The organism is Streptosporangium sp. H16, from assembly GCF_051918855.1.
GTDB lineage: Bacteria > Actinomycetota > Actinomycetes > Streptosporangiales > Streptosporangiaceae > Streptosporangium.
In genome coordinates this window covers 110,014-167,684 of the sequence record NZ_JBPXMD010000011.1, presented here as the reverse complement: position 1 = coordinate 167,684, position 57,671 = coordinate 110,014, and the positions used below count along the sequence as shown (strand labels likewise).

At 69.2% G+C, this 57,671-nt stretch carries 53 protein-coding genes and 1 tRNA gene (2 of these 54 only partly in view); 30 read left to right on the top strand and 24 right to left on the bottom strand.

Annotated features, from left to right (window positions below):
- Positions 1 to 397, top strand: partial view of a PadR family transcriptional regulator gene (locus ACTOQ2_RS20385; RefSeq protein ID WP_344744221.1) — the 3' portion only. It extends 278 nt beyond the left edge of the window; 397 of the gene's 675 nt are visible here — the last part of the coding sequence; its start codon lies beyond the left edge, outside the window; it ends in the stop codon at positions 395 to 397.
- Between the two features lie 30 nt (positions 398 to 427).
- Complete coding sequence (locus ACTOQ2_RS20380) at positions 428 to 1,507, top strand: inositol-3-phosphate synthase (RefSeq protein WP_362688163.1); 1,080 nt, start codon at positions 428 to 430, stop codon at positions 1,505 to 1,507.
- Positions 1,508 to 1,682: 175 nt separating this feature from the next.
- Here the strand turns inward: ACTOQ2_RS20380 and ACTOQ2_RS20375 are convergent, their stop codons facing one another.
- Positions 1,683 to 2,162, bottom strand: a complete 480-nt coding sequence (locus ACTOQ2_RS20375; RefSeq protein WP_440101339.1) for a hypothetical protein — start codon at positions 2,160 to 2,162, stop codon at positions 1,683 to 1,685.
- Between the two features lie 31 nt (positions 2,163 to 2,193).
- Complete coding sequence (locus ACTOQ2_RS20370; RefSeq protein ID WP_440101338.1) at positions 2,194 to 3,540, bottom strand: hypothetical protein; 1,347 nt, start codon at positions 3,538 to 3,540, stop codon at positions 2,194 to 2,196.
- Between the two features lie 261 nt (positions 3,541 to 3,801).
- On the opposite strand from ACTOQ2_RS20370, the gene ACTOQ2_RS20365 reads away from it, so the two are divergent.
- The 3 genes from ACTOQ2_RS20365 to ACTOQ2_RS20355 all read left to right on the top strand — a co-directional run bounded on the left by ACTOQ2_RS20365 (position 3,802) and on the right by ACTOQ2_RS20355 (position 5,317).
- Entirely contained in the window at positions 3,802 to 4,446 is a 645-nt protein-coding gene (locus tag ACTOQ2_RS20365; RefSeq protein ID WP_440101336.1) for a hypothetical protein, read from the top strand.
- Positions 4,443 to 4,877: a hypothetical protein gene (locus tag ACTOQ2_RS20360; protein WP_440101334.1), complete on the top strand. Its 435-nt coding sequence runs from the start codon at positions 4,443 to 4,445 to the stop codon at positions 4,875 to 4,877. The genes ACTOQ2_RS20365 and ACTOQ2_RS20360 overlap by 4 nt, the downstream gene beginning before the upstream one ends.
- A gap of 116 nt (positions 4,878 to 4,993) precedes the next feature.
- A complete protein-coding gene (locus tag ACTOQ2_RS20355) occupies positions 4,994 to 5,317 on the top strand; it encodes a hypothetical protein (protein ID WP_440101333.1) in 324 nt (107 codons plus the stop codon).
- A gap of 124 nt (positions 5,318 to 5,441) precedes the next feature.
- On the opposite strand, the gene idi is transcribed toward ACTOQ2_RS20355, so the two are convergent.
- Positions 5,442 to 6,023: an isopentenyl-diphosphate Delta-isomerase gene (gene idi, locus ACTOQ2_RS20350; protein ID WP_440070667.1), complete on the bottom strand. Its 582-nt coding sequence runs from the start codon at positions 6,021 to 6,023 to the stop codon at positions 5,442 to 5,444.
- A 135-nt stretch (positions 6,024 to 6,158) separates the two neighbouring features.
- On the opposite strand from idi, the gene ACTOQ2_RS20345 reads away from it, so the two are divergent.
- The gene (locus tag ACTOQ2_RS20345; protein WP_440101331.1) at positions 6,159 to 7,469 is read left to right on the top strand and encodes an MFS transporter; all 1,311 of its coding nucleotides are present in this window, start codon (positions 6,159 to 6,161) and stop codon (positions 7,467 to 7,469) included.
- Between the two features lie 33 nt (positions 7,470 to 7,502).
- Here ACTOQ2_RS20345 and ACTOQ2_RS20340 read toward each other — a convergent pair whose 3' ends face one another.
- Complete coding sequence (locus tag ACTOQ2_RS20340) at positions 7,503 to 8,717, bottom strand: adenosylmethionine--8-amino-7-oxononanoate transaminase (protein WP_440101514.1); 1,215 nt, start codon at positions 8,715 to 8,717, stop codon at positions 7,503 to 7,505.
- A gap of 124 nt (positions 8,718 to 8,841) precedes the next feature.
- Positions 8,842 to 10,284, bottom strand: a complete 1,443-nt coding sequence (locus tag ACTOQ2_RS20335; RefSeq protein ID WP_440101512.1) for a CCA tRNA nucleotidyltransferase — start codon at positions 10,282 to 10,284, stop codon at positions 8,842 to 8,844.
- Positions 10,285 to 10,443: 159 nt separating this feature from the next.
- Between ACTOQ2_RS20335 and ACTOQ2_RS20330 the strand changes: the two genes are divergently transcribed.
- The 8 genes from ACTOQ2_RS20330 to trxA all read left to right on the top strand — a co-directional run bounded on the left by ACTOQ2_RS20330 (position 10,444) and on the right by trxA (position 19,881).
- The gene (locus ACTOQ2_RS20330) at positions 10,444 to 10,965 is read left to right on the top strand and encodes a YbaK/EbsC family protein (RefSeq protein ID WP_440101329.1); all 522 of its coding nucleotides are present in this window, start codon (positions 10,444 to 10,446) and stop codon (positions 10,963 to 10,965) included.
- Between the two features lie 46 nt (positions 10,966 to 11,011).
- On the top strand, positions 11,012 to 13,138 hold the full coding sequence (locus ACTOQ2_RS20325) for a DUF6049 family protein (RefSeq protein ID WP_440101327.1): 2,127 nt from the start codon (positions 11,012 to 11,014) through the stop codon (positions 13,136 to 13,138).
- Between the two features lie 37 nt (positions 13,139 to 13,175).
- Entirely contained in the window at positions 13,176 to 14,780 is a 1,605-nt protein-coding gene (gene murJ / locus ACTOQ2_RS20320) for a murein biosynthesis integral membrane protein MurJ (RefSeq protein ID WP_440101325.1), read from the top strand.
- 195 nt (positions 14,781 to 14,975) lie between these two features.
- Entirely contained in the window at positions 14,976 to 16,490 is a 1,515-nt protein-coding gene (locus ACTOQ2_RS20315; protein ID WP_440101323.1) for a protein kinase family protein, read from the top strand.
- Positions 16,491 to 16,604: 114 nt separating this feature from the next.
- Positions 16,605 to 17,252 carry an RNA polymerase sigma factor SigM gene (sigM, locus tag ACTOQ2_RS20310; RefSeq protein WP_329088091.1) on the top strand — a complete coding sequence of 216 codons (648 nt, stop codon included), beginning with the start codon at positions 16,605 to 16,607 and terminating at the stop codon, positions 17,250 to 17,252.
- Positions 17,242 to 18,153 carry a zf-HC2 domain-containing protein gene (locus ACTOQ2_RS20305; RefSeq protein ID WP_440101321.1) on the top strand — a complete coding sequence of 304 codons (912 nt, stop codon included), beginning with the start codon at positions 17,242 to 17,244 and terminating at the stop codon, positions 18,151 to 18,153. Before sigM ends, ACTOQ2_RS20305 begins: the two co-directional genes overlap by 11 nt.
- A 293-nt stretch (positions 18,154 to 18,446) precedes the next feature.
- The gene (gene trxB, locus ACTOQ2_RS20300) at positions 18,447 to 19,382 is read left to right on the top strand and encodes a thioredoxin-disulfide reductase (protein WP_440101510.1); all 936 of its coding nucleotides are present in this window, start codon (positions 18,447 to 18,449) and stop codon (positions 19,380 to 19,382) included.
- A gap of 175 nt (positions 19,383 to 19,557) precedes the next feature.
- Entirely contained in the window at positions 19,558 to 19,881 is a 324-nt protein-coding gene (gene trxA / locus ACTOQ2_RS20295) for a thioredoxin (protein ID WP_362688192.1), read from the top strand.
- Between the two features lie 336 nt (positions 19,882 to 20,217).
- On the opposite strand, the gene ACTOQ2_RS20290 is transcribed toward trxA, so the two are convergent.
- On the bottom strand, positions 20,218 to 20,838 hold the full coding sequence (locus ACTOQ2_RS20290; protein ID WP_326646217.1) for a GNAT family N-acetyltransferase: 621 nt from the start codon (positions 20,836 to 20,838) through the stop codon (positions 20,218 to 20,220).
- Between the two features lie 297 nt (positions 20,839 to 21,135).
- Between ACTOQ2_RS20290 and ACTOQ2_RS20285 the strand changes: the two genes are divergently transcribed.
- From ACTOQ2_RS20285 to ACTOQ2_RS20275, 3 genes are all read left to right on the top strand, one after another.
- Entirely contained in the window at positions 21,136 to 22,368 is a 1,233-nt protein-coding gene (locus tag ACTOQ2_RS20285; protein ID WP_440101508.1) for a PLP-dependent aminotransferase family protein, read from the top strand.
- A 196-nt stretch (positions 22,369 to 22,564) separates the two neighbouring features.
- Complete coding sequence (locus ACTOQ2_RS20280) at positions 22,565 to 23,518, top strand: D-alanine--D-alanine ligase family protein (RefSeq protein ID WP_440101319.1); 954 nt, start codon at positions 22,565 to 22,567, stop codon at positions 23,516 to 23,518.
- 194 nt (positions 23,519 to 23,712) lie between these two features.
- Positions 23,713 to 24,771, top strand: coding sequence for a threonine aldolase family protein (locus ACTOQ2_RS20275; protein WP_440101316.1), 1,059 nt, complete (start codon positions 23,713 to 23,715; stop codon positions 24,769 to 24,771).
- An 887-nt stretch (positions 24,772 to 25,658) separates the two neighbouring features.
- Here ACTOQ2_RS20275 and ACTOQ2_RS20270 read toward each other — a convergent pair.
- From ACTOQ2_RS20270 to rpmH, 8 genes are all read right to left on the bottom strand, one after another.
- A complete protein-coding gene (locus ACTOQ2_RS20270) occupies positions 25,659 to 26,633 on the bottom strand; it encodes a ParB/RepB/Spo0J family partition protein (protein WP_440101314.1) in 975 nt (324 codons plus the stop codon).
- A 71-nt stretch (positions 26,634 to 26,704) separates the two neighbouring features.
- Positions 26,705 to 27,472, bottom strand: a complete 768-nt coding sequence (locus tag ACTOQ2_RS20265) for a ParA family protein (RefSeq protein ID WP_440101312.1) — start codon at positions 27,470 to 27,472, stop codon at positions 26,705 to 26,707.
- A 327-nt stretch (positions 27,473 to 27,799) separates the two neighbouring features.
- Positions 27,800 to 28,495 carry a 16S rRNA (guanine(527)-N(7))-methyltransferase RsmG gene (gene rsmG / locus ACTOQ2_RS20260; RefSeq protein ID WP_440085415.1) on the bottom strand — a complete coding sequence of 232 codons (696 nt, stop codon included), beginning with the start codon at positions 28,493 to 28,495 and terminating at the stop codon, positions 27,800 to 27,802.
- A gap of 251 nt (positions 28,496 to 28,746) precedes the next feature.
- Positions 28,747 to 29,250 (bottom strand): Jag family protein, encoded by a 504-nt coding sequence (locus ACTOQ2_RS20255; RefSeq protein WP_344744242.1) that lies wholly within the window; start codon positions 29,248 to 29,250, stop codon positions 28,747 to 28,749.
- 35 nt (positions 29,251 to 29,285) lie between these two features.
- Positions 29,286 to 30,233, bottom strand: a complete 948-nt coding sequence (yidC, locus tag ACTOQ2_RS20250; RefSeq protein WP_440101310.1) for a membrane protein insertase YidC — start codon at positions 30,231 to 30,233, stop codon at positions 29,286 to 29,288.
- Positions 30,234 to 30,237: 4 nt separating this feature from the next.
- A complete protein-coding gene (yidD, locus tag ACTOQ2_RS20245; RefSeq protein WP_425583256.1) occupies positions 30,238 to 30,519 on the bottom strand; it encodes a membrane protein insertion efficiency factor YidD in 282 nt (93 codons plus the stop codon).
- Positions 30,516 to 30,890 (bottom strand): ribonuclease P protein component, encoded by a 375-nt coding sequence (gene rnpA, locus ACTOQ2_RS20240; RefSeq protein ID WP_440070681.1) that lies wholly within the window; start codon positions 30,888 to 30,890, stop codon positions 30,516 to 30,518. Before rnpA ends, yidD begins: the two co-directional genes overlap by 4 nt.
- 109 nt (positions 30,891 to 30,999) lie before the next feature.
- On the bottom strand, positions 31,000 to 31,137 hold the full coding sequence (rpmH, locus tag ACTOQ2_RS20235; RefSeq protein WP_329088117.1) for a 50S ribosomal protein L34: 138 nt from the start codon (positions 31,135 to 31,137) through the stop codon (positions 31,000 to 31,002).
- Positions 31,138 to 31,667: 530 nt separating this feature from the next.
- Between rpmH and dnaA the strand changes: the two genes are divergently transcribed.
- The 10 genes from dnaA (at position 31,668) to ACTOQ2_RS20185 (ending at position 44,875) form a co-directional block, all read left to right on the top strand.
- On the top strand, positions 31,668 to 33,410 hold the full coding sequence (dnaA, locus tag ACTOQ2_RS20230; RefSeq protein ID WP_440101308.1) for a chromosomal replication initiator protein DnaA: 1,743 nt from the start codon (positions 31,668 to 31,670) through the stop codon (positions 33,408 to 33,410).
- Positions 33,411 to 33,985: 575 nt separating this feature from the next.
- A complete protein-coding gene (gene dnaN, locus ACTOQ2_RS20225; RefSeq protein WP_440070683.1) occupies positions 33,986 to 35,125 on the top strand; it encodes a DNA polymerase III subunit beta in 1,140 nt (379 codons plus the stop codon).
- A gap of 38 nt (positions 35,126 to 35,163) precedes the next feature.
- Positions 35,164 to 36,018, top strand: coding sequence for a 3-keto-5-aminohexanoate cleavage protein (locus ACTOQ2_RS20220; protein WP_440101307.1), 855 nt, complete (start codon positions 35,164 to 35,166; stop codon positions 36,016 to 36,018).
- A 31-nt stretch (positions 36,019 to 36,049) separates the two neighbouring features.
- Positions 36,050 to 36,994, top strand: coding sequence for a phosphogluconate dehydrogenase (NAD(+)-dependent, decarboxylating) (gene gnd / locus ACTOQ2_RS20215; protein WP_440101305.1), 945 nt, complete (start codon positions 36,050 to 36,052; stop codon positions 36,992 to 36,994).
- Between the two features lie 103 nt (positions 36,995 to 37,097).
- Positions 37,098 to 38,279: a DNA replication/repair protein RecF gene (recF, locus tag ACTOQ2_RS20210; protein ID WP_440101303.1), complete on the top strand. Its 1,182-nt coding sequence runs from the start codon at positions 37,098 to 37,100 to the stop codon at positions 38,277 to 38,279.
- Entirely contained in the window at positions 38,269 to 38,964 is a 696-nt protein-coding gene (locus ACTOQ2_RS20205; protein WP_440101301.1) for a DUF721 domain-containing protein, read from the top strand. Before recF ends, ACTOQ2_RS20205 begins: the two co-directional genes overlap by 11 nt.
- A 298-nt stretch (positions 38,965 to 39,262) precedes the next feature.
- Positions 39,263 to 41,215 carry a DNA topoisomerase (ATP-hydrolyzing) subunit B gene (gene gyrB / locus ACTOQ2_RS20200; protein ID WP_440070687.1) on the top strand — a complete coding sequence of 651 codons (1,953 nt, stop codon included), beginning with the start codon at positions 39,263 to 39,265 and terminating at the stop codon, positions 41,213 to 41,215.
- 31 nt (positions 41,216 to 41,246) lie between these two features.
- A complete protein-coding gene (gene gyrA, locus ACTOQ2_RS20195; protein WP_440101299.1) occupies positions 41,247 to 43,796 on the top strand; it encodes a DNA gyrase subunit A in 2,550 nt (849 codons plus the stop codon).
- A gap of 182 nt (positions 43,797 to 43,978) precedes the next feature.
- Complete coding sequence (locus ACTOQ2_RS20190) at positions 43,979 to 44,659, top strand: DUF3566 domain-containing protein (protein WP_440101297.1); 681 nt, start codon at positions 43,979 to 43,981, stop codon at positions 44,657 to 44,659.
- A 142-nt stretch (positions 44,660 to 44,801) separates the two neighbouring features.
- Positions 44,802 to 44,875 (top strand) — tRNA-Ile (locus ACTOQ2_RS20185).
- 217 nt (positions 44,876 to 45,092) lie between these two features.
- On the opposite strand, the gene ACTOQ2_RS20180 is transcribed toward ACTOQ2_RS20185, so the two are convergent.
- From ACTOQ2_RS20180 to ACTOQ2_RS20170, 3 genes are all read right to left on the bottom strand, one after another.
- Complete coding sequence (locus tag ACTOQ2_RS20180) at positions 45,093 to 45,869, bottom strand: helix-turn-helix domain-containing protein (protein WP_440070690.1); 777 nt, start codon at positions 45,867 to 45,869, stop codon at positions 45,093 to 45,095.
- A 1,255-nt stretch (positions 45,870 to 47,124) separates the two neighbouring features.
- Positions 47,125 to 47,412: a hypothetical protein gene (locus tag ACTOQ2_RS20175; protein WP_440101295.1), complete on the bottom strand. Its 288-nt coding sequence runs from the start codon at positions 47,410 to 47,412 to the stop codon at positions 47,125 to 47,127.
- On the bottom strand, positions 47,409 to 47,738 hold the full coding sequence (locus ACTOQ2_RS20170; protein ID WP_440101293.1) for a hypothetical protein: 330 nt from the start codon (positions 47,736 to 47,738) through the stop codon (positions 47,409 to 47,411). Before ACTOQ2_RS20170 ends, ACTOQ2_RS20175 begins: the two co-directional genes overlap by 4 nt.
- Positions 47,739 to 47,941: 203 nt before the next feature.
- Between ACTOQ2_RS20170 and ACTOQ2_RS20165 the strand changes: the two genes are divergently transcribed.
- On the top strand, positions 47,942 to 48,691 hold the full coding sequence (locus ACTOQ2_RS20165) for a helix-turn-helix domain-containing protein (protein WP_440101291.1): 750 nt from the start codon (positions 47,942 to 47,944) through the stop codon (positions 48,689 to 48,691).
- Entirely contained in the window at positions 48,692 to 49,162 is a 471-nt protein-coding gene (locus tag ACTOQ2_RS20160; protein ID WP_440101290.1) for an NUDIX domain-containing protein, read from the top strand. It begins immediately after the preceding gene.
- Between the two features lie 82 nt (positions 49,163 to 49,244).
- On the opposite strand, the gene ACTOQ2_RS20155 is transcribed toward ACTOQ2_RS20160, so the two are convergent.
- The 5 genes from ACTOQ2_RS20155 to ACTOQ2_RS20135 all read right to left on the bottom strand — a co-directional run bounded on the left by ACTOQ2_RS20155 (position 49,245) and on the right by ACTOQ2_RS20135 (position 54,824).
- Positions 49,245 to 49,928 carry a hypothetical protein gene (locus ACTOQ2_RS20155; protein ID WP_440101288.1) on the bottom strand — a complete coding sequence of 228 codons (684 nt, stop codon included), beginning with the start codon at positions 49,926 to 49,928 and terminating at the stop codon, positions 49,245 to 49,247.
- 608 nt (positions 49,929 to 50,536) lie between these two features.
- Positions 50,537 to 51,370: a hypothetical protein gene (locus ACTOQ2_RS20150; protein WP_440101286.1), complete on the bottom strand. Its 834-nt coding sequence runs from the start codon at positions 51,368 to 51,370 to the stop codon at positions 50,537 to 50,539.
- 219 nt (positions 51,371 to 51,589) lie between these two features.
- On the bottom strand, positions 51,590 to 53,056 hold the full coding sequence (locus tag ACTOQ2_RS20145; RefSeq protein ID WP_440101284.1) for a GMC oxidoreductase: 1,467 nt from the start codon (positions 53,054 to 53,056) through the stop codon (positions 51,590 to 51,592).
- 451 nt (positions 53,057 to 53,507) lie between these two features.
- Positions 53,508 to 54,095, bottom strand: a complete 588-nt coding sequence (locus ACTOQ2_RS20140) for a calcium-binding protein (protein WP_440101282.1) — start codon at positions 54,093 to 54,095, stop codon at positions 53,508 to 53,510.
- 399 nt (positions 54,096 to 54,494) lie between these two features.
- On the bottom strand, positions 54,495 to 54,824 hold the full coding sequence (locus tag ACTOQ2_RS20135) for a putative quinol monooxygenase (RefSeq protein WP_440070699.1): 330 nt from the start codon (positions 54,822 to 54,824) through the stop codon (positions 54,495 to 54,497).
- 231 nt (positions 54,825 to 55,055) lie between these two features.
- Here ACTOQ2_RS20135 and ACTOQ2_RS20130 point away from each other — a divergent pair, with 231 nt between their 5' ends.
- Positions 55,056 to 55,772 (top strand): YqjF family protein, encoded by a 717-nt coding sequence (locus ACTOQ2_RS20130; protein ID WP_440101280.1) that lies wholly within the window; start codon positions 55,056 to 55,058, stop codon positions 55,770 to 55,772.
- Positions 55,773 to 55,808: 36 nt separating this feature from the next.
- Here the strand turns inward: ACTOQ2_RS20130 and ACTOQ2_RS20125 are convergent, their stop codons facing one another.
- Positions 55,809 to 57,065: a cytochrome P450 gene (locus tag ACTOQ2_RS20125; RefSeq protein ID WP_440101279.1), complete on the bottom strand. Its 1,257-nt coding sequence runs from the start codon at positions 57,063 to 57,065 to the stop codon at positions 55,809 to 55,811.
- Between the two features lie 146 nt (positions 57,066 to 57,211).
- A protein-coding gene (locus tag ACTOQ2_RS20120; protein ID WP_440101277.1) for an NAD(P)/FAD-dependent oxidoreductase crosses the window boundary here: on the bottom strand, positions 57,212 to 57,671 show its end. The gene runs 932 nt beyond the window's last position; 460 of the gene's 1,392 nt are visible here — the last part of the coding sequence; its start codon lies off the right edge, out of view; the stop codon is at positions 57,212 to 57,214.

Sequence of the window (57,671 nt, the reverse complement as noted above, 5' to 3'; positions counted from 1 at the left end):
CAAGGAACGCCTGCAGGAGCTCCTCACCCAGGCCGGCCCGTCCGCCTGGGAGGACGAGAGCTTCGGCGTGCACTTCGCCTTCTTCAGGCACACCGAGGCCGAGGTGCGCCTGCGCATCCTCGAAGGTCGCCGCAGCCGGCTGGAGGAACGTCTGGACGCCGTGCGCACGGCACTCGCCCGTACGCGCGAACGGCTGGACAGCTACACCCTCGAGCTTCAGCGTCACGGTCTGGAGTCGGTCGAACGCGAAGTGCGCTGGTTGAATGAGCTGATCGCCACCGAACGGCGAGCATCGCCGCCGGAGGGGGAACGGCGGCCCGCGCGAGATGAGACGTCCAGGGCGCCCGCGCCAGGGACGGGCACGACGGGGCGGCACGCCACCCCGGAAGAGAACTGACCACTGAGAGAACAAAGGGGAGCGAGTGCCATGGGTTCGGTGCGCGTAGCCATTGTCGGTGTAGGCAACTGTGCCACGTCGCTCATTCAGGGCGTGCACTACTACCGGGACGCCGACCCCGGTGCCCGGGTGCCGGGCCTGATGCACGTGAAGTTCGGCGACTACCACGTCGGCGACGTGGAGTTCGTCGCGGCTTTCGACGTGGACGCCAAGAAGGTCGGGCGTGACCTGTCCGAGGCGATCGTGGCCTCGGAGAACAACACGATCAAGATCTGCGACGTGCCGCCGCTCGGCGTGACGGTGCAGCGCGGTCCCACCTACGACGGTCTCGGCGAGTACTACCGGGAGATGGTGGAGGAGTCCGACGAGGCCCCGGTCGACGTCGTCCAGGTCCTCAAGGACAGCAAGGTCGACGTTCTCGTGTCCTACCTGCCGGTGGGCTCGGAGGAGGCCGACCGCTTCTACGCCCAGTGCGCCCTCGACGCCAAGGTCGCGTTCGTCAACGCGCTGCCGGTGTTCATCGCCTCCGACCCCACGTGGGCCCAGAAGTTCGTCGACGCCGGGGTCCCGATCGTCGGCGACGACATCAAGTCGCAGGTCGGGGCGACCATCACACACCGCGTGATGGCCAAGCTGTTCGAGGACCGCGGTGTCGAGCTGCTGCGCACGTACCAGCTGAACTTCGGCGGCAACATGGACTTCATGAACATGCTGGAGCGCAAGCGCCTGCAGTCCAAGAAGATCTCCAAGACCCAGTCGGTCACCTCGCAGATCCCGCACGAGATGCAGAAGGCCGACGTGCACATCGGCCCGTCGGACCACGTGCCGTGGCTCGACGACCGCAAGTGGGCGTACGTGCGCCTGGAGGGCAGGTCCTTCGGCGACACTCCCCTCAACCTGGAGTACAAGCTGGAGGTCTGGGACTCCCCCAACTCCGCCGGCATCATCATCGACGCGGTGCGCGCCGCCAAGATCGCCCTTGACCGGGGCATCTCCGGCCCGATCCTGTCCGCCTCCTCGTACTTCATGAAGTCACCGCCGGAGCAGTACTCCGACGACGAGGCGCGCGACTACGTGGAGAAGTTCATCCGCGGCGAGGTCGAGCGCTGACCCGGCGCCGTCGTACGACGACCGAGCGGTAGACGGCGAGAGCCCCCCGGCCCACGTAGGGCCGGGGGGCTCTCCTTTCCGGCGGTCGTCGCACCATCCTGGCTCGGGCGGTGCGACCACGCTGCGCCGGAGCGCGGCGGCGCCTCCCTCCCAGAGGCGTGCGTCACCGCGCCGATCACTCCCTGGCGGCACCCTCGGGCCAGACCCGGATCACCCGCACGCCACGGCGCCGGGCATCCGCCACAGCGCCCGCCGTCCCGCCCGCATCCACAGACGACTCTCCGTCCCACACCGCCACGAGCTCGTCGACCGAGCCCAGCATCGCCTCGTTGGCCGCGACGTACGCGTCCCGGCTGGCGTGGTCGAAATCCATCACGCGCACCCGGGCGGCCTTGCTCAGCAGCCGGTCGAACTGCTCGGCGTGATCTGGCTTGACCTTGGCCTCCCGGTAGTCCCGGGACGGCAGGACAACTTCGAGCGCGCCGCCAGCCTCCAATACGGCCTCGGCGAACAGCGAGTCGGCGCCGCGAGCGATGCAGGACACTCCGGTCACATCATCGGCCACCGCCGTCAGGTACGAGCGAAGCGCATCGGACACGAGGCGAGCCGTATCCGGGGTCAAGTTCATGTGGCCGCTCACACCGATACGCACCATCAGCGTCTCCTGATCGACAACAGTGATCTTTTCAGCGTGCCAGTGTCTCCTGAAGTCGCTCTCTCAGGCCAGTCATCGCAGGGTCTCGCAGCGTTGCGATCTCCGCGTGCAGCTCACGTAGTTGGACGCGGACTCGATCGGACTGCACTTGGCCAGCCGTGTACGCGGCGGCGCTTCCCACCACGACCGCCTCGTCCAGGTCGCCGTTACGCAGGTGCGCCTGAGCAAGCCCGACCTGGTCCAGGGCAAGGCTGCGCATGCTCGTCCGTCTGCGGAGTTCCAGCGCTCGTCCGATGTGATGTACAGCGACGGCCGCGTGTTGGCCGCTGCGGCGCGACATCTCCAGGTAACGGCCCCCAGTGACACCAGCGAGTTCGGCCTCGTCGAAGTAGGCAATCCAGTCAGGGTCGGGATCCCCAGTGCGGATAGCGCCGAACGCATCCTCGGCCGCGTTCGTCGCTCTCCGGAACGCCTCGGGTCGGGCGAGCGCGGCGTAAGCCCATGCTTCGCGGGTGTGCAGCATGGCACGGAGTCTGGGAGTGCCGTCCACCTGAACCCCATCCAGCGCGAGGCGGACCAACTCCAGCGCGTCATGTGGCCGGTCGAGATAGAGCAGTTGGCGGGCCATGGACGCCAGGACGCTGGCCCCGAAGGGCTTGTCCTTGGCAGGCTTGGACGCTTGCAGCGCCAGGGCGTAGTACTTCTGGGCCGTGGTCTGCATGCCGCAGTCCCAGCTCATCGTGGCGGCGATCTTTGCGAGCTCGGCCATCACGTGGAACAGCCGCACCGCGATGTCCTGCGGATGTGAATCTCGCAGCAGGTCGGCGACCTCGTTGAGCTGACCGATCACCGCCTTACGTGCGAGGCCTCCGCCCTGGGAGTCGTCCCAAGTTCTGAAAACATCTGCGGTTCTCTCAAGCCGAGCTACCTCTTCGACGCCGATGCGGCCCGTCACAGGGACGGCGGGAAGGGCGTCTGGAGCCTTGGAGAGCCAGCGCTGAACAGGATCAATGAGCGGAAGTCCGACTGTAATAGACAGTGCTTTGATGGCTTGGCGGCGATCGAGCATTAGATCACTTCTGCTGAAGTCGTAAGCGGCGCTTGCTGTAGATCGCGGTTCCCATACCCACGGAAGGTCCGGTTCCACCACGACGCCCACCAATTCATCGCTCTCGACGGGAGCCGGAAGCGCAGGCGATGAGGCCTCGAAGATAGCAACTTCATCAAGATTGAAGACTCGGGCATACAGCTTCGGATACGGATCCTTCGGCCGATTCCTACCCGCTTCCCAGTTCTTGATATTGCGCACGATGCTCTCACGTGCAGGAAGACGGCTACGCGTTTCCTCGCTGGCCACCCCAGCCAACTCCTTGGCCATGTCCCGGTGAGACCATCCGCGGTTGCGCCGTTCCTCCCGCAATCGAACAGCCCAAGGGGGAGTCTTGGGGGAAGTCCCGCTGGCCATTGGCGCACCTCTTCAGAGCAGGGGAAAGGGCTCTTTCCCTCAGTTTCCCTCACTCTCACCTGGCCGTACGTGCTTTTACAGCGATCTCATGAGGTGACTATTTAAAAAGCGGAGCCCGCCACCGGTATCTGACACCAGGGCGAGCTCCTTGATCAGGAAGCGAGTCCTGACCCGATGGACAACCCTAATGCTCCAGTTCTCGACCGGACCACAGCGAGCGGCTGCGGCTGCTTCGCCGAGGCCCCGCCGCTGCCGATGGGCTGTGCCGACTGCGGGCACGCCCCCTACGCGCACGGCTGTCCCGGCCAGGTCGCCGACCACGAGTACGCGCAGCCGACCGGCGCGCTGATGGCCGAGCGCCTCGACGCGCGCCGCCGCCTCGGGCTCGGCCGAGCTCTGCCGACCTTCGAGCCCGCCCGCGAGGTCCCGGCGCAGCCGATTCCGCTGGTGCCCGCGCCCCGCCAGGCCGCACCCGAGGCGACGCCGTCGCGCACCAGGCCCGCCGGACACACCGGCACCCGCCGCCCGGCACCGCCCGCCGCCCGCCCGCACCGGCCGGTCGAGACGCGGGAGAACCGCGCGGTCCGCCTGGCGCTCGCCCGCGACCCCCTCGCCCACCGCCGGGCCCGCACCGTCGCCCGCGTACACGAACACGGCGCCCCGCCTCCGGGCACCACCCTCTCGAACGCCCGGCCGCCGCTCTCCCTCCTCGACCACCAGACCCCCCGGCCGGGGCCCGCCGTCGCCCCCGGCCGGGGCCGCTCCCCGGACGCCCCTCCGGCACGACGGCACGAGCCCTGGCGGGAGGCCGCGGCATGAACGCGGTCCCACCGCAGGGCGATCCCATGAGCAGGCGCGGCGGCGTGTCTCCTTCCCACGCATGCGCCGCCGCGCCGTCGGCCGACACCGAGGGCCAGGCCGTCGCGCGGGCCAAGGACCTGACCCTCGTGCTCAGCGAGGTGTACGGCATCTCGGCCGACGTCCACACGCTGCGCTCCGGCAACGCCATCGTGTCCCTCTATCGCGGGCTCCTGGCCTACACCGACGGCGAGAGGTTCTGGTGGACCGGCCCCGGGCTCAGCGACTCCGGCGCCCCCGTGCTCAGCTCCGAGCTGACGCTGCCCGCCGCCGCCGAACAACTCGCCGGGCACTACGCGATCCTGCGCGGCAGAAGCCTCACCGCCGTGCCGCCCGGCGAACCGCCGCCGCTCGCCGACGAACTCATGACCGATCACGCCGGACCGGTCTGACGAAGGAGGCGGTCGTGATCCCATCACCCGGCATACCGGCAGGCGACCGGCGGGGCGAGACGCGGGGAGCCGGGAGTCGTCGCCAGGCTCCCCGCATCCCCGGAGAGGAGCTCCGGATGCCGACCACCCCCGGCGCCCCGGGCAGTGATCTGGACGCCCGAGGTGAATGGACCTGCCCCGGCATCAGCCCGCACCCCGTACGCGTCGCCCCGGGCCGCCGGGCATTCGATTGGGAGGCGTTGGCGCCAGGACCGTACCGCGTGCTGGAGCACACGTGCGCCTGCCGGGCGGTCTACTTCGAGCTGATCGCTCGCGGCGGCACCTACATGATCCACAGGGTGATCCAGGGCAGGCCGGCAGAGCACGCCTTCGCTGGGCGGTGGACGCACCGCGAGGCCCGCGAGATGTGGCTCCAGCTGCTGACCGGGCAGGCACGGTAGCCAAAAACATCCGGACACGCGGAAAGGCGCCGGACCGGTGGGCTCGCCGTGGAACGGCCGACGGTGTGAGAGACCCTCACACCGTCGGGACGGGAGATCACCGCTTCGGCGGGCGGCGGGTGGGTCAGCGGGCGGCGGGCGGGAGATCGGCGGGGTCGGCGGCCCGCCAGGCGAGCGGGTCGGCACCGAGCTCGGCCAGCTGCGGAACCTGCTCGCGGCACCAGGGGGAGATCGCCAGACGGTCGCCGAGCACCCCGTCGGTGAACTCCTTCCACGGCATCCAGCGGACGTCGTCGACCTCGTCGGGGTTGGGCGCCGCCTGCGCGGTCACGAGCACCCGGTAGACCGGGCACAGCTCCCGCTCGACGGTGCCGTTGTCCATGACCGCGCGGTAGGAGAAGCGGGGCAGGAGGAGATCGACCTGGCCGGCCGCGAGGCCCAGCTCGTGCGAGAGCCTGCGGGTCACCGCCTCGGGAAGCGGCTCGCCGGGCAGGGGGTGGCCACAACAGCTGTTGGTCCACACCCCCGGCCAGGTGATCTTGTGCAGTGCGCGGCGGGACAGGAGGACCCGCCCCTGCTCGTCGAACACGTAACTGGAGAAGGCCAGGTGGAGGGGAGTGTCGAGACCGTGCACCGTGGCCTTGGCCGCCGTGCCGATCGCGTTTCCCTCGGTGTCGACGAGCACAACGTGTTCATCAGGTGTCACTCGACCGAGGGTACGTGATCATGTCGGTTTACCGCGCCCCCTAAGCGATACGTAGTCAAAGGTACGAAATGTCCAACTACCCCATCAGGGATGTTCCCGATGCCCGCCCATCGCCGTCGCACATAAGCTGAGCGCGTGTCATTCGTATCCGATCTACGCGTGGTCCTGGAAGGTCGGGACTTCCGGAGGCTGTACGCGACCCGCCTGGTCTCGCAGTTCTCCGACGGGATCTTCCAGTTCGCCGTGGCCGGGTTCGCCTTCTTCAGCCCGGAGAAGAGCACGAGCGCGGTGGAGATCGCCGCCGGGCTGGCCGTGCTGCTGCTTCCGTACTCGATCCTGGGCCCCTTCGTCGGGGTGTTCATCGACCGCTGGTCGCGGCGGCAGATCCTGGTCATCGCGCCGCTGGTCCGCGGGGCGCTGCTGCTCGCCACGGCGGCGCTCGTCGCCGCGGACGCCCCCGACGGGATCTTCTACGCCGCCGCGCTCGGCGTGCTCGGGGTGAACCGCTTCTTCCTGTCCGCGCTGGGGGCCTCGCTCCCGCACGTCGTGCCGGCCGACCGGCTGATGGTGGCCAACGCGGTCACCCCGACCTCGGGCACCGTGCTCACCTTCGTGGGCATCGGCGCCGGCTACCTGCTCCGGGCGGCCTTCGGCTCCGACCACCGGGGCACCGCGGTGCTGCTGGTCGTCTCAGGGCTCGTCTTCGGGCTCAGCGCGCTCATCTCCATGACCATGGGCAGGCGGCTGCTCGGCCCCGCCTACGACCCCGACCGGCCGCAGGCCCGCGAGGCCGTACGCCACGTGCTGACCGGCCTGACCGACGGCGCGCGGCACCTCGCCCGGCACCGGGCCGCCGCCGCGGCGATGGGCGCGATGGCGACCCACCGGTTCATGTACGGCATGTGCACGGCCATGCTCGTGCTGCTGTCGCGCTACTACTTCGCCGAGAACGCCGAGGACGCCCTGAACGCGGTCTCCGTCGTGGTCGCCACCTCGGGGGTCGGCTACTTCCTGGCCATCCTGGTCACGCCGTGGGCCACCGAGCGCTTCGGCATCGAGCGGTGGGTCCCGGCCATGCTGGTCACCGCCGGGGTGCTGACGGCGGCGCTCTGCGCGCCGTTCCAGCAGTGGGGGTTCGCGGCCGCGGGCTTCGTCCTCGGCATCGCCGGGCAGAGCATCAAGATCTGCGCCGACACCGCCGTCCAGCGCGACCTGCAGGACGCCTACCTCGGCCGGGCCTTCTCCATCTACGACATGCTCTTCAACGGCAGCTACGTGCTGGCCGCGGCCCTGGCGGCGGCACTGCTCCCGCCGGACGGCAAGTCGCTGCTCGTGCTGGTGGTCATCGCCGCCGGATACGTCGCGGGCGCGGTGATCTACCGGATCGTCACGCCGGCCCGGACCGTCGAGCCGCTGCCGTCATCGCCGTCGTCACCCTCACAGTGATCTCAACGGTGACCGTGCCCGCCGTCGTCACCCTCACAGTGACCGGGCCGCCGCCGTCATCGCCGTCGTGACCCTCTCCAGGTCGCCGTCGCCGATCGAGTAGGGCGGCATCGCGTAGATCAGCCGTCCGAACGGGCGGAGCCAGACGCCGTGCCGCATGACGAGGTCCTGGACGGCGGGGACGTCGACGGGCTCGCGGGCCTCGATCACCCCGATCGCGCCGAGGACCCGCACGTCGCTCACCCCGGGTGCCCCCGAGGCCCCGGCCAGGCCCGCGAGGAGACCGGCCTCGATCCGGCCGACCTCCTCGCGCCACGGGCGCTCCCGCAGGAGCTCCAGGGAGGCGCTCGCGACGGCCGCGGCCAGCGGGTTGCCCATGAACGTCGGCCCGTGCGCCAGCACGCCGACGCCCCTGGCCACCCGCTCGGTGCACAGCGTCGCGGCCAGCGACATGTAGCCGCCGGTCAGGGCCTTGCCCAGGCACATGATGTCGGGCCTGATCCCGGCGTGGTCGCAGCCGAACAGCTCCCCGGTCCTGCCGAACCCGGTGGCGATCTCGTCGGCGATCAGCGGGACGCCGTGCTCGTCGGCCAGCTCGCGGAGCAGCCGCAGGTAGGCCGGGTGGTAGAAGTGCATGCCGCCCGCCCCCTGGACGACCGGCTCCACGATGATCGCGGCCAGCTCGCCGGCGTGCCGGGCGACCAGGTCCGCCAGCCGGGCCGCGTAGCCCTCGTCGTACTCGCGCGGCGGCCGGTCGGCGAACACGTGCTCGGGCAGCACGCCGGAGAACAGGTGGTGCATGCCGTTGACCGGGTCGCAGACCGACATCGCCCCGAAGGTGTCGCCGTGGTAGCCGCCCCTCACCGTGAGCAGCCGTCCCCTGCCGGTGAACTGGAACGCCATCTTGATCGCGACCTCGACGGCGACCGACCCCGAGTCGGCGAGGAACACCTTCGGCAGCCCGGTCATCGCGGCGAGCGTGGCGGCCAGCCGCACGGCGGGCTCGTGGGTGAGCCCGCCGAACATGACGTGCGCCATGTCCTCCAGCTGGTCCTTCAGCGCCCGGTTGAGCCGGGGGTGGTTGTAGCCGTGGATCGCCGCCCACCAGGACGACATGCCGTCGACCAGCTCGCGGCCGTCGGCGAGCGTCAGCCGCACCCCGTCCGCGCGGGAGACCACGTGCGGCGCCACCGGCTGGGGTGTGGCCGCGTAGGGGTGCCACACGTGCTCACGGTCGAGCCGGGCGATCTCCGCCGGGGCGATCTCCGCGCCCCCGGCCGTCTCCGCGACCCCGGCCGTTCCCGCGATCTCGTCAAGGCCGCCGGGACCGCCGAGGCCACCGAGTCCACCGAGGCCACCGGGACCGCCGAGGTCAGGAGCGCCGTTCAGGGTCCACCTCACCGCCGGCATCACCGCTCCGGCCGTCCACCCCGTTCGCCCGTGCCCACTCGCGGAGGGCGTCCGCGGCGGCCTCCTTGCCGAGGACACCCCGGTCGAGACGCATCTCCAGCAGGAACCTGTAGGCGCGGCCCACGACCGGGCCCGGCGGGACGCCGAGGAGCTCCTGGATCTCGTTGCCGTCGAGCTCGGGGCGGATCTTGCCGAGCTCCTCCTCCTCGGCCAGCCGGGCGATGCGCTCCTCCAGCTGGTCGTAGGTCTGCGACAGCGCCTGGGCCTTGCGCCGGTTGCGGGTGGTGCAGTCGGCGCGGGTCAGCTTGTGCAGGCGCTCCAGCAGGTGCCCGGCGTCGCGGACGTAGCGGCGCACGGCCGAGTCGGTCCACTCGCCCGTGCCGTACCCGTGGAAGCGCAGGTGCAGCTCCACCAGGCGGGAGACGTCGGCCACCACGTCCTTGGGGAACTTCAGCTCCGCCATGCGCTTCCTGGCGAGCTGGGCGCCGACCACCTCGTGGTGGTGGAAGGAGACCCGGCCGCCGGGCTCGTGGCGGCGGGTCTTCGGCTTGCCCACGTCGTGCAGGAGCGCGGCCCAGCGCAGGATCCGGTCGGGACCGCTCTCCTCCAGGTCGATCGCCTGCTCCAGCACGATCAGCGAGTGCTCGTAGACGTCCTTGTGCCGGTGGTGCTCGTCGATCTCCAGACGGAGTTTGGGCACCTCGGGCAGCACGTGGTCGGCGAGCCCGGACTCGACGAGGAGCCGCAGGCCCTCGCGGGGGTGGCCGCCGCCGATGAGCTTGTCCAGCTCGTCGCGGATGCGCTCGGCGGAGACGATGTCGATCCTGTCGGCCATCGCGCCCATCGCGGCGAGCGCCGCCGGGTCGACGGCGAAGCCGAGCTGGCTGGCGAACCTGGCCGCGCGGAGCATCCGCAGCGGGTCGTCGCCGAAGGAGCGCTCGGGGGGGCCCGGGGTGCGCAGCACCTTGGCGTGCAGGTCGTCGAGGCCGCCGTGCGGGTCGACGAAATCGCGGGACGGCAGGCGCAGCGCCATCGCGTTGACCGCGAAGTCGCGCCGGGCCAGGTCACCCTCCAGCGTGTCGCCGTAGGCCACGTCGGGCTTGCGCGACTTGGGATCGTACGACTCGCTGCGGTAGGTGGTGATCTCCAGCAGCCACCCGCCCTTGCGGACGCCGACGGTGCCGAAGTCGATGCCGATCGTCCAGATGGAGTCGGCCCAGTCGCGGACGAGCTCCAGGACCGTCTCGGGTCTCGCGTCCGTGGTCAGGTCGAGATCGTTGCCGATCCTGCCCAGGAAGACGTCGCGTACGGAGCCGCCGACGAGGGCGATCTGGTATCCCCTGGCGGCGAAGAGCTCGCCGAGCTCGTCCGCCACGGGTGCGATCTTCCGGAACAGCTCGCTCATGCCGTGGCGCTGGCTCTGGGTCAGATTTGAAAGGGACAAGCCGGGTAGGTCCTTCGGTTACGGAACATGTTCCCCTGCGGGGATACACCTGAAGCGATCACCAGGTTACGGTCGGTCAGGGAACCTCGGGGACTGTGCGTCGAGGCAAGGAGCACACACATGAAGGATGCGCTCGCGATCCACCGCTGGCTCCTCGCACACCAGGTCCATCATGAGATCGTACGCCTTCCGCGCGCGATGACATGCTCGGACGAACTCCCCGAGGTGCTGTCGGCGAGTCCCGAGATCTGCGTGGGAGTCACGGTCCTCGAGGTCACGACGCGGATCGGCCGCGACCCCGTGGCGGTCGTCACCTCCGTCGGCTCCCCGCCGCGCCCCGGCGTGGTCGCCGGCATCCTGGAGGCCCGGCGGGTCCGGCAGGCCTCGGCCTTCACCGTCAACTCCGCCACCGACTACGCCTCGGGCCTGGTCTGCCCGCTGCTGCTGCCCCCCACGCTCACCGTGCTGGTGGACGAGCGGCTCACCCGCACCGTCACACCCGTTTACGTGCCCACCGGAGAGCGTCGTACGGCACTCCTGATCCGTGCCGACCATCTGCTCACACTGGTGTCGGGAAAGATCGTCGACCTGACCCGGCACGGCTCCCGCAGAGAGCCGGCGACCTTTCCCCTCGCCGGTTAGGCCATAGCATTACCGGCGTGCGCCGTACTCGACCCCTGGCCGGCACGTGATCCACAAGGCCGCGCTCCTCGCCCTGCTCGCCACCACGCTGCTCGTTCCCGCGGCCGTGGTCGTTCCGGGTACGGCGAACGCCCGGACGACCTCGGTGAGCCGGGCGGGCCTCCAGGTCGTGCTGGAGGCGATCGGCCCCGACGCCCCCCGCGACCCGACCACCGAGATCAAACTGTCCGGCTCCCTGGTCAACTCCGGCACCGAGACCCTGAACGGGTTGCGCATCCGGATGCACTACTCCCCCCAGCCGTTCGCCCGGCGCGCCGACCTGGAGGCCTACCAGGCGGGACAGACACTCCCGAACTCGTGGTGCTGCGAGAGTTTCGTCCAGGCGCCGATCGCGCCCTCGGGCAAGCTGCCGTGGGAGTTCTCCTTCACGCCGCAGGAGCTGAAGTTCTCCGGTTTCGGCGTCTACCCGGTCATGGTCGAGGTGCTCAACGCCTTCGGGCAGCAGGGCACCCTGCGCACCACGGTGACCTACATGCCCAGGGAGACCAAGGTGGCCCGCACCCGGCTCGCCACGGTGCTGCCCATCGTCGACCAGCCGCGCCGGGCCGGCGACTCCACCTTCGTCGACGAGGGCCTGCCCGCGGCCATGGCCCCCGGCAAGCGGCTGGGCGACCTGCTCAAGATCGCCCAGGACACGTCGTCCGCCAAGGGGCTCACCTGGATCGTCGACCCCGCCCTGCTCGACGACGCGCGGGCCATGGGCGAGCCGCACGCGGTCAGGGTCAAGGACCGCACCCAGCAGCGCCCCGCGACCCCCGAGACCGCCCAGTGGCTGAACGACTTCCGCGAGGCCGTCGCCGACCACCCGGTGGTGGCGACCCCGTACGGCGACCCCGACGTGGCGGCCCTCGCCCACAACGGCGTCGACGACGCCGTCGGGACCGGGATCGCCGCGGCCGGGATCGTCGCCAGGGAGACCCTCGGCCGCGACGTGATCACCAACGTGAACTGGCCGGTGGGCGGCCTGATCGACTACGACGGGCTGGACCTGCTGGCCACCGGCGGCGTCGGCACCGTGCTGCTGAACGTGTCGAACCTGCCGCCGGTGACGCCCCCGGTCACCACCCCCGACGCCTCGGCGACGCTGGAGAGCGTGAACGGCCCGGTCACCGCCCTGGTCGCCGACGCGGCGCTGAGCGAGGCGGTCGGCGCCGACACCTCCGCCCCCGGCGCGGCGCTGGCGAACCGCCAGCGGTTCATCGCGGAGACGGCGATGATCAGTTCGGAGCCCGGTGCCCCGGCCAGGACGGTGATCGCCGTCCCGCACCGCCGCTGGGACCCCGACCCGGAGTACGTGACCGATCTGATCGAGACGGCCGCCACCCTGCCCTGGCTGATGCCCGTCACGCTCGACGCGGTAAAGCGCGCCAAGGGCGTCCCCCCGGTCCCGCGGGCCGGCCTGACCTACAGCGACCAGGACCGGAAGCTGGAGCTCTCCAAGCAGTACCTGACCGGCGTCAAGCGCGTCGGCGCCCGCGCCGACCTGACCGCCGCGATCACCACCGCCCAGGACCTCGACGTCTTCGACCTGGCGCTGCTGCGCCTGACCTCCTCGGCGTGGCGCGGCCGGACCGGCGCCGCGACGCCGTACGTCCAGCAGGTCGCCGAGGCGATCGACGGCCGGATCGCCATGGTCAACATCACCGGCAGCGAGCAGTCGCGGCTGCGCACCCTGGCCGGCAGCAACGGCGACGTGCCGATCAGCGTGCGCAATGAGCTGAGCGGCGAGGCCGGCGAGGTCGCGGTCGCGGTCCGGCTCAAGGTGACCTCCGACCAGCCCGACCTGCTCAAGATCGAGCCGTACGAGGACAAGCTGGAGATCCGCGGCGGCCAGAACCAGACCATCCGGATCCCGATGACCTCCAGGTCCAGCGGCCAGACGACCGTGACGGTCCAGCTCACCACCGAGGACGGCCGCAAGTACGGCAAGCCGATCGAGCTGACCGTGCGGACCACCGGCTACACCGGGGTCGCCCTGGTGATCGTGGGGGCGGCTCTCGTGGTGATGCTGGCGGCCGTCGTCCTGCGCGTCCTGCGCCGCCGGGGAGGCCGCCGCCCCGCGGCCGCCCCGCCGCCGGAGCGCGAGCGCGAGCCCGCCGGCACCGAGTCCTGAGCGCCTGGCGCTCCGAGCACCTAGCGAAGGAAAGCGCATGAGCAGGGTCCTGCGCGCGAGCGCGATCATGGCGGCGGGGACGATGGTCTCCCGCGTCACCGGCTTCGTCCGGACGGCGGTGCTCGCGGCGGCCATCGGCACCTTCGCGCTGGGCGACGCCTACAACGTGGCCTACACGATCCCGCTCATCCTGTTCGACCTGCTCATCGGCGGGATCCTGAGCAGCGTCGTGGTGCCGATGATCGTCAGGCGGCAGAGGTCGGACCCCGACGGCGGCCGGGCCTACGAGCAGCGCCTGATGACCCTCGGGGTCGTCGCGCTGACGCTGATGGCGCTGGTCGCGGTGGCGCTGGCCAGGCCGCTGATCGGCCTCTACAGCACCGGCTGGGATCCCAGGCAGACCGAGGTGGCGGTCAAGCTGGCCCGGTTCATCCTGCCCATGATCGCCTTCTTCGGGGTCGGCGCGATCGCGGGCGCGATCCTCAACACCCGCGACAGGTTCGCCGCGCCCATGTGGGCGCCCGTGTTGAACAACGTCGTGATGATCGGCGTCGCGATCGTCTACTACGTGAAACTGGGCAGGGCGGGGGTGGACGTCACCACGGTCACGGACGCCGACCTGGCGCTGCTCGGGCTCGGCACCACCGCCGGCATCGTGGCGCAGTGCGTGGTGCTGGTCGTCGCGCTGCACCGGGTCGGCTTCCGCTTCCGGCCCCGGTTCGACATGCGCAACGCCGGTCTCGGCGAGATGGGCCGGATGGCGTCCTGGACCCTCGCCTACGTCGGCATCAGCCAGCTCGGCTTCCTGGTCACGACCAACCTGGCGACCGGCGCCGGAGAGCGGGCGCCGGGGGCGGGAATCGCCGCCTACTCCTACGCCTACCAGTTCTTCCAGCTCCCGTACGGGATCATCGCGGTCTCGGTGATCACCGCGATGCTGCCCAGGATGAGCCGGGGGGTGGCCGACGGGCAGCTCGACACGGTCCGCGAGGAGTTCGCCTCGGGGGTGCGGCTGGTGTCGGTGCTGCTGGTGCCCGCCGGGCTGCTGCTGATGGTGCTGGGCCCCGCGGTGACCGTGCTGATCTTCTCGTGGGGCAACATGACCATCGACTCGGCGGTTTACATCGGCAACGTGCTGCAGGTCTTCGGGCTGGCGCTGGTACCGTTCTCGATCTTCCAGCTACTGCTGCGGGTCTTCTACTCCTTCGGCGACACGCGCACCCCGGTCTTCCTCGCCCTCGGCAACGTGGCGGTGAACGCCACGCTCGGCCTCGTGGCCTACCACACCCTGCCGCCCCGGTACATCGTGATGGGCCTGGCCTTCGCGTTCACCGTCGCCTACGTGGTCGGCGCGGCGGTCGCCTGGATCCTGGCGGCGCGCCGCGTGGGGGGCCTGGCGGGGCGCAGGGTGGCCGCGGGGCTGTCCCGGATGTACGTGGCCGCGCTCCCCTCGGCGGCGCTCGCGCTCGGCGTCCTGTGGCTCACGCAGGAGCTCACGGGGCTGGACGCGCTGAGCGCGGCCATCATGCTGGCGGTGGGCGGCGGACTCGGTATGGTTCTTTACTTGGCGATCGCCCACCGGATGCGCATCCCCGAGGTGAGTTCGATCGTTGGAATGGTGGCAGGACGGGTAGGCCGGTAACCCAAAGACTTGTCTCAAACGTCTGACAAGACGAACACGGGCGGAACCGGCGCGGGACTACCATGGTGCGACGCGTGTGGTGACATGCGGCTAATGGAAGCAGGAGGGCGTGGGCGGATCCACCCAGCATCGTGTGATGTGTCGTGATGTGCTGACCGGGCATGGTGCTGTCGTGTTCTCAGGTACGGGGTCCTCGTGAGTTCCCCCGCCGTCGAGCCCGGCACCAAGCTGGCCGAGCGTTTCCGGCTCGAGGACCGCGTCCACGAGTCGGGCGGTGCCACGCTGTGGAAGGCCATCGACGAGGTGCTCGCCAGGCCCGTCGCCGTCCACACCTTCGATCCCGACTTCCCCCGCCTGAACGAGGTCGTCACGGCGGCCAGGGTGGCCAGCCGGCTGACCGACCCCCGCCTCACCCAGGTCTTCGACGCGACCGAGGACGACGGCCACTCCTACGTCGTCAGCGAGTGGGTGAGCGGCGAGTCCTTCGGCGACATGATCGCGAACGGGCCGCTCGACCCCGAGCGGGCCGCCGCGATGGTCGCCGAGGCCGCGGAGGCGCTGGCCCACGCGCACGAGGCGAACCTCGCCCACCTCTGCCTCACCCCCGAGCACCTGGTGTGGACGGCGGGCAGCACCGTCAAGCTGCTCGGCCTGGGAGTCGACGCCGTCCTGGACGACGTGACGAGCGACGACCCCGCCCGCGAGGACGCCGAGGGCCTCGGCCGCCTGCTGTACGCCGGGCTGACCGGCCACTGGCCGGGCGACGAGCAGGACGGCGGCGGCCTGCCCGTCGCGCCCATGGGCGACGGGCACTTCTGCACGCCGCGCCAGGTCACCGCAGGTGTTCCCGGCTACCTGGACGCCATCGTCTGCCGGGCGCTGCTGCCGGAGACCAGGCGCGGGCTCGAACCGCTGACCACGCCCGCCGAGGTCGCCGAGGCCCTGGCCTCGGTGTCGCGGCCCAGTCCCCTGCCGATGCCGACGCCGATGCCCATGACGGCGCTGCCGGTGGCGGCCTCCCGCTCCGAGGGCATCGACACCGCGGCGCCCCAGCGCCACACGCCCCCTCCCCAGCACCACCACCACCCGATGCCCCGCCAGACGGGCGGCGGCATGGTCAACAAGGTCGCCATGACCGTCGTCGTGCTGCTGGTGATGGTGGCCGTCGGCCTGGGCGCCTGGACGCTCGGCCGCAGCATCGGCAACGCCGGCACCCCGGCGCCCGGCGAGGAGAGCACCACGCCCACGCCGACCGCGGCCGTCGGCACCCGGGAGGTGAAGCCCTCCTCGGTCACCGGCTTCGACCCGCTGGGCGACAACGAGGAGCGCGGCGAGCTGGCCGTCAACGCGACCGACGGCAAGGAGTCCACCGACTGGCACTCCGAGTCGTACGACTCCGCCGACTTCGGCCGGCTCAAGACCGGGGTGGGCCTCCTGCTGGACATGGGCGAGAGCGTCCCGGTGAAGCAGGTGACGGTCAACTTCGGCAGCACCTCGGGAGGCACCGTGGAGCTCAGGGTCGGCGACTCCCCGCAGCTCGACGACCTGTCCGTCCTGCAGAAGATCAACGGAGTCTCCGGCAAGAAGACGTTCACCGCGGAGAGCCCGAAGAAGGGCCGCTACGTGCTCGTCTGGTTCACCAAGATGCCCACTTACCAGGGGAAGTACCGCGGCCAGGTGCTGGACATGAAGGTCCTCGCGACCAAGTGACACCGCTCCGATTTGATCTGTTTTACCCGGCTTCTTGCAGATCATCAGAGAATCCGTGGCACCATCTATCCCGTAGAGGTGTTCTCCCCGGATCGGTATAGCAGGACTCTCCTTGTGAATTCCCCACCCGAGACCCCGCCAGCGGCGGACGAGCAGACGGCGAAGGCCCCCGTGTCCGACGCCGACCTGCTCACCCGGCACATCGCCGGGGATCCGCACGCCTTCAGTGAAATAGTCAAGCGACATCGAGACCGCATGTGGGCGGTCGCCCTGCGCACGCTGGGCGATCCCGACGAGGCGGCCGACGCCGTTCAGGACGCCTTCGTCTCGGCCTACCGCAAGGCCGGGAGCTTCCGCGGCGAGGCGGCGGTGACCACGTGGCTGCATCGCATCGTGGTCAACGCCTGCCTCGACCGCATGCGCAGGAAATCGGTGCGCCCGGTGGCCGACGACGAGCTCGTCGAGGCCGCGGAGCGCGAGACCCCGGTGCTCGACCAGACGGCCGAGCGCGAGGTGTCCATGGAGGTCTCGGCGGCCCTGAAGCTGCTGCCCTCCGACCAGCGCGCCGCGCTGGTCCTCGTGGACATGATGGGCTACTCGGTCGAGGACGCGGCCCAGGTGCTGGAGGTACCGAGCGGCACGGTGAAGAGCCGGTGCGCTCGCGGAAGGGCGAAACTCGCCCCGATTCTTTCCCATTTGCGGAACCGATCAGACCTGTCTCGCGTCTCATCCGCGAAGGGAGCAGAACTTCGTGACGGGTGATACGCACTACGACCTGGAGATCTTGGCCGAACTGGCCGAGGGGCTCCTCGACGCCGCCACGGCCATGCGGGTACGCGAGCATCTCGCGATCTGCGATCCCTGTGGTGAGAGCCTCGCCGACCTCGCGGCAGTTCGTGAGGTGCTGGCGGCGACTCCTACACCGGCGATGCCGATGGGAGTCGCGCTGAGGATCGACCGCGCACTGGCCGCTGAGGCAGACAGCTTCCGTGGAGGTGGAGTGGGCCTGGTGGAAGCACCGGCCTGGGACGACATAATGCGTGACGCGCCGTGGGAGACGTCCTCTCCCGCAGAACCGGCGCCATGGGAGACGACCCCTCTGCGGGCCCCGCTCCCGCAGCAGGAGCCTGAGCTCGAGCCGGTGCGGCTGGGGGTCGTCGGTGACGACGGCACCGTGGTCCCGGCGGCCGCGGCCAGGCGTCGCGGCGCGAACCTGCGGCGCCGGTGGGCGATGCCCGCCGCGGCGGCGGGCGTGGCGGCGGCGGTGATCGGCGCGACCGCGCTGGCAGCCGGGACGCTGACGGCGTCCGGCCCGTCCCCCGCGCCTCTCGCTCAGCCCGTGCCGGCGGACACGATCCAGTACGCGCTGACCGACAGCAACTACAACTACACCGACGCCGAGCTTCGCGGCTCGCTGCTCGACTACATCGGTCCCGGGACCATCCTCGGGACGACCGAGAACTCGGGGATCGACAAGTGTGTCCGGCAGGTCTCGGCGCAGGTCGGCATCTCGCCCTTCGCCGTGGACCAGGGGTTCTACAACGGGCAGGAGGCCAACATCCTGCTCTTCTGGCAGGACCAGGCCAAGAACACGGTGCGCGTCCACGTCGTGGGCCCGCAGTGTGACGACGTGCGGAAGCCAGGCCTCGCACGCTGGAAGTGACCGGTGGTGCGGCCCCGGGTGACCTCGACAGGCCACCCGGGGCGGCCTGCGGCGAAACACCCGGGGCCGGTGAAAAGGGTCCCGAAAGATGACCGGTGACAAGAATCCCGAGGTGATCCGCGGCGGGTAATCCGCTGCCAAAACCCTCGCTTCCACCGTGGGTGCCCGGCATGGATTCGTCCGTGCCGGGCTTTCCGGTTCCACCGGGGGATGCGTCACCACGCCGGGCGGGAATCAGCGGCGCCTAGGATCTGTTGACGCCGGTGGCATCGACAGAGGGAGAGGCGCGAGCGCTGATGGACGTCCGGAATGTGATCATCATCGGGTCGGGACCCGCGGGTTACACGGCCGCGGTGTACTCCGCGCGTGCCGAGCTGAATCCGCTGGTCTTCGAGGGGTCGGTCACCGCGGGTGGCGCCTTGATGAACACCACCGAGGTGGAGAACTTCCCAGGCTTCCCCGGCGGCATCATGGGCCCTGACCTGATGGACGGGATGCGCAAGCAGGCCGAGCGGTTCGGCGCCGAGCTGGTCGCCGACGACGTGGTCGAGGTCGACCTGGCCGCCAACCCGAAGGTCGTCAAGACCGCCACCGACACCTACTACGCCACGTCCGTCATCCTGTCGATGGGCTCGGGCTACCGCGAGCTGGGCGTGCCCAACGAGAAGCGCCTGTCGGGCCACGGGGTGTCGTGGTGCGCCACCTGTGACGGGTTCTTCTTCCGCGGCCAGGACATCGTGGTCGTCGGCGGCGGGGACACCGCGATGGAGGAGGCGACCTTCCTGACCCGGTTCGCGGCCTCGGTGACGGTGGTGCATCGTCGTGGCGAGCTGCGCGCCAGCAAGATCATGCAGGATCGGGCGTTCGCGAACGAGAAGATCCACTTCCTGTGGGACAGCGAGGTCGTCGACGTGCTCGGCGAGAACAAGGTGAGCGGGGTGCGGGTACGCAACCTCAAGACCGGCGCGGAGGCGGAGCTGGCGGCCACCGGGCTGTTCATCGCGATCGGCCACGATCCCCGCACCGAGCTGGTCAAGGGCCAGGTGGAGCTGGACGACGAGGGCTACATCAAGGTCGAGGCGCCCTCGACGCGCACGAACCTGGAGGGCGTCTTCGCCGCGGGTGACGTCGTCGACCACACCTACCGCCAGGCGATCACCGCCGCCGGCACCGGGTGCGCCGCCTCGCTCGACTCCGAGCGCTGGCTGGCCGAGCACCACGGCGCGTGACGACGGCGCATGACGACGGCGTGTGACGACAGGGTGCACGGCCGGGTGTGACGCCCCCGCGAGGCAGGCCTCGGGCGCGCGTCGCACCCCCGCCGGACGGCACCGCGCGCACACCGGTCACCCATCGGCAAGGTCATCAGGAACACGTCCTCAGACAAGAGGGAGAGCAGGAACCTTGGGCACCATCAAGCACGTGACCGACGCCAGCTTCGACGCCGACGTCCTCAAGAGCGACAAGCCCGTGATCGTCGACTTCTGGGCCGAATGGTGCGGCCCGTGCCGCCAGGTCGCGCCGATCCTGGAGGAGATCGCCGGCGAGCAGGCCGACAAGCTCACCGTCGTCAAGCTGAACGTCGACGAGAATCCGACAACGGCGACAAACTACGGCGTACTCCAGATTCCCACTCTGAACGTCTATAAGAACGGAGAGGTTGTGAAGCAGATCATCGGCGCCAAGCCGAAGGCCATGCTGCTTCGCGAGCTCGAGGGCATCATCTAGGCCCCCTGCGGGTCGGCCGTCCCCCACGGCGTCCGCCCGTATCACCCGCTTCCGAGCGGCACACCCACCCACTGAAAGCCCCCCGTCTCACCGCGGGGGGCTTTCACATGCACCCGGCACCCGTACAGGGCACGCCCAGGGCTTCCGGCACGCGCCGCGCCGGGCGGGCTCGCGAGACTCCCGGGGACAGGCTCACGACTCCCGGAGCCGGGCCTACGGACCCCGGAGACAGGCTCACGGGCCTCGAAGGCAGACATACGGGCCTCGGAGACAGGCTCACGGGCCCGGGAGGGCGCGGTTCGGTCCCCACGCGTGCCGTACGGGCTCCAGAGGGTCTCAGACGGGCCGCAGCGCCCTCTCCGGACTCATCGACCCGAGCAGCCTCTCCAGTGCCACCTCGACGTCCTCACGCCACGAGACGGCGTTCTTGAGCTCCAGGCGGAGGCGGGGGAAACGCAGGTGCGGGCGGACCGTCTTGAAACCCACGGAGAGCAGGTAGTCGGCGGGCATCAGGCACGCGCCCGGCTGCTCCCACTTCAGGTCGCCGAACGCCTCGATCGCCCGCACCCCGCGCCGGGTCAGGTCCTTGGCCACGCCCTGGACCAGCATCCGGCCCAGTCCGCCCCCGGAGAACTCCGGGATGATGTGCGCGGTCATCAGCAGCACCGCGTCCGCGCTCACCGGCGAGGTCGGGAAGGCCACCGAGCGCGGCACGTAGTGGGGCGGCGCGTAGAGCACGAAGCCGGCCGCCACCCCGTCCACATAGACGATCTTTCCGCAGCTTCCCCACTCCAGCAGAGTGGAGGAGATCCAGGCCTCCTTCTCCAGTCCCGGATCACCGGCCTTCACGGCCCGGTCCGCGTTGACGGGATCGAGCTCCCAGAAGACGCACCGGCGGCAGCGGCGCGGCAGGTCGTCGAGATTGTCGAGGGTGACGTTTGCCAGCCGACGCGACACCTGTTGGCCCCAATCCTGGCGAGACGAGTGCAAGCCATGGCGAAAAACGCGCGAAAACGGCGTCTCCAGCTGGCATCGTAGCCCAGTGCGGGTCCTGGTTTCAGGAGGTCCCGTCCCCACACGCAGACGACTGCAACCCCTGACGTAACCTGGTTTCTCTAGTATGAGCGCTTGCGCTCCACACTACCTAGGAGGTGGACCGTGCCCCAGGACAACGAACACGGTCAGACCATCGCCCCGACCCAAGGCTCGCGCATCGACGCCTACGTCGACCGTTACGCGGCACGGGCAACCGGGATGGTCGCCTCCGAGGTGCGAGCTCTCTTCTCCGTCGCGTCGAGGCCCGAGGTGGTCTCGCTCGCCGGCGGCATGCCGTACGTCACCGCCCTCCCCCTGGACGTGGTGGGGGAGCTGGTCGCCGACCTGATCGCCAAGCGCGGCCCGGTCGCGCTCCAGTACGGCTCGGGGCAGGGCGACCCGCACCTGCGCGAGCAGATCTGCGACGTCATGCGGATGGAGGGCATCGAGGCCAACCCCGACGACGTCGTCGTGACCGTCGGCTCCCAGCAGGCCCTCGACCTGATCACCCGGATCTTCATCGACCCGGGCGACGTCGTGCTCGCCGAGGGCCCCTCCTACGTCGGAGCCCTGGGCACGTTCTCCGCCTACCAGGCCAAGGTCATCCATATCGCGATGGACAGCGAGGGGATCATCCCCGAGTCGCTCGCCCAGACCATCTACGCCCTGAAGAGCGCGGGCAATCGGATCAAGTTCCTCTACACGATCCCCACCTTCCAGAACCCCGCGGGCGTGACGCTCAGCGTCGCGCGCAGGCAGCAGGTCCTGGAGATCTGCCAGCGGGCCGACGTGCTGATCGTCGAGGACAACCCGTACGGCATGCTCGGCTTCGACGGCGATCCCATGCGGACGCTGCGCGCCGACAACGCCGACGGAATCGTCTACCTCGGCTCGTTCTCCAAGACCCTGGCCCCCGGTTTCCGGGTCGGCTGGGCCCTCGCCCCGCACGCCATCCGCGAGAAGCTGGTGCTGGCGATGGAGTCCGCGGTGCTGTCGCACTCCTCCTTCACGCAGCTGGCCGTCGGCCAGTATCTCGCCACTCAGCCCTGGCGCGAGCAGATCAAGGCGTTCAGGGAGCTCTATCGCGAGCGCCGCGACACCATGCTCTCCTCGCTCGAGGCCCTGATGCCCGACGGCGTCACCTGGACCCGCCCCGGTGGCGGGTTCTTCGTTTGGGCCACCCTCCCCGAGGGGCTCGACTCCAAGGCGCTCCTGCCCCGCGCGGTCGCCGAGCGGGTGGCCTTCGTACCGGGCACCGGTTTCTTCGCCGACGGCGGCGGCGCGCGGCACATGCGGCTCTCATACTGCTACCCCGAGCCCGAGCGCATCCGCGAGGGCGTCCGCCGGCTGGCCGGGGTGATCGGGCAGGAGCTCCGCGTCCGTGACACCTTCGGGACCGGCTCGCCCACCGAGCGCGCCGGGATCGACACTCCGGGACCCGACCTCGCGTGACCCCGCCACGCCCTGACACCCGGTAGGTGCTCCGTGCCACGGGGCACCTCCGGCATGAGCTCCTCCCCGCCGGTACCGTACGGTGACTTCCTGCGCCGGTGCGCGATGATCGATCCGGTTCGCCGGGACAGCCGGACCGCGCGTGACGAGAGCGACAGGACAGGCTCGGAGCGGGCCTTGACGAGAGGTATGTCGGATGAGTGACCTGGGCCATGTGCTCGTCCTGGCGGGCGGGCTCTCCTACGAGCGGGAGGTCTCGCTGCGTTCCGGCCGGCGGGTGAGCGAGGTGCTGCGCGGCGCGGGCGTTTCCGTGGAGACCCGCGACACCGACGCGTCGCTGGTTCCCGCCGTGCTCGCGGACCCGCCGGACGCGGTCTTCGTCACCCTGCACGGCGGGGCGGGCGAGGACGGCGCCATCCGCTCGGTCCTCGAACTCCTCTCCGTCCCGTACGTCGGCGCCGGCCCCGATGCCTGCCGGGTCGCCTACGACAAGCCCACCGCCAAGACCGTCGTCCGCTCCGTCGGGCTGCGCACCCCCGAGTCGGTGACGCTGCCCAAGGAGACCTTCCACGACCTCGGCGCCTCCGCGGTGCTGGCCCGCATCGTGGACCGCCTCGGCCTTCCCCTGTTCGTCAAGCCGTCCCGCGGCGGCTCGGCGCTCGGCGCGTCGATCGTCCGCAGCGCCGAGGAGTTCCCCGCCGCCATGGTCGGCTGCTTCGCCTACGGCGACACCGCGCTGATCGAGCGCTGCATCCAGGGGGTCGAGGTCGCCGTCTCGGTGGTCGACCTCGGGAGCGGGCCGATGGCACTGCCCCCCGTGGAGATCGTCGCCAACGAGGGCGTGTACGACTACGCGGCCCGCTACACCGCAGGGCACACCGAGTTCTTCGCCCCGGCACGCCTGTCGCCCGAGGCGTCGGCGGCCTGCGCCGAGATGGCCGTGACCGCGCACACCGCCCTCGGCCTCAGGGACATCTCCCGTACCGACCTGATCGTCGACGCGGACGGCCTGCCCTACTTCCTCGAAGTGAACGTCGCCCCGGGCATGACCGAGACGTCCCTCCTCCCCATGGCCGCCGAGGCCGCAGGGGAGGACCTCGGCACCCTCTGCCGCGTTCTCCTGGAACAGGCAGCCGCTCGCGGCGCCTGACCTCTCGCCCGGCTCCCCCGCCTGAACCACACCGCGGGCACGGGCCGAGCCGGCATGGTGCCGGGCCTGGCCGGTCGACGGACCGGCGGGCCTGGTCGGCGGGCGGGCCGGTCGACGGACCGGCGGGCCTGGTCGGCGGGCGGGCCGGCGGGCCTGGTCGGCGGGCGGGCCGGGCCTCCCCCTACGCTGGCCGTGTGCTGACCTCCACCCCATTCCCCAAGAGCTTCGCCAGCGACAACCACGCGGGCGTGCATCCCGCGGTTCTCACCGCCATCCTCGAAGCGAACGCCGGAGACGCCCTCGCCTACGGCGGCGATGCCTGGACGACCGCGATGGAGGACGCCTTCCGCGCCGAGTTCGGCGCACGCGCGACCGCCTACCCGATGTTCAACGGCACCGGCGCCAACGTGGTGGGCCTCGGACTCGTGCTGCGGGCGTACGACGCGGTGCTCTGCCCGGCCACCGCCCACATCCACACCAACGAGTGCGGTGCCGCGGAACGCGTGCTGGGCGCCAAGCTGGTCACCCTTCCCACGGATGACGGCAAGATCTCCGTGGACGACGTCCGCGGCGAGCTGTCAGTGCTGGGGAACGAGCACCACTCCCAGCCCCGGGTGATCTCCATCTCCCAGGTGACCGAGTGCGGCACCTGCTACACCGCCGACGAGATCGCCGAGCTCGCGGAGTTCGCGCACGCGCACGGCCTCTTCCTGCACATGGACGGCGCCCGGCTGGCCAACGCGGCGGCCGAGCTCGGCTGCTCGCTCCGCTCCCTCACCACGGACGCGGGTGTGGACCTGCTCAGCTTCGGGGGCACCAAGAACGGCGCCATGGGTGCCGAGGCGCTCGTGGTCCTCCGCCCGGAGCTGGACTCCCCGGCACTGTTCCTGCGCAAGCAGGGGATGCAGCTCGCTTCCAAGATGCGCTTCGTCTCCGCCCAGCTGACCGCCCTCCTCACCGACGACCTCTGGCGCGAGAACGCCGCCCACGCCAACGCCATGGCCCACCGCCTGGCCGACGGCGTCGCCGACCTCCCGGGCGTCTCCCTGCGCTATCCCGTGCAGTCCAATGCCGTCTTCCCTGCCCTCCCCGAGAAGGCCATCGCGGAACTGCAGCAGCGCTATCTCTTCCATGTCTGGGACGCGGCCGAGAACGTGGTCCGCTGGGTGACCGCCTTCGACACCACCCCAGAGCACGTCGACGCCTTCGTCGCCGACATCCGTCTCGCCGTTCAGGAGAACCCCGGCTCCTGAACGGCATCTGTTTCACGTGAAACGGCCTGGCTCCAGAGCCGGTGACGTTTCACGTGAAACACCGGCCGCCGCCTTCAGGCCGCTTTCCTTCTCCCGTACGTCAAGATCTCGGCCGTTCTTCATGGGCGTGGGCTCCGCCCCCGGCCTTTCCTGCCGCTCCCCGATTCCTCCCTACCAAGGAACCCCCGCCTTGCCGAAGTCCGGCTCGCACATCCCGCCGCTTCATGTTTCACGTGAAACGACGCTGCCTCCACGACGCCGCCTCCACGATGACGACAGCGGGACCACCCGACGAGACGGCCCGCCGCCGGCCCCACGGAAGCCTCCGCCGGGATGCGATGCTCCACGCGCGACGGTCTCGTCGAAGCGGGCTCCACGCCCCTGGAACCGCGCATGCGTAGGCGTTGAACGCGTCTCAAGGGGCAGGGGCCCAGTCGATCACCGCAACGCCGTGCGGCGAGCACAGAGCGGTGGACGAGTCCCGGACACCTGGATGCGAGAGGCCGGAAGGACGTGGCGGCGGGGAAAGCGGGAGCGAGGGAAGGCCGAAAGCGGGGAAAGGGCCGCGCATGGGCGGGAAGCAGCCGGGGGAAGACGCGGCCGGCGGAGCGGGGGCGGAGTCGGTCGAATCAGCTGAACCGGAGAGGGCCGGGGGGGACGACCGAGACACGGGAGCGACCGGTACACGCGAGCCGGGGAGAACGCGAACGGCCTCCCTGTTTCACGTGAAACAGGGAGGCCGTTCGTCGTCGGGGAACCGTCCGGGAAGGTCGGCCGCCGGGGGTCATCCCGGAAGGCAGCCATCCCGGAAGGGGCCTCGGGGGAGATTCACCGGCCCGGCGGGTGCGCCACGGGCTCGCCTTCCCGGGCTTCCGGAGCCGGTTCGATCATCCTTCCATCGCCTGCAGCGAGCCCGGAGCCATCGTGCCGATGATGCGCTCCAGATCGTCGATGGTCGCGAACTCCACCACGATGCGCCCCTTGCGACGGCCGAAGTCGACCTTCACCCGGGTCTCGAAGCGGTCGGAGAGACGGTCGGCCAGATGCCGGAGGGCGGGCTCCTCGTCGGGCTTCGCGCGGGGAGCGCGCGGTGCCGGTGCCGGTGCCGCCTTGGCGTCGCCCACGGCGACGATCTCCTCGACCGCGCGGACCGAGAGCAGCTCGGCCACGATCCGGCGGGCGAGATGCTCCTGGGCCGCGGGATCGTCCAGCCGGAGCAGGGCTCGGGCGTGGCCCGCGCTGATCGTCCCGGCCGCGACGCTGAGCTGCACCCCGGGTGGCAGCTTCAGCAGGCGCAGCGTGTTGGTCACGTGCGAGCGGGAACGGCCGATCCGGGTGGCGAGCTGCTCGTGGGTCGCGCCGAAGTCGTCGAGCAACTGCTGGTAGGCCGCCGCCTCCTCCAGGGCGTTGAGCTGCTCGCGCTGGAGGTTCTCGATGAGCGCGTCGAGCAGGAGCTTGTCCTCCTGGGTGTTCCGCACGATCGCGGGGATCTCGGAGAGCCCGGCGAGCTTGGAGGCGCGCCAGCGGCGCTCACCCATGACCAGCTCGTAGCGCCCCTCACCCGTGGCCCGCACCACGACCGGCTGGAGCAGACCGACCTCGCTGATCGAAGCGGCCAGATCCTGGAGGGCCTCCTCGTCGAAGACATCGCGGGGCTGGCGCGGGTTGGGTGCGATGTCGTCGACGGGGATCTCGAGGAAGTAGGCCCCCATGACCGGCTTGGGGCCCGGCTGCTCCGGCACCACCGGCTCGGGGGCGACCATGGTCACGGTCATCGACACGGGCGTCTCCGTGACGACGGCCGGACCCGTGGGGATGAGCGCCCCCAGTCCCCTGCCCAGCCCTCTCGGCTGCTTACTCACTGCCCCTCCCGAGACTCAAGGTGTCGCACTCACTGACATACCCGTGGCCGCGGCCACGGGACTCGCGGTGCTCATATGGCCGCACCGCGGTAAGCGATCTCGCGGGCGGCGTCCATGTAGGCCATCGCGCCGCTGGAGCCCGGATCGTACGTCATGACCGACTGACCGTAGCTCGGAGCCTCGGAGACACGCACGCTTCGGGGGATCAGCGTGCTCAGGACCGTCGCGCCGAAGTGGGAGCGAACCTCGTCGGCGACCTGCGAGGCGAGGCGAGTGCGCCCGTCGTACATCGTCATGAGGATGGTGGAGAGGTCGAGCGTGGGGTTCAGGTGGGCGCGGACCAGATCGACGTTCCTCAGCAGCTGGCCGAGGCCTTCCAGCGCGTAGTACTCGCACTGGATGGGGATCAGCAGCTCGTTCGCGGCCATCAGCGCGTTGACCGTGAGCAGGCCGAGCGAGGGAGGACAGTCGATGAGGATGTAGTCGAACTCGACGGCGTCGTACGCGGCCAGCGCGCGCTGCAGACGGGCCTCGCGGGCGACCATGGAGACCAGCTCGATCTCGGCACCGGCCAGGTCGATCGTGGCGGGAGCGCAGTAGAGGCCCGGCATGTCCGGGACCTCCTTCACGACCTCCGCGAGCGGCAGGTCCTCCACGAGCACCTTGTACATGTCCGGTACGTCACCGCGGTGCTCGACGGCCAGGGCCGTCGAGGCGTTTCCCTGGGGGTCGAGGTCGACCACGAGCACGCGCTGGCCGTGCATGGACAGCGCCGCGGCCAGGTTGACCGACGTGGTGGACGGTGAAGATCCGGGTCTTGGCGGGGCGGGGCCAGTCACCGTCCCGGACCCCGGTGGAACCTCCGGGAGCGGCGGCGGTCTTCTGGGCCGATGTTTCACGTGAAACCACTGAGCTGAGTGCCTCTCGTACCAGCGGCGAGTCGCCGGGATTAAGGGGGGTCTGGGTCACGGTCGTCTTCCTTTCAACCGGCCTGACTACGGCACCGGGTGCTGGTGCCGGCCAGCCCAGACCGGAAAGGCGTCCATGGGGCAAAACGGCGGGAATCTCGGGCCAGCCGAGACCGCTCCTCGCGCTGGCGATCGCACTCGAACGGTCGTTCACTGGCCTCGTACTCGCTTTGCTCGGTTTACCTGGTGACCTCGCGCTTACCTGCCTCGCGAGGCACGATCCTTCCGGCGAGAGGCCTTCCGCGCTCCTTCGGGAGCCCGACCGGCGACCACTCGGATGAGAGTTGCGGGCGGCTCGACCTTACCGTGCCCGACCGATGTAAGCTCGGCGGTTTGCACCCCACTCGCCCGCAATTGCGGCTCGGCGTCCGCCAACTCCTCGGCGGCACGCTCGCCCTTCATGGCCAGCAGCTCACCCCCCTCGCGCAGCAGGGGCAGCGCCCATTTCAGCAGGCGATCGAGCGGCGCCACCGCGCGGGCGGAGGCGACGTCGAACTCCCGCCTGCCCGCGAACTCCTCGGCCCGGCCGCGCAGGACCTCGACGTTGTCGAGTTTCAACGACTCCACGCATTCCTCCAGGAAGACCGTCCGGCGAAGGAGCGGCTCCAGGAGGGTGACGGTGATGTCGGGCCGTACGATCGCCAGGACCAGGCCCGGCAGGCCGGCACCGGAACCGATGTCGACCAGGCGCACGTCGGCGGGCACGGCCTCGGCGATCACCGCGCAGTTGAGCAGGTGGCGGTCCCAGATGCGCGGCACCTCCCGCGGGCCGAGCAGCCCGCGCACCACCCCGGGACCGGCCAGCAGCTCCGCGAAGGCCTCCGCTCTGGCCCAGGCGTCGCCGGCGAACACCTCGCGCGCGACCTCGGGCGGTTCGGGGATCTGGTCACTCACTCGATGCTCACTCTTCCCTCGGAAATATCGGGGTCAGGCCGATCTCAAGGCTAACGGCCCGCTTCGGCGCCGTCGTACAGCACGGGGTGGCGACGCCGCCGCGGGCGCGCGGGACACGATGCCGTGCGACGCGTGCGGCCCACGAAAAGGTCCCACAAAGCGGGCCACGAGAGCGGCCCACGAAAAAGGCCGCCGTCCCCGGGGAACCGGGGGCGGCGGCCTCTGCCGGCCCACGCCATCGCCAAGAGGCGTTAAACGGGAAGCACCACCACGAAACGGCGGGGCTCCTCGCCCTCGGACTCGCTCCGCAGGCCCGCCGCCGCGACGGCGTCATGCACGATCTTCCGCTCGAACGGGGTCATCGGCTGCAGCGACTTGGGCTCGCCGTTCCGCTTGACGTCCGCCGCGATCTTGGTGCCGAGCTCGCTCAGCTCGCTCCGGCGGCGGTCGCGGTAGCCGCCGATGTCGAGCATCAGGCGCGAGCGCTCACCCGTCTGGCGGTGGACCGCGAGGCGGGTCAGCTCCTGGATGGCCTCCAGCACCTCGCCGTTGGGGCCGACCAGGTCGCCGCCCTTGATGTCGACGACCGACACCACGGCGCGATCGCCTTCGACATCCATGTCGATGTCACCGTCGATGTCGGCGATGTCGAGCAGACCCTCGACGTAGTCCGCCGCGATCTCGCCTTCCTGCTCCAGGGCGGCGAGATCGGGAGCCGTCTTCGCGGGCTCCTTCTCGGCCTCGGCCTCGGTCACGTCCGGCCACTCCTTCGTGCTGTCGGGATGAGACGTCAGGACTTCTTGCTACCGGTCCGCTTGCTGCGGGGCTGGCGGGTGGGCTGCTGTCGGATCACCTTGGCCTCCGGCACGGGCGGCGCCTCGGGCTCGGGGGCGGTCTTCTTGACCTTACTCAGCAGGCTCGGCTTGGGCTCGGGAGTCGTGACGTTGCCCTTGGCGTCGACCACCGGGGAGGGGTTACGGCTGTAGAACCAGTGCTGCTGGCCGAGGGTCCAGACGTTCGTGGTGACCCAGTAGAGGATCAGTCCGAGGGGGAAGTTCAGCGAGAAGATCGCGAACAGCGGCGAGACGTACATCAGGATCTTCTGCTGCTGCGCCATCGGGTTGTCCGGCATCTGGGCGATCGAGCGGGTCACGCTCTGCCGGACGGTGAGGAAGGTCGTCAGCGAGCTGACCGCCACGAAGATGGCGAGCACGACCTTGGTGATGATCGGGTCGGCGTCCAGCTTGATGATGTCGGCCGAGCTCGTGAAGAACGTCGCGGGGATGGGGGCGCCGAAGATGTGCGCGGCCCGGGCGCTGTTGACGAGGTCCTGCGACATCCCGAACTTGGCCTGGCCCGCGGCCATGGCCTGCAGCACGGTGAACATCGAGATGAAGATCGGGAACTGCGCCAGGATCGGGAGGCAGCCACCCAGCGGGTTGGCCCCCTGCCCCTGGTACAGCGCCATGACCTCCTGGTTCATGCGCTGCTTGTCGTTCTTGTAGCGCTTGCGGATCTCCTGGACCTTGGGCGCCAGCTCCTGCATCTTCTTCGACGAGCGCATCTGCTTGAGGAAGAGCGGGAAGATCAGCAGCCGCATCAGCACGGTGAGCGTGATGATGGTCAGCGCCCAGTTGAGCCCGCTGTCCTTCGGGAGGAAGGTGCTGTAGCCCTGGTGAATCCAGGTGATTACGTGGGCGACGGCTGTGTACAGCCAGTTCAGCCAGGACAGCTCCACCGAGCTAGCTCCCTTGCGTTTCGTCGGACCGGCCCGGGCGCGGGGGCACCGGGTCAAAGCCTCCGGGATGGAATGGGTGGCAACGCCCGATTCTCCGGATCGTCAACCATGTGCCGCGCAGCGCGCCGTGAACGGCCACGGCCTCGAGGCCGTAGGCACTGCACGAGGGGTGGAAGCGGCAACGGGGACCCAGCAGAGGACTCACGAAGGCCCGGTAGAACCGGATCGGAGCCATCAGGATCCTGGCAGCCGGAGAAATTCCAGCGGTCTGCTGCGCCGTCATCATCGCCCATCCATGCGAGCCCCGGGGGGCTCCAGCCGCCTGAGTAAACGATCCAGCGCGACGTCGAGTTCGGCGGCGATGCGCTCGCTTCGCGCGGACGCGGCCGGTGGATTGGCGCGTACCACCAGCAGGCTACCTCTCGGAAGCCGGTCGAGACGGTCTCGCATGAGGTGTCTCAACTGACGTTTAACCCGATTTCTGATGACCGCGCCTCCTACGGCACGACTCACCACGAATCCGACCAGGGGGGGAGTGTCCCTGTCAGAGCGCATGCCAAGGTGCGCGACCAGGGTGGGGCGGCCTGCTCGGCTTCCCCTTCTGATCGCGCCGGCGAACTCGTCGCCCCGGCGCATGCGGGACCCGGACGGCAGCACGAGAGATCTTGGTGACCCTGGGCAGGTACGCCCGTCGCCCGCCGGCAGCGATGCCGGCGGGCGACGGGCGCTACTGCCTAGGCCCGGCGAACCGGGCGCAACGGATGCGTCAGGCGGAGATCTCGGCGCGGCCCTTGCGACGGCGAGCGGCAAGGATGGCGCGGCCGGCGCGGGTGCGCATGCGGAGCCGGAAGCCGTGGGTCTTCGCACGACGGCGGTTGTTCGGCTGGAAAGTACGCTTGCTCACGAGTGGGCTCCAGGCTCAAGACGCATCCCCAGCACATGGGGACGCTCGACAGTGGCTGGCTTGCCGGATGCGGGGCATGCGAAATAGCCGCCGCGTGGCAAGCCGACCGTCGTACGTTACGGGTCAGGCGTGTCCCAGGTCAAACCGGAGAGTGTTCCGAAGCACGCACACACAGGTTATCCACGTTTCCACAGGCACGTTATCCACCGGCGCCTCGCCGTCCACAGGATGTGCGCTCCGTCCCTCCCGTACGCCACTAGGCTGTGGACAACGTCTTGTACACAGCTGTGGACAGGGCTACTGTCGGCCCTTCCAGACCCTCTCTCCGCTGCGAGGACGCGTCGGACCGCAGGTAACGGGCTGTGCACAGCCTGTGGATTCGATGTGGATTTCGTATGGCGCCCACGACGGGGCCACGGGACTCCCGGCATGTGGACAACGACGAGATCCGGTGCGCCCGGCGGCCACCATTGTGGATAAACAGATCGCGGTGGGCCAGCGGGCCGCGTCGGGAGGAGGGGAGCCGGACCATGGACGGAACGGACCTCAGCGCGGTCTGGGCGAGGGCTCTTGAGAACTCCCTGAACGAGAACGTCCCGTCCCAGCAGCGGGTCTGGCTCAACATGACCCGGCCCTTCGGCCTCATGAACGACACCGTGGTGCTCGCCGCACCCACGGATTTCGCCAGAGATGTCCTGGAGAACAAGCTTCGTCCGCTCATCAGCCAGGCGCTCTCCCAGGAGTTCGGCCGCCCGATGCGGGTGGCGGTCATGGTCGACCCCAGCGCGGCGGGCCCCGAGTCCGGACTCACCCCCCGCCAGGACGCTTATCCCCAGGCCCAGCCGCCGGGTTATGCACAGGCCGGCGGGGACCGGCAGGGTTATGCACAGCCCGCTCCGCCCCAGCACCACGGGGGTTCCGGGCTCCAGCACCCCTATCCAGGGGGCAACCAGCCCGCGCAGCCGTCCACCGACTATCCACAGGCACAGCCGTTCTCCTACCCGTACCAGCAGGGCGAGGAGTCTCCCCAGCCGTACCTGCCCGCGGAGCCCTCGCAGACGCCCGCGCAGGGGGAGCAGAGCCCCGGATACGGCCGCGGCTACACCCCGCAGCCGTCACCGCCGCGGCCCGAGCCCGACTCGTTCGACCGCGGCGCGCCCCCCGTGCCCGCCGCGGGCGGCGCCGGTGGCGTGCAGAACAGGTGGGACGGCCGCGGGAGCCGGACGCAGGGGGAGCCGGCCCGGCTGAACCCGAAGTACACCTTCGACACCTTCGTGATCGGCTCCAGCAACCGGTTCGCGCACGCGGCGGCGGTCGCGGTGGCCGAGGCGCCGGCCAAGGCGTACAACCCCCTGTTCATCTACGGTGACTCGGGCCTGGGCAAGACCCACCTGCTGCACGCGATCGGCCACTACGCCCAGAGCCTCTATGACGGCGCGCGGGTGAGATACGTGAGCTCGGAGGAGTTCACCAACGACTTCATCAACTCCATCCGCGACCACAAGGCCGACAACTTCCGGGGCCGCTACCGGGCCGTGGACATCCTGCTGGTGGACGACATCCAGTTCCTGGAGGGCAAGGAGCAGACGCAGGAGGAGTTCTTCCACACCTTCAACACGCTGCACAACTCCAACAAGCAGATCGTCATCTCCAGCGACCGGGCGCCGAAACAGCTGGTCACGCTGGAGGACCGGCTGCGTAACCGGTTCGAGTGGGGTCTGATCACCGACGTCCAGCCGCCCGAGCTGGAGACCCGGATCGCGATCCTGCGCAAGAAGGCGATCCAGGAGGGCCTGGCCGCGCCGCCCGAGGTGCTCGAATACATCGCGAGCCGCATCTCGACCAACATCCGCGAGCTGGAGGGCGCCCTGATCAGGGTGACCGCGTTCGCGAGCCTGAACCGGCAGTCGGTGGACCTGCAGCTCACCGAGGTCGTGCTCAAGGACCTGATCACCGAGGACGCGGGCTCGGAGATAACGGTCGCCACGATCATGGCGTCCACCGCCGCCTACTTCGGGCTGTCGATCGACGACCTGTGCGGCGGGTCGCGCTCGCGGGTGCTGGTGACCGCCCGCCAGATCGCCATGTATCTGTGCCGGGAGCTGACCGACATGTCGCTGCCGAAGATCGGCCAGCAGTTCGGCGGCCGCGACCACACCACGGTCATGCACGCCGACCGGAAGATCCGCTCCCTGATGGCCGAGCGCCGCTCGATCTACAACCAGGTCAACGAGCTGACGACCCGGATCAAGCAGCAGTCCCGCAATGGATGATGAGGTTTTTCACCCCGTGATGCACAGGCTGTGGAAAACCTTGTGGATCAACGGTTCGCTGGGGCCGGGGAGGTTCCGGGGCGTCGAACCATGATCATCCGGAAACCCGCTGGTCCGAACGTTGTTCGGCGCATGTGGACAACCCTGGGGAGAACTTGGGGACAACCTGGGGACAACTCGTGGATAACCTGGGGACGCCCTGTGGGGAGAGTTTTCCACAAGGACAAAACGACCTCCTACCCCGTGGATAACCTGGGGAAACCTCGTGGAAAACTTGGGGACAGAGGGCACCGAATCTGGGGACGGCCTGTGTGTACTCCGAGGTTCTCCCCAGCCCCAAGAGTTGTCCACAGTCTCCACCCACAGCCCCGGTGGATGAAAAAACAGCACTTGACCTGCGGAAACAATGGCTTTCCACAGTATCCACAGCCCCTAATACGAAGGCCACTTGTATCTCTAACTAGGAAACCCAAGAGCCATAAGAGGGGTTCCGAGGGAGCGCAGGTGCGCGACAGTGAACACTTGAACCCCAGGCACCGAGCGGATGGCGCTCGACACACAGGAGGCGGATCCACGTGATGTTCCGGGTCGACCGAGACGTGCTCGCTGAGGCGGTCGCATGGACGGCGCGCAGCCTGCCGGCGCGTCCCTCCGTGCCGGTGCTGGCCGGCATGCGTCTTGAGGTCACGGAGAACGGGCAGCTCAAGCTCTCGGGCTTCGACTACGAGGTCTCCGCCGAGGTGACCCTCGAACTGCAGACGGGCGAGGCGGGCGTGGTGCTCGTCTCCGGCAGGCTTCTGGCCGAGATCACCAGGGCGCTTCCCGCACAGCCTGTGGATTTCGTGGTGGAGGGAGCCAAGGCGGTCGTCACCTGTGGCAGCGCCCGGTTCACACTCCTGACCATGCCTGTGGAGGACTACCCTTCCCTGCCGACCATGCCCCCCGCCGCCGGCCGGGTGGGCAGCGACGTGTTCGCCTCGGCCGTCGGCCAGGTCGCGGTGGCCGCGGGCAAGGACGACACCCTGCCGATGCTCACCGGCGTTCGCGTGGAGATCGAGGGCGACACGGTCACGCTCGCGGCGACCGACCGCTACCGCCTCGCCGTACGGGAGCTGAAGTGGCAGCCGGGCCAGCCCGACTTCTCGGCGATCGCGATGATCCCGGGCAGGACCCTCGCCGACACGGCCAAGGCCCTGGGCGGCACCGGCGCCGAGGTCGAGATCGCGATGAGCTCCGCGGGCGGCACCGGTGAGGGCATGATCGGCTTCTCCAGCGCGGGGCGCCGCACCACCACCCGGCTGCTCGACCCCGAGTTCCCCAAGTACCGCTCGCTGCTGCCGACGGAGTTCTCCGCCCGCGCGGAGCTGCCGACGGCCGCCTTCGTCGAGGCCGTCAAGCGCGTGGCCCTGGTCGCCGAGCGCAACACGCCCGTACGGCTGGCCTTCCGCGGCGACGAGGTCGTCCTGGAGGCGGGCAGCGGCGACGAGGCGCAGGCGGTCGAGGTCCTCCCGGTCGACTTCGAGGGCGACGACATCAACATCGCCTTCAACCACCAGTTCCTGCTGGAGGGGCTCGGCGCGATCGACTCCGACGTGGCCCGCCTGCAGATGACCACGTCCACCAAGCCCGCCATCCTCACCGGTGGCAAGCCCGCGGACGACGGCGGTGTTCCCGACTACCGCTACCTGATCATGCCCATCCGCCTGTCCAGCTGATGGAGGCCCCCCGACGGCCCGGCGCGGGGGATCACCCGGTGGACCCCACCACGGGGCCCGCTGTGGATCCCCCGACGGGTCCCGGAAGTGATCCCGCGCCGGGAACGGCTGCGGGCGGAGGCGCGGAGACGCGCGGCGGGGCGACGGGGCGGCGGGAGGGGGCCACGTGGCTCAAGGCGTGCCTGAACGGCGCCAGGAGGCCCGGCGACCACCCGGCCCTGCCCCTGACCCCCCTGGAGCTCGCTGAGGCGGCCCGTGAGGCGCGTGGGGCGGGTGCGGACGCCGTTCACCTGCATCCGCGCGACGAGGCGGGCAGCGAGTCGCTCAGCGCCGCCCACATCGGGGCGGCCGTACGCGCCGTGCACGAGGCCTGCCCCGGCCTCCCCGTGGGGGTGAGCACCGGGCTGTGGATAACCGGCGGGGATGTGGACGCGCGGCGCGACGCCGTCCGCGGCTGGGCCGCGCTCGCCCCCGGCGAGCTGCCGGACTTCGCCTCGGTGAACCTCTCAGAACCCGGCTTCGAGGCCCTGTGGCATGATCTGCGACGGCTCGGGGTGGGGGTGGAGGCCGGGGTCTGGTCGGTGGACGACGCCGACGCGCTCGCCGCGACCGGCCTGGAATGCGTGCGGGTGCTCGTCGAGATCCTCGGCGGTCCCGCGGAAACCGCCGTCCCCCGGGCGCGCGCCGTTCTGGACCGCCTCGCCGAGCTGGGCGTCCCCGGTCCGCGACTGCTCCACGGTGAAGGGGACCCCGCCTGGATTCTCCTGGACGAGGCGGGGCAGTCTGGACTCGCCACGCGCATCGGCCTGGAGGACGTCCTCCACGGCCCTGTGGGTGACCCCGTCGGCGGGAACGCCGAGTTGGTAAGGCTTGCGCGGGCACGTCTGGCGTAGGTGAATGATGAAACCCTGAAGGGGGTCTCGTATGCAGATCGGCATGGTCGGGCTGGGCAAGATGGGCGGCAACATGGCTGAGCGCCTGCGCCGCGGCGGCCACGACGTCATCGGGTACGACCGCGATCCCGCGGTCAGCGACGTCTCCGGCCTCGAGGAGCTGGTGGAGCGGCTCCAGGCGCCGCGCACCGTGTGGGTCATGGTGCCCTCCGGCGACCCGACCCGGGCGACGGTCGAGGCGCTCGGCGGCCTGCTGTCGCCCGGCGACATCCTCGTCGACGGCGGCAACTCGCACTATGTCGACGACCAGAAGCACGGCGCCGAGCTCTCCGCCAAGGGCATCGGCTTCGTCGACTGCGGCGTGAGCGGCGGAGTCTGGGGGCTGCAGAACGGCTACGCGCTCATGGTCGGCGGCGAGAAGGCCGACGTCGAGCGGGTGATGCCGATCTTCGAGACCCTCAAGCCCGAGGGCGAGGACGGTTTCGTGCACGCCGGCACGGTCGGCGCCGGCCACTTCGCCAAGATGGTCCACAACGGCATCGAGTACGGCATGATGCAGGCCTTCGCCGAGGGCTGGGAGCTGCTCGAGGCCTCCGACATCGTGACCGACGTGGCCGGCTCCTTCAAGAGCTGGCGGCAGGGCACGGTCATCCGTTCCTGGCTGCTCGACCTGATGGTCCGCGCGCTCGACGAGGACCCGTCCCTGGCGGAGCTGGAGGGCTACGCGCAGGACTCGGGCGAGGGCCGCTGGGCGGTGCAGGCCGCCGTCGAGCACGCGGTCCCGCTGCCGGTCATCACCGCCGCCCTGTACGCCAGGTTCGCCTCCCGCCAGGAAGACTCGCCGGCCATGAAGGTCGTCGCGGCCCTGCGCAACCAGTTCGGCGGCCACGCGGTCACCTCCAAGGCGGGCGCGGCCGAGAAGGGCGCCGACGCCCCCGGCGCCGACGTCACCCCGCCGGTCGAGGCGGCCGGCTGACCCCCCGTCCCCCTGCGGCTCGCGCCATACCTTTTCCACAGGGCGCGAGCCGTACGGACGCGGGGTGCCCCGGTGACGGACGGGGCCGACTAATCTTCCTGGGGTGCATGTCGCCCATCTCTCCCTGACCGACTTCCGGTCCTACGAAACCGTCGACCTCGGCATGGAGCCGGGGGTCACGGCCTTCGTCGGGCCCAACGGCATGGGAAAGACCAACCTGGTCGAGGCGCTGGGATACGTGGCGACGCAGGCCAGCCACCGGGTCGCCAACGACGGGCCGCTGGTCCGGCAGGGCGCGGCGCGGGCGATCGTCCGCTCGTCGGTGGTGCGCGACGACCGGCGCGCGCTGATCGAGCTGGAGATCAATCCGGGCAGGGCCAACCGGGCCAGGCTGAACCGCTCGCCCGTCTCCCGCCCCCGCGACGTCGTCGGCCTGCTGCGCACGGTCCTGTTCGCCCCCGAGGACCTCGCGATGGTCAAGGGCGACCCCTCCGAGCGGCGCCGGTTCCTCGACGACCTCCTGGTGGCCAGGACGCCCAGGTTCGCGGGGGTGCGCGCCGACTACGACCGGGTGCTCAAGCAGCGCGGCGCCCTGCTGCGCACCGCCGCGCAGGCCAGGCGGGGCTCCGGACGGAGCCGGAGCGCGCGGCGGGCCGAGAGCGACGCCGCGTTCGCCGAGGCGGGGGCGGGAGACCCGCTCAGCACCCTGGAGGTCTGGGACGCCCACCTGTCGACGCACGGCGCCGAGCTGCTCGCGGCCAGGCTGGAGCTGGTCGAGACGCTGCGCCCGCTGGTCGCCGCCTCGTACGCCTCGCTCGCGCCCGGCTCCGCCCCCGCGGGGCTGGAATACCGCGGCACCCTGCCCCCGGACGCCGGGACCGATCGCGCCGAGCTGGCGGAGCGGCTGCGGGCCTGCCTGCTGGAGGTCCGCGCCTCCGAGCTCGAACGCGGCGTCACCCTCGTCGGCCCGCACCGCGACGACCTGTTCCTCGGCCTGGGCGAGCTGCCGGCGCGCGGCTACGCCAGCCACGGCGAGTCGTGGTCGTTCGCGCTGGCGCTCAGGCTGGCCGCCTACGACCTGCTCAGGGCCGACGGCGGCGACCCGGTCCTGATCCTGGACGACGTCTTCGCCGAGCTGGACAACAGGCGCAGGCGCCGCCTGGCCGAGATGGTCGCCCCCGCGGAGCAGGTGCTGATCACCGCCGCGGTCCCCGACGACGTGCCCGGGGAGCTGGCCGGAAGCCGTTTCGACGTGACCGAGGGGGGCGTGGCCCGTGTCCGATGACGGTGGAGAGGGCGCGGTCGGCCCGGTGCCCGGACCGCGGGCCCCGGAGCCGAGACGGCGCGGCGCCGCGCGAGGTGGTCAGGAGCGGAGCGGGCCCGACCCCCGTTCGCCGGACCCGGATGGCGCGGGCGGCACGGCACCCGCGCCGGACGGTACGGGCGGTACGGGGGCGGACGGAGCGGCCGCCGGATCGGCGAGGAGCGCGGCCGCCAAGGGGGCCGCGCTGGCCAGGGAGAAGCTGGCCCAGGCCAAGTCGGACGCCGCCAGGCGGGGACAGCTCCCCCGCCGCGAGCCGAGGCGCAGGGCGTCGGGGGCGCGCAGGGACTCCGGCGACCCCCAGCTCTTCGGCAGGGCCATCGCCGACCTGCTGTCCGATCGCGGCTGGGAGCAGCCCGCCGCGATCGGCGGGGTTTTCGGTCGCTGGCACGAGATCGTCGGCGCCGACATGGCGGCCCACACCAAGCCGGAGACCTTCGCCGAGGGCGAGGTCGTGGTGATCGCCGACTCCACCGCCTGGGCCACCCAGGTGCGGATGCTGGCGAGGACGCTCGTCAGGAGATTGAATGAGGAGCTCGGGGACGGAACGGTGCAAAAGGTAAAAGTTCGTGGACCGCAGAACGGCCCCCGCTCCAGCGGCGGCCTGCGCGTCACCGGAAGTCGCGGCCCGGGCGACACGTACGGCTGATCCGATGCTCGAAAACGGATCAGTGGCCCCTCTGACGCGGTGAACCCCGTCCCCGTAGGGGGATGTCCAAAGCGATGATCGTCGCGCGACAGGCCATTCCAGAGGCCGTCAATGCCACATGATGTGCTCTGAGCCGCTAGAATGAAATCGAATTCCGGACACGTCCGTTTGCGTGTCACCCCCGGCGCGCATGCCGGCTCCCCTGGGTGAACGCATCGGGGCATTCACGACGGTGACGGGCACGGCGGGGCTACATGTTGTCTCCCTGCCGCGTGTCCGCGGCAGGAGGATTTCGCACTTGTCCTACGACGCTAGCTCAATCACCGTTCTCGAAGGGCTTGAGGCGGTCCGTAAGCGCCCCGGCATGTACATCGGCTCCACCGGCGAACGCGGTCTGCACCACCTCGTCTACGAGGTCGTGGACAACTCCGTCGACGAGGCCCTGGCCGGACACGCCGACCGGATCGAGGTCACCCTGCTCGCCGACAACGGCGTGCGGGTCGTCGACAACGGCCGTGGCATCCCCGTCGGGAACGTCCCCGGCGAGAACCGTCCCGCGGTCGAGGTCGTCCTGACCGTGCTGCACGCGGGCGGCAAGTTCGACGACAAGTCGTACGCGGTCTCCGGCGGCCTGCACGGCGTGGGCGTCTCCGTCGTCAACGCGCTGTCCAGCAAGCTCGACGTGGAGATCCGCACCGAGGGCCACCACTGGCGTCAGAGTTACGTCGAGTCCAGGCCCACCGCCCCGCTGGCCAGGGGCGAGAAGACCGACGAGACCGGCACCTCGATCACCTTCTGGGCCGACGAGACCATCTTCGAGACCACGACCTGGCACTTCGAGACCCTCGCGCGCCGCTTCCAGGAGATGGCCTTCCTCAACAAGGGCCTGACGATCTCCATCAGGGACGAGCGCCCCGACTTCGCCGAGGGCGACGAGGGCGAGCCCAGGGAGGCCACCTTCCACTACGAGGGCGGCCTGTCCGACTTCGTCAAGCACCTCAACTCCAAGAAGGAGCCGGCCCACCTCTCGGTGATCGATTTCGAGGAGCAGGGCGAGGGCATCGCCGTCGAGATCGCGATGCAGTGGAACAACTCCTACAGCGAGTCCGTCTACACCTTCGCCAACACGATCAACACGGCCGAGGGCGGCACCCACGAGGAGGGCTTCCGCGCGGCGCTGACGTCCATCGTCAACCGCTACGCGCGCGAGCAGAAGTTCCTCAAGGAGGGCAAGGACGACAACCTCGCCGGAGAGGACATCCGCGAGGGCCTCACCGCGATCATCTCGGTGAAGCTGACCGACCCGCAGTTCGAGGGCCAGACCAAGACCAAGCTGGGCAACACCGAGGCCAAGTCGTTCGTCCAGAAGGCCTGCAACGACCACCTGCGCGACTGGTTCGAGCGCAACCCCGGCGAGGCCAAGGACATCATCACGAAGTCCCTGCAGGCCTCCCGCGCCCGACTCGCGGCCCGCCAGGCCCGCGACCTGACCCGGCGCAAGTCGCTGCTGGAGTCGGGCTCGGGGCTGCCGGGCAAGCTGGCCGACTGCCAGTGGAGCGACCCGGAGAAGTGCGAGCTGTACATCGTCGAGGGTGACTCGGCGGGCGGCTCCGCCAAGGGCGGCCGCGACTCCAAGTTCCAGGCGATCCTCCCGATCCGCGGCAAGATCCTCAACGTCGAGAAGGCCCGGATCGACAAGGTCCTGCAGAACAACGAGGTCCAGGCGCTGATCACCGCCATGGGCACGGGCGTGCACGACGAGTTCGACATCGCCAAGCTCCGCTACCACAAGCTCATCCTGATGGCGGACGCCGACGTCGACGGCCAGCACATCACCACGCTGCTGCTGACCCTGCTGTTCCGCTTCATGCGGCCGCTGATCGAGGCCGGGCACGTCTACCTCTCCCAGCCGCCCCTCTACAAGATCAAGTGGGACCGGAAGGGCGAGGACGCCTCCTACGCCTACTCCGACCGCGAGCGTGACGTGGTCATCCAGGCCGGCATCGACGCGGGCAAGCCCGACCCCCGGCCGCGCGACAACGTGCAGCGCTTCAAGGGTCTGGGCGAGATGAACGCCAACCAGCTCTGGGACACGACCATGAACCCCGACACCCGCCTTCTCCTCCAGGTCACCCTCGACGACGCGGCCCAGGCCGACGAGCTGTTCAGCGTGCTCATGGGTGAGGACGTCGAAGCCCGCCGTTCCTTCATCATCAGGAACGCCAGGGACGTCCGTTTCCTCGACGTGTAGCGGTAGCCGTACCAGAAAAGGATCTTGACCTGTGACGGAAGTCAACACTCCGCCCGGCCCTCCGACCGACCGCGTCGAGCCGGTCGACATCCAGTCCGAGATGCAGCGCAGCTACATGGACTACGCGATGTCGGTCATCGTCTCGCGCGCGTTGCCGGACGTCCGTGACGGCCTCAAGCCGGTGCACCGCCGCGTGCTGTACGCCATGTACGACGGCGGCTACCGGCCCGACCGCGGATACTTCAAGTGCTCCCGCGTCGTCGGCGACGTCATGGGCTCCTACCACCCGCACGGCGACACGTCGATCTACGCCACCGTGGTGCGGATGGCCCAGCCCTGGTCGCTGCGCTACACGCTGGTCGACGGGCAGGGCAACTTCGGCTCGCCGGGCAACGACCCGCCGGCGGCGATGCGCTACACCGAGTGCAAGCTCGCGCCCATCGCGATGGAGATGCTGCGCGACATCGACAAGGACACCGTCGATCTCGTCCCCAACTACGACGGGCGCTCCCAGGAGCCCCTCGTCCTGCCCTCGCGCTTCCCCAACCTGCTGGTCAACGGGGCGGCGGGCATCGCTGTCGGCATGGCCACCAACATCCCGCCGCACAACCTGCGGGAGGTGGCCGCCGGCATCGCCTGGTGCCTGCAGAACCCCGACGCCAACGACGAGGAGCTCCTCGAGGCGCTGATCGCCCAGATCAAGGGGCCCGACTTCCCCACCGGCGCGCTGATCGTCGGCCGCCGCGGCATCGACGACGCGTACCGCACCGGGCGCGGCTCGATCACCATGCGGGCGATCGTCGAGGTCGAGGAGGACGCCAAGGGCCGCCAGTGCCTGGTCGTCACCGAGCTCCCGTACCAGGTCAACCCGGACAACCTCGCGCTGACCATCGCCGAGGCGGTCAAGGACGGCAGGATCAGCGGCATCGCCGACGTCCGCGACGAGAGCTCCTCGCGCGTCGGCCAGCGCCTGGTGATCGTGCTCAAGCGCGACGCGGTCGCCAAGGTCGTGCTGAACAACCTCTTCAAGCACACCCAGCTGCAGACCACCTTCGGCGCCAACATGCTGGCCCTGGTCGACGGCGTGCCGCGGACGCTCAGGCTCGACCAGTTCGTCCGCCACTACGTGGCGCACCAGATCGAGGTCGTGGTCCGCAGGACCCGATACCTGCTGCGCAAGGCCGAGGAGCGGGCGCACATCCTGCGCGCGCTGCTCAAGGCCCTGGAGCGGATGGACGAGGTCATCGCCCTGATCCGCCGGTCGCCCTCGGCGTCCGCGGCGCAGGGCGGCCTGATGACGCTGCTGGAGATCGACGAGATCCAGGCGCAGGCCATCCTCGACATGCAGCTGCGCAAGCTGGCCGCCCTGGAGCGCCAGCAGATCACCGACGAGCACGACTCGCTGATGGCGCAGATCACCGAGTACCAGACGATCCTCGCCTCGCCCGAGCGGCAGCGCACGATCGTCCAGGACGAGCTCTCCGAGCTCACCGCGCGCTACGGCGACGAGCGCAAGACCGAGATCATCGCCTACGAGGGCGACATGTCGATCGAGGATCTCCTCGCCGAGGAGGACATGGTCGTCACGATCACCCGCGGCGGCTACGCCAAGCGAACCAACACGGATCTCTACCGGGCGCAGAAGCGCGGCGGCAAGGGCGTGCGGGGCGCGCAGCTGCGCCAGGACGACATCGTCGACCACTTCTTCGTCACCACGACGCACCACTGGTTGCTGTTCTTCACGAACAAGGGCCGCGTCTACCGGGTCAAGGCGTACGAGCTGCCCGACTCCGGCCGCGACGCGCGCGGGCAGCATCTGGCGAACCTGCTGGCCATGCAGCCGGACGAGGTCGTGATGGAGGTCCTCGACCTGCGCGACTACGAGGTCGCCCCGTACCTCGTGCTGGCCACCCGCAGCGGCCTGGTGAAGAAGACGCGCCTTTCCGAGTACGACTCGCCGCGCACGGGTGGTCTCATCGCGATCAATTTGCGGGAAGATGACGAGGTGATCGCCGCCAGGCTGGTGTCGGAGGACGACGACCTCCTCCTCGTCTCGCGCGGCGCCCAGTCCATTCGCTTCACGGCCTCCGACGAGGCCATGCGCCCGATGGGCAGGGCGACCAGCGGTGTGATCGGCATGCGCTTCCTCGACGGCGACGAGCTCCTGGCGATGAACCGGATCGCCGACGGCGACAACGTGCTCATCGCGACCGAGGGCGGATACGCCAAGCGCACTCCCGTGGATCAGTACCCTCTTCAGGGAAGGGGCGGAAAGGGAGTCCTGACCGCCAAGATCGTCAGCGCTCGTGGCAAGCTGGTTGGCGCGGTCATGGTCAGACCCGAGGACGAGGTTTTCGCGATCACGTCCGCCGGAGGGGTTATCCGGACGAGTGCCGGGGAGATCAAGCAGTCTGGCCGCCAGACGATGGGGGTTCGGCTGATGAATCTGGCGGAGGGGGACAGCGTCGTGGCGCTGGCCCGTAATGCGGAGGCGCTGGAGACCGGGGAGAACCTGGCGACCGAGGAAAGCGCCGAGTCGCAGGTGGAGACCAGCGAGAACGGGGAAGGGGAGAATCCGTGAGTGCTCAGGGCAAACCGGGATCGCGCCCCGCCACCTCGTCGACACGCGATCAGGCGACGGAGAAGATGGACAAGACCGCTGGAACGAAGGACGTCGAGGCGGCCTCGTCACCGGTTAACGGTAGCGCGCCCGCGCCGGAAACCGATGAATCGGTATCCGACGATCGCAAGGGCAGGAAAAAAGTGACGACAGAGGACGGCAAGCAGGCCGACACCACGGTGCGGATCCGTCCAAGCGGATCTCCACCACCCTCGGCGCCATCGCTGCAGTCGCCCACCCCGCCTCCGCCGCAGACTTCGCCTCCGCCGGGAGGGCAGCAGGGCCGTTCCCCGGCCGCTCCGCCCGCGCCGCCGCCCGGGGGACAGCAGGGCCGTTCCCCGGCCGGACAGCAGAACAACCGCGCCCCGTGGTCGCCCGGCAGCCTGTCGTCGCCCCAGGCCCCTGAGGCGTCCGGCAAGAAGGCCACGGACGTCGGTGGCCCCAGGTCGCCCCGCAAGGCGCACCTGGTGCTGCGCAGGGTCGAGCCGTGGTCGGCGATGAAGTTCAGCTTCGTCGTGTCACTGGTCTGCTTCGTGGTGCTGTTCATCGCGGTCGCGGTGCTCTACATGGTGCTGTCCGGCCTCGGGGTGTTCGAGAACATCATCCAGACGGTCACCCAGCTGACGACGGCCGACGGCAAGGCCACCAGCGGCATCGACATCGCCTCCTGGTTCGAGCCGGTCCGCATCCTCGGCTACACCGCCCTGATCGGCGCGGTGAACGTCGTGCTGATCACCGCCCTCGCCACCCTCGGCGCGGTGATCTACAACGTCGCCTCCGACCTGGTCGGCGGCGTGGAGGTCACCTTCAGCGAGGCCGAGTAGCCGGCCCGTCGCGTGTCCTCGTCCTCTTTCGAGGGCGGGGACATGGCGCGAGCAGGCACCGAAACAGGGTAAGCTTTTCCCTGTTCGAGCGAACGGGTTCGCCTCCGCCAAACGGATGCGAGACCGTTCGTCTGTGTGATGAGGGGCTATAGCTCAGACGGTTAGAGCGCTTCCCTGATAAGGAAGAGGTCCCAGGTTCAAGTCCTGGTAGCCCCACCGTTAAGTAACAGCTCAAAGGCCAGATCCGAAGATTACGGATCTGGCCTTTTGATCATTTGCTGGCCTTTCGCCAGTGGGATTGTCCCCGGCCAGGTGACAGAGATCGGTTCACTGGCAGTAGGTGATGTCCGGATGACTTTTCTCTGGGGTGTCGAACGGAAGCCCGCCCCGGGCGCCTCGCGTATCCGGGGCGGAGCGGAAGGGTAACGGCCGCTCAGGACTCGTCGGGATCCTGGCGCTCGGCTACCAACTCGATGCTGTCCGGTCCGGCGGTGATTCTGTGCTCAAGCTGCTGTAGTGCCTCATCCGGGCTCCCATACTCACCCGCAGTACCTGTTGCGACCCCGTCAGGGGTCAACAGCTCAAGAAGGACGCGACCTGACCGCGTAGCTCTCAGGGTGAAATGGATCTCCCCCGGTGACGCTCGACGTCGCCGCTTCCTGGGTTTATTGGCTTCCAAGATGTCGGTAACCTCCCTAACCAGATCTACCAGGTGCCGAGGTAGACCTGGTTGAGAGGCAAGGGCCAAAACCTTGGAAAGGTCGTCAACAACATCGATCTTGCCCTGTTCGGCGTCCTCCAGCATGCGGATCAGCTCGTACAACCGGATGCGTTCCTCGTTGAGGCGGGCCTGCCAATATCGGTCCAGCGCCTCTTTGGAGTGCTCACTGAGGGAGGAGTTCATGATGCGCCGAACGGTCTCGGTGATCGCTGATGGTGGCGACGGCAGGTCAGCCTTCGAACTCAGGGCCTTCGCATCAGCGTGACCAGCCAGAACCAACAGCCCTTCCAGGTGGACGCCGAGCGTGTTGCTCAGGCTTAGAAGGTGTGTGACCGAGGGCTTGCTCCCGCGCCGCCACCTTAAGATCGTAGATGGGCTGATGCTCAAAGCGTCCGCGAGCGATGCGTCGGTGGGATAGCCCCTGGCCTTGGCCATCTGTGATAGCCAGACCGAGAAAGAGGTTTCGCCAGCTTTGTTGTCGGACCTCACGTATACTCCCGCACCCTTTCCAAACGCGCAATCGCACCATAGCTATCATGTTGCATCTGCGCAATAAAAGATCATGCAGATCCATGGTGTTTTCTGGGCAAGTACGCACATCTCTGTCCATCATCCATGACTTTGAATGCCGGATCTTCGTAGGGGGTACTCAAGGCGGCATTCCCGTCAAGGTTCGCCTGACGTGCCGCGACAAGGGGGGTGGGGGGAGTTTCCGGCGTCCGGGAGGGCGTGGCCCCACCACGCAGAGGCGTACGGGATCGCTGTTGCGTGGACGGAACATAGCGGGGCGAACGTATCCATCTCGGTGGGTGTACGCTGGTCGGGACCTGGCCGAGCAGGGGTCTGATGACCTCAGTGCCGGAACGGTCGTGCCCGAATACGGGGACGGCCCGGCGGGGGACCTCCGAGAGATTGCCGCTCTCGGACCCTGCCAGGCCGACGCCCCGCCCTGCCCGCGACTGCGGGCCGACTTCCACATCTAGCGAGAGGGGACTGTCGTGAACTATATCTGCGGCCCCTAGCGACCCGTCCGCCGGATCGGCGACAAAGTGTGCGTCGATATCGATCTGTTGCGGGCCTTCTCTATCCCCTGGGTCCCGCTGGATGCCGCGAACGAGCGATATCCGTCGACGCCACGTCGGCCGCGTTCCTGGTCAGAACCATCATCTGTCGTGAGCTCACAAAGTCGCACCGGCATCTGGTATGCCCGCGAACCGGCTCATGATCCCTCGCCGAGGTGAAGATCCGCATGGTTCTTCACCTTAACGACCAACAGGGCATTCGTTCCTCGCGTCGGCAGGGTCGGCGCGAGGATCCTCCCCCCAGGATGATCATGACTTTGGCGCAGCATGAGTGGCCGCCCGAACTGGAGACGGCGTCAGCCTGCTTCAACTGCGGTCTCTCTTATGACGAGTGGAACGATGAAAAAGAGGCGTTCTGCAAGTCCGGTGCACCTCCACTGCTCGTCGAGCTTCCGATAGACGAAGCTGAGACAGCGCGTAGCTCTTCCGAGTGGAAACGGCTGGCCACCTCACGTGAGGCATCGGGATGGCCGGTTTCCTCCGAGGCTGATGCCCTCCTACGACACTCAGCGTAGGTGAACGGAACGGCTCACCCCCGAGCTCGGGGGTGAGCCGTTTTCAGGTCGGCTGATCTCTTGCTCCAAGCAGAGAAGCCGTGCTTGGCAGCCCCTGGTAGGTGTGGCGACGCCGTCCCTCCGAAGCACACGCCGCCACGCCCGTCTCTACCGGGCTTTCCCGGACAGCAGTGTCGTCCAGGTCGCCCGAGCTTTGGCGATCGACCAGCGGTGGCTCTCGTCCACCCGGTGGCCGTCGTCGAGTTGGAGGGTGCGCCGGATGAACCCCTGCCCACCGCCCTGGAACAGCTCGTACACGGTGGCCCGGCATCCGCACGTCCACGCCACCGGCCGCACCCGCTCCAGGACCTGGTCGGGTGTGTGCCAGTCGAGCCGGACATGACCGCGTTGCGCCATGCCCAGGTGCGGGCTCACGCAGGTCTCCAGCACCGTCACAACGGCGCCGCCTCTGCCCTCGGTGCTCTCAGTGGAGGCGCGGGGTGTGCAGCACGAAGATCGGCATAGCGGGCGGCGATTCGGCGGGCGGCCGTCGCCGGGTTGTCCGCCGGGTGTGCCGCGTACTTCCTGCGGCCCGTCCGGGCGGAGTGTTCGCCGTTCCACCACATGAAGTGGACGCCGTCGGACCAGACGAGCAGGTCCACCCACACGCTCAGCAGGGCCGCGCCGTGCCCCTGGTGAACGCCGGCGGTTATCCCGAGATCGGCGAGAGCGGCGCGGAGCTGTTCGGCCGCATGAGAGGAACGGGCTGCTTCTGTGATCACTGCGTTGAGGGGCATCGCTCTCCGGGAGGTCTCGGATGGTCGTGACGAGGCGGTCGAACGGGTGGTCACACCTCCTTTCCGCCTTGCGACGATGGGACGTTTTTGAGGCTTGATACGTCCCTAAGCATGCTGATCAGGGCAGGGACGATGGAACTTCACTTGGGGACGGTGACGGGACGTCTTTAGAGGCGTATAAACGTCCCATGGCACCTAACGAGCGCCTACGGTCCGCGCTGCTCCACGCGGGCATCAGCGTCCGGCAACTGGCCGAAGCGGTAGGGGTCGATCCCAAGACGGCCGAACGGTGGGTCAACACCGGCCGTACGCCACACCCGGGCATCGCCCACCGGGCCGCGATCGTGCTCCGGGAAGACCTCGCCCACCTGTGGCCCGCGATCGAGCAGGGAAAACGACGTCATCGGGGAAGCGGTGAACTGGTCGCCGCCTACCCCACCCGCGCCTCCGCGCCCCTGGACATGTGGCGGACCCTGTTCGAGCGCGCGGAGCAGCGCATCGGCATCCTGGTCTACGCCGCGAACTTCCTGCACGAGTCCTGGCCGGACTTCAACGACCTTCTCGCGTCGAAGGCGCGGGAGGGGTGTCGTGTCCGCATCCTGCTCGGTGACGCCGACTCACTTGTCATCCGGGGCCGGGGCGCTGAGGAGTTGTTCGGGCACGGCATCGAGTCACGCTGCCGGGTGGCGCTCATGCACTACCGGCCGCTGACGGAGTCGTCGAACGTCGAGCTGCGCGTGCATGACACCACGCTCTACAACTCGCTGTTCCTGGGGGACGACCACATGATCGTCAACGCGCACGTCTTCGGTATGAACGCCTACGGCGCACCGGTCTACCACCTGCGCCACATGCGCGATGAAGGGCTGTTCGACACCTACGCCACCAGCTTCGAAGCCGTGCGGAAACAGTCCCGCCTGCCCGGCGAGGAGCGATAAGTGGCCCGCACCGAGTACTACGACGATCCCGACGCCCCCGAGCCGAACAGCCTGGTCGTGGGGGTGTCCGCCGTGGTCGTCGACGACAAGGGGCGCATCCTTATGCAACGGCGCACCGACAACGGGCTGTGGGCGTTGCCCGGCGGCGGGATGGACCTCACCGAGTCGGTGCCCCAGACCGCCGTACGGGAGGTGAAGGAGGAGACCGGCTACGACGTCGAGGTGACCGGGATGGTCGGCCTCTACACCGACGCCCGGCACATCATCGCCTACAGCGACGGAGAGGTACGCCGCCAGTTCAACGTCTGCCTGACAGCCCGCGTCGTCGGCGGAGCACTTGCGGTCAGCGACGAGTCGACCGACGTTCGCTGGATCAGTCCCGATGAGTTCGAGGAACTGTCGATGCACGACACCCAGCGACTCCGGATCGGGCACTTTCTCGACGGGACTGTCTCGCCGTACATCGGCTGAGTCGGGAATCCAGCGGGGTGGGGGTTTTGAAACACCGGTGCCGCGCTGGGATGACCGAACAGCGCCCCTGACCTTTTGTGTCTTAGATCCCTTGGCTGGCCGCATCCGGCGTCAGCGCGAGCAAGCCGGTTCCCCGGACCTTTGTCTCGCGCGTCAAGGTGAGCGGGCTGACGCCGTACGCGGCGGCGATCTCAGGGGCCAGGTGGAAGGCGGCCCATGTCCACTCCTCGATCTGTTCACTGCTTGCGGCTTGCAGGTCTCCGTCGGCCGGAAGCCCTAGTTCCAAGCGTCGTGCCTGTTCCTGGGGCAGCGGCTCGCCGAGGGTGAGCAGTTCGTCATCGAGCTCGCCGGTCGCCGCGTACCGGCGTACGACGTTGCCGTGCTCGGCCACCAGCCATGCCGAGCCGTCCCCTCGCTCGCCGTAGTAGTAGGCCTGGGCCCCTCCGTAGCGGGCACTGAGCGCCTCGCACAACCTGAGCACATCCTCGTGACGCTCGTTGCCGCAAGGATCGCACCAGGCTCCGATGACCAGGGTCCAACCGTCCACTTCGGGGGTGACAAAGACCCGCGACAGGTGACGACGGTCATCCGGGTCGTCGTGCGCATCGGTTTCGATCACTTCTCGGGCCTCGGTGAACGTGATCGGTCTGGGCGAGGACAGGCCCAAGACTTCCATGACGCCCGTCTGATCGCCGGTGGGGACCGCGATCCAGTTGTTCCAGCACGTCGACACCGGCTCAGGCCAGTCCTTCACCTCTGTCCGCACGGACCCACTATGCCAGGTCTTCAAAAGAGGCCGGGGTGAAGGTTGAATCTCAAGATGAGTGACGAACCGAGTGACAACGACCACGGGCGAGGCCGGACGCCGGTGGATCACCGTGGACCACATGAGCAGGTGGGAGCGGGTGTAGCCCATGGTCCCGACCTCTCCCGCGTTGCCTGATAAGGAAGAGGTCCCAGGTTCAAGTCCTGGTAGCCCCACCAGCGAAAACGCCCCGGAGCGATCATGCTCCGGGGCGTTTTGCTGTGACGAGTACTGCGATGGTCTCGTGCGACCAGTCCATCGGCTCCGTCCCGCATGATTGGCGGGCGGCTGATCTTGTTCGGCCACTACGCCGCTCTGGTACACGGCCGGGGCAGCCTGCCTCGGCCGGCCGCCTTCTACCTGGCCGGAGGTCTGGTGTTCGCCGCGAGCCCGCTCCCCGGCCGCGGGCGGGCCGGCCACCTACCGGGATCGCCCTGAGGCGAGACCGGGTGGGCGTGGGGTGACTCGGATGGCCTTGGACACCGCTACGGGCAGGTGTCCGACCGGCTCCTTGCCCGCAGCGGGCCGAATCGGCCTGAACGTGGTGTCAGGCGACACTTTCCCGGCATTTACGGCAGGACGACAAAGTCACACCAAACCGACCAGTCCGAGACGGCGGCTCCGTCCTCGGCACGCACACGGAAGCGGTAGTCGCCCTCGGACAGCGTGCCCGGCGGGAGGTCCGCCGACAGGTGCAGGGAGGCCAGTTCGGTTCTCGGCTCCTCCTCGCCGCGGCTGATCTCGAACCTGCCGACGAGGTTGGGATTGTCCGACGGTGGGGTGGCGGCGAACTGACCCAACTGCGTGGTGTGCAGGACGGGGACCTTTGCCGGGTCGTCGCAGGACTGGAAGGGGCTGTAGGGGCCCTGGGAGATCAGCAACGTGGTCGGCACGCCGGGCTTTTGCACCTCACCGGTATGGACCGTGAACGCGCACCACGGCAGCCAGGCCGATTTCCCAGTGGTGGCGTCTTCGGCCCGCACTCGGAAACGGTATTTCCCGTCCTGGAGCAGTCCTTCGGGTACCTGGTACCTGGCCCGTTTTTCGGTGCCGGACTCAAAGGGCGCTTTGGCGGTCAGCAGCGGGGGACGGCCGGGGCGAGCCACTTGGACGACCATCTGAAGGTCCGGGTGATCCGCCGTGTCGAGGTAATCGCGGCGCGCGCTGATGATGGGGGTCAGAGTCCTGGACAGGACTTTCCCGAATTCGCACCCGTGCGGCAACGTGAGAGAGGAGGAGCTCAGGGAGGGATAGACGGGCGGGAGCGGCGGTGAGGCCGAGGTCGAATCCGCCGACGCCGCGGGCGCGACGATCGCGCCGAGGGTGAGGGCCGCGACAAGCGCTGTCACTGCCCGCAGCCTTCGTCGCAGAGGGCCGCCCTGTGTCATGCTCACGAGATTCATGGGCTCTCTTTCCTGGAGATCGTTGAGCCCATCTCACATGATCACTCGATTTTGTTGAACCTTCCGGGCTGGTATGTAAGGGATACGTCATAAGTATCGATAGGTAAATTAAAAAATGCGTAGAAGTCGCCGAGATCCAGTGATTCACCGGTTCAGTTCGCCACGGCCTGTACGCCCTGTGGTGTGCCGGTTCGCGGCCGGCCACTCCGCGGGCCGCCGTCACAGGTCGGTGGCTATGATCTTCTCGATGTTCCGTTCGGCGAGCGCCGTGATGGTGACGAACGGGTTGACGGTGGTGTTGCCGGGGATCAGCGAACCGTCGATGACGTACAGGCCGGGGTAGGCGGTGAGGCGGCCGTAGTTGTCGGTGGCCCTGTTCAGGACCGCGCCGCCGAGGGGGTGGTACGTGAGGTGGTCGCCCCAGATCTTGTACACGCCGAAGAGGTCGGTCCGGTAGATCGTCCCCTCCCTGGCGTTGATCTTGTCGAAGATCGTCTTGGCCATGTCGATGGACGGTTGCTTCCAGGAGGTCTGCCAGTTCAGGTCGACCTTGCCCGTCGCGGCGTTCCAGGAGAACTGGGCGCGGTTGGGGTTCCTGGTGATCGACAGGTAGAACGAGGCGAAGGTCTCGATGCCGACCGGTAGTGGCGCGACCTCGGCGAACGCGCCGCCGGTGGCCCAGTTGTCGATGCCGGAGCAGGGAATGGTCGACTGGAGGCTGCCGGTCGGGTCCCACAGGTGGTTGGCGCGGCCGCACATGACGTTGCCGTTGTCGCCCCAGTTCTTGCCGATCTCGTTGTTCAGGTTGGGCAGCACGCCGGTGGCCTTCAGCCTGACCAGCAGCTTGCTGGTGCCGACGCTGCCGGCGGCGAAGAACACCTTGTCCGCGCTCACCGTCTTGGTGGCTGTGATATCACCGCTGGTGTTGATCTGCTCGATAACGACCGTGTAGCGGCCACCGGCCGCCGGGGCGACCGAGGTGACCCTGTGCAGCGGTGAGACGGTGACGTTGCCGGTGGCCTTGGCCAGGGCGATGTAGGTCTTCTGCAGCGACTTCTTGCCGTGGTTGTTGCCGTAGAGGATCTCGCCGGCCAGCGCCGACCTGGTGGCGGTTCCGGCCGCCTCCTGCTTCATGTAGGTCCAGTCGTACACGTTGGGCACGAAGACGAACGGGAGGCTGGAACGCTGGGCGTGCTTTCTGCCGACCCGGCTGTACTGGTAGCAGGCGGCGGTGTCGAACCAGGCCGGGTCGACGGAGGTGACCCCGAGTCCGGCGTTGGCGCGCGGGTAGTAGGTGTCGTACATCTCGTCGGCGTTCACCGACGGGAGGACGGCGCCGAAGTTCTCGCGCTTGGGGGTGACGGCCATGCCGCCGTTGACCAGCGACCCGCCGCCGACGCCGCGGCCCTGGTAGACCGTGATGCCGCCGAACTCCTCGGCGTCCAGGATCCCGGTGTAGCGGGTGATGTCCCTGTCGATCGGGAAGCCGAGGAAGTAGTTGAGGGGGGCCTTGGTCCTGGTACGCAGCCAGTAGGACCGGTGGTCCGGCGCGGTCGTGGTGCAGAAGATCTTGCCGTCGGAGCCCGGGGTGTCCCAGGCCATGCCCATCTCGATCATGTGCACGTTGACACCGGCCTGGGCGAGACGCAGGGCGGCGACGGAGCCTCCGTAGCCGGTGCCGATCACCAGGGCTGGGACGTGAGCGCCGTCGGCGATCGGAGCGGCCGCGGTGACGGATTGCGCCTGGGCCGTGGTGGAGTGACCCGCGAGAGCCGTGATTCCCAGTATGGAACCAGTTCCAGTTATGAATCCACGACGTGATATGCCTTTGGGGCTGGATCCAACTGAGCCTTTCTTGGTCATGTGATTTTCCTCACACTCGGGGGGTGGAACCAGTTCTATATGTTTCTGGAGTGTTAATCCACCGCGCGTCCGCGAGTGATTTGTGTCCTGTGGGCTACCGGAAACTCCAGGCACGGTTCGGGGCGGTCTGTCATCGTGACTCCCCGCGTCAGGTGGGTGTCCTGGTGACAGCCCGCCCCAGGCAGATCATGCGGGGGTCATGGCGACAGCCGCCCCCGGCGGATGTTCGAGGGGCGTACGGATGCGGAGGCCGTCCGCCCCGGTGTTCGAGGCGTCAGTTCTCGCAGGACTCCCTGACTTCGGCGGTGCAGAAGTCCCTGCCCGCTCCGCCGACGACGGAGTCGGCGCCCGCGTTGCCTTCGAGGACGTCGTCGCCGTCGTTCCCGTTCATGGTGTCGCCGCCGGTCTGGCCGGAGACGATGTCGCGGGCCGCGCCGCCGGAGAAGCTGTCCCTACCGGCGCCCAGGAAGGCGCGCATGGACAGGGCGGTGTTGTTGCGCAGGGTGTCGGCGCCCCCCTGGAGATTGGCCTGGATGCCGGTGATCCCGGTGGCGGGGCAGCGGACCGTGTTGTCGTCGACCTTCTGGCAGGTCCCTCCGGTGGAGAGCGTGTCGGTGGAGTTCCTGATGAGGAGCGAGCCGTCGGCGTCGATGTCGATGCTGATGTCGTCGGCCAGGTTCCCCGCGTTGACGGACAACAGGCTTCCGGTCACGACCACGTTGGTGTCGGCCAGCGCGGGCCCGGCGAAGGCCAGCGGCGGGGTGGCCATCAAAATCCCCGCTGCCAGCACCCGCAGCCCGGTCCTGCGGATCACGCCCGGCCGCGACGCCTCACGCTTCGTGACGTTCCTCCGTGTACGCATGAATCCCCCGTGTGTTCGGTCGCCGGCCACTTCTGGTGGTGGCCGGCCGACGGGCTCCTGTGCCCGGGACGATTACATCCCGTGACCACCCGCGACCTCGCGTCGCTGCGCGCACGGTGTGAGAACTGTTTTACGGAGAGTTCTGAAAGCTAGACCGTCTCCACGGCCGGGCGCCCCCGGTGCTCGGCGAAGATGTCTGCGACAGACACGGCACCGGGGGTGAAGCCCGGCCTTCCGGATGGTTGGGGCGGCCGGCCGCTCGGCTCAGGGTCGCTCGGCTCCGGAGCGGTGTCGGCTCCGGGTCGCTCGGCTTCGGGCCGGTGTCGGCTCAGAGTCGCTCGGCTCCGGGTGGGTTCGGCCCTGGGTGGTTCAACTCCGGGTGGTTCAACTCCGGGTGGTTCAGCCCTGGGCCGGTGTCAGCTCCGCCATCCGCGACCATCCCTCGCCGGGCGTCTCGACGTTGATGATCTCCGGCGTGCTCGCGATCACCTCGGGCATCCAGGCCATCGCGGTTTTGAAGTGGTCCGAATTCACGTGCGCCGCGCCCGCGGCGGACGAGGCGAACGCCTCCAGCAGGACGAACTGGCCGGGTGTGTCGACGCTCCTGGACCATTCGAAGAAGATGTTCCCCGGCTCGTCCCGGGTGGCCCGGGTGAAGTCGTCGACGAGCGAGAGCCACTCCTCGGCGCGCTCGGGACGGATGGTGAACTTGACGGCGATGAAGATCATTGGTTGGCCTCTTCAGCTCTGTTCCGGCTCCGGCGAGATGCCGGATCTGTCGAAATGATGGTTCCGCCGGAATCGCGGTTCCGTGGAAATCATGGCTCTGTCGTGGCTCTGTCGAAAATCAAGACGGATGTCCGCTCCCGGGTGTCGCGCGGGACGATACCCGGCGCCATGGCCAAGATAAGTGGCGGACGCGCCACCCGGGCGCCACCGCCACCCGAGAAGGAGCGGATCATGCAGGCTCCGCCGTCCCCCCACCTCACCCGCCCGGTCATGTACCACCGCTGGTCCGAGATGACCTTCATGCACTGGCGGTACCCGCCGGCCGCGATCCAGCGGCTGCTGCCCCCCGGGCTCACGGTCGACACCTTCGACGGCGCGGCCTGGGTAGGCCTCACCACCTTCCTGATGGAGGACGTACGGGCGCCCGGCGTGCCCGCGCTGCCGTGGCTGTCCCGGTTTCCCGAGACGAACGTCCGCACGTACGTACGCGACGAGCTGGGGCGGGACGGTGTCTGGTTCCTGTCGCTGGACGCCGGGCGCCTGCTCGCGGTGCTCGGCGCGCGGGCCGGGTACCGGCTGCCCTACTTCTGGTCCCGGATGGCCGTCCGCGCCGTCGGCGAGCGGCGCGGCTACCGCTGCCGCCGGCGCCTTCCGGGGCCCTCGGGGGCGCGCTGTGACGCGGTCGTGGAGCTCGGCCCGCCGTTCGCGGAGCCGGAGCGTGACGAGCTGGCGCACTTCCTGACCGCCCGCTACCGGCTGTTCACCACGGTCGCGGGCAGGACGGCCACGGCCCAGATCGAGCACCCCGACTGGCCGCTGCGCCACGCCCGGCTGATCCATCTGGACCAGGACCTGCTCCAGGCGGGAGGGCTCGACGCCCCGGATCACGCTCCCGTGCTGCACGCCTCATCCGGGGTGCCGGTACGGATCGGGATGTGGACCCGGTGACGCGCGAGCCCTCCCTCCCGGCCCGGGTCCGTACCGTCACTCCTGCCTGACGAGGAGGTGGCGCGGCCCGCGCAGGACCGCGCTCTGCCGGTACGGGGGCGGGTCGGCGACGAGCCGGAGGCCCTCCAGGTTGCGGAAGAGCTCGTTCAGCGCGATCTGCGCCTCCAGCCGGGCCAGGGGGGCGCCGAAGCACAGGTGGACGCCGGCGCCGAAGCCGAGGTGCTGGTTGTCCCGCCGGTCGGGGTCGAACCGGTCGGGGTCGCGAAAGTAGGCGGGGTCGCGGTTGCCGGAGGCGAGCACGAGCGTGATCCGCGAGCCCTTCGGGATGACGGTGTCCGCGACGGTGAGGTCGCTGTACGCGGCCCGCCAGGGGATGAGATGCACCGGAGGCTCGTAGCGCAGCAGTTCCTCGACCGTCCGGATGATCATTTCCGGTTCGCGGCGCAGGCGCTCCAGCACGCCGGGGTGGCGCAGCAGCGTCAGCACGCCGTTGGTGATCAGGTTGACGGTCGTCTCGTGGCCCGCGATGAGCAGCAGGTTGGCGGTGCTGACGATCTCCTCGTCCGTCATGCGCCCGTCGGGCCCGTCGTCGTTGGCCAGCCGGGACAGCAGGTCGTCACCCGCGGGCCGGCCGCGGCGGCTCTCCAAAAGCTCGGCGAGGTACGCCCTGAGGCTCTCGCGGGCCCGTACGCCCTCCCGCACGCGCTCCTCGGAGTCCGACGCGGAGTCCGGCGCGGAGTTCGGCGCGGGGTCCGGCGCGGGGTCGACGTCGAGCATGGCGACGATCGCCTCGACCCACCCGTGGAACCGCGGCTCGTCCTCGCGGGGCACGCCGAGCAGGTGGCAGATCACGGTGACGGGGAAGGGGTAGGCGAAGTCGTCGACGATGTCGATCTCGTCCTTGCTCACCAGGTTGTCGATCAGGCGCGTGACGACGGCTTTCAGGTCGGGCCGCATGTCGTCCACCAGCGTGGGCGAGTGCGGGGGGCCGAAGTGCCGCATCGCCATGCGGCGCAGCCGGTCGTGCTGCGGCGGGTCGAGGCCGATGAACGCCGGCGAGTCCCCGCGCGTGGCGAGGGCGTGCCCCGGGTGGTCGAGGTTGTGCGCGTCGGAGCTGAGGTGCGGGTCGTGCAGCAGCGCGGTGATCTCCCGGTAGGTGCTGACGACGTAGCCGCCGTCCTCCTGCCGGGCCACCGGGGTCCTGCGCAGTTCGGCGTAGAGCGGGTACGGATCGGCCCGGCTGGAGTGGTCGAGAATCCGCTGGAAAGTGCTGGACGCCTGGGTGACTGTCATGGCCGCTTCTCCTCGGTTGTGCCGCTTCCGGCCGCCCGGAGTTCCACCGTCCCTGGTCGAGACCGATCGAACCCGGTCGAGACTGGTTGATCCAGGTCGAGCCCCGTGAAGCCGGGTGGAGCTCGTTCGAGGCCGGTCGAACCTGGTCAGCCGCCCGGCCGCGCGAACGCCACGCGCCGCTCGCTCGGCTCGTAGCCGGTGACCACCACCGTCGCTCCATGGGTGATGATCACCGAGTCGGGGAAGTGGGCGGGCACGGGCCTCATGTCGGCGGGCTGGTCGGGTGTGGGGCAGGGAGGCGGGAAGGGCGCCGCCGTCTCGATCAGATGCCGGTAGTGATCGAGCCACTTGGCGTTGTCGAAGCTGACCGCCGCGGTGACCCGGCCGCGGTAGCCGTACGCGGCGACGAACCGGTGCTCCTCCACCGATCCCTGCGTCACGACGACCTCGTCCGACAGGACCGGGACACCGACGGATTTGATGTTGACGCCGAACTGCATCGACCAGAACGTCGGCATGGACAGGTGCGGCCAGCGGTCGGTCGGGGAACTGACCATGTTGTGGGCCGCGACCTGGGCCTGTTCCACCGCGTTGGCCCAGTGTTCC

Coding starts and splice junctions, on each gene's coding strand:
- ACTOQ2_RS20165 (WP_440101291.1), top strand. CDS start 47,942: ATGGCACCTAACGAGCGCCTACGGTCCGCGCTGCTCCACGCGGGCATC.
- dnaA (WP_440101308.1), top strand. CDS start 31,668: ATGGACGGAACGGACCTCAGCGCGGTCTGGGCGAGGGCTCTTGAGAAC.
- ACTOQ2_RS20380 (WP_362688163.1), top strand. CDS start 428: ATGGGTTCGGTGCGCGTAGCCATTGTCGGTGTAGGCAACTGTGCCACG.
- yidD (WP_425583256.1), bottom strand. CDS start 30,519: ATGATGACGGCGCAGCAGACCGCTGGAATTTCTCCGGCTGCCAGGATC.
- gnd (WP_440101305.1), top strand. CDS start 36,050: ATGCAGATCGGCATGGTCGGGCTGGGCAAGATGGGCGGCAACATGGCT.
- ACTOQ2_RS20285 (WP_440101508.1), top strand. CDS start 21,136: ATGGTCGCCTCCGAGGTGCGAGCTCTCTTCTCCGTCGCGTCGAGGCCC.
- ACTOQ2_RS20135 (WP_440070699.1), bottom strand. CDS start 54,824: ATGATCTTCATCGCCGTCAAGTTCACCATCCGTCCCGAGCGCGCCGAG.
- ACTOQ2_RS20370 (WP_440101338.1), bottom strand. CDS start 3,540: ATGGCCAAGGAGTTGGCTGGGGTGGCCAGCGAGGAAACGCGTAGCCGT.
- ACTOQ2_RS20360 (WP_440101334.1), top strand. CDS start 4,443: ATGAACGCGGTCCCACCGCAGGGCGATCCCATGAGCAGGCGCGGCGGC.
- ACTOQ2_RS20335 (WP_440101512.1), bottom strand. CDS start 10,284: ATGAGCGAGCTGTTCCGGAAGATCGCACCCGTGGCGGACGAGCTCGGC.
- ACTOQ2_RS20365 (WP_440101336.1), top strand. CDS start 3,802: ATGGACAACCCTAATGCTCCAGTTCTCGACCGGACCACAGCGAGCGGC.
- ACTOQ2_RS20140 (WP_440101282.1), bottom strand. CDS start 54,095: ATGCGTACACGGAGGAACGTCACGAAGCGTGAGGCGTCGCGGCCGGGC.
- ACTOQ2_RS20150 (WP_440101286.1), bottom strand. CDS start 51,370: ATGAATCTCGTGAGCATGACACAGGGCGGCCCTCTGCGACGAAGGCTG.
- ACTOQ2_RS20355 (WP_440101333.1), top strand. CDS start 4,994: ATGCCGACCACCCCCGGCGCCCCGGGCAGTGATCTGGACGCCCGAGGT.
- ACTOQ2_RS20130 (WP_440101280.1), top strand. CDS start 55,056: ATGCAGGCTCCGCCGTCCCCCCACCTCACCCGCCCGGTCATGTACCAC.
- ACTOQ2_RS20330 (WP_440101329.1), top strand. CDS start 10,444: ATGAAGGATGCGCTCGCGATCCACCGCTGGCTCCTCGCACACCAGGTC.
- murJ (WP_440101325.1), top strand. CDS start 13,176: ATGAGCAGGGTCCTGCGCGCGAGCGCGATCATGGCGGCGGGGACGATG.
- ACTOQ2_RS20125 (WP_440101279.1), bottom strand. CDS start 57,065: ATGACAGTCACCCAGGCGTCCAGCACTTTCCAGCGGATTCTCGACCAC.
- ACTOQ2_RS20375 (WP_440101339.1), bottom strand. CDS start 2,162: ATGGTGCGTATCGGTGTGAGCGGCCACATGAACTTGACCCCGGATACG.
- ACTOQ2_RS20280 (WP_440101319.1), top strand. CDS start 22,565: ATGAGTGACCTGGGCCATGTGCTCGTCCTGGCGGGCGGGCTCTCCTAC.